Annotated in this window: 59 protein-coding genes (2 of these 59 cut by a window edge); 35 read left to right on the top strand and 24 right to left on the bottom strand. The window is 61.2% G+C overall.

Features of this window, described 5'->3' with window-relative positions; genetic code table 11:
* Positions 1–469: the 3' portion of a glycosyltransferase family 4 protein gene (locus tag B5P46_RS17560; protein WP_129419760.1), read on the top strand. The gene continues 590 nt to the left of window position 1, outside the view; 469 of the gene's 1059 nt are visible here — the last part of the coding sequence; its start codon lies beyond the left edge, outside the window; it ends in the stop codon at positions 467–469.
* Positions 470–541: 72 nt separating this feature from the next.
* On the opposite strand, the gene B5P46_RS17555 is transcribed toward B5P46_RS17560, so the two are convergent.
* On the bottom strand, positions 542–1876 hold the full coding sequence (locus B5P46_RS17555; RefSeq protein WP_129419759.1) for a dicarboxylate/amino acid:cation symporter: 1335 nt from the start codon (positions 1874–1876) through the stop codon (positions 542–544).
* Positions 1877–2101: 225 nt separating this feature from the next.
* Between B5P46_RS17555 and B5P46_RS17550 the strand changes: the two genes are divergently transcribed.
* Positions 2102–3970: a sensor histidine kinase gene (locus tag B5P46_RS17550; protein ID WP_129419758.1), complete on the top strand. Its 1869-nt coding sequence runs from the start codon at positions 2102–2104 to the stop codon at positions 3968–3970.
* Between the two features lie 4 nt (positions 3971–3974).
* On the top strand, positions 3975–5321 hold the full coding sequence (locus B5P46_RS17545) for a sigma-54-dependent transcriptional regulator (protein WP_129419757.1): 1347 nt from the start codon (positions 3975–3977) through the stop codon (positions 5319–5321).
* A gap of 21 nt (positions 5322–5342) precedes the next feature.
* Here B5P46_RS17545 and B5P46_RS17540 read toward each other — a convergent pair whose 3' ends face one another.
* The gene (locus B5P46_RS17540; protein ID WP_003541645.1) at positions 5343–5810 is read right to left on the bottom strand and encodes an Lrp/AsnC family transcriptional regulator; all 468 of its coding nucleotides are present in this window, start codon (positions 5808–5810) and stop codon (positions 5343–5345) included.
* 230 nt (positions 5811–6040) lie between these two features.
* Between B5P46_RS17540 and trxB the strand changes: the two genes are divergently transcribed.
* The 6 genes from trxB (at position 6041) to B5P46_RS17510 (ending at position 11978) form a co-directional block, all read left to right on the top strand.
* A complete protein-coding gene (gene trxB, locus B5P46_RS17535; RefSeq protein WP_003541649.1) occupies positions 6041–7015 on the top strand; it encodes a thioredoxin-disulfide reductase in 975 nt (324 codons plus the stop codon).
* Positions 7016–7037: 22 nt separating this feature from the next.
* A complete protein-coding gene (locus B5P46_RS17530) occupies positions 7038–7934 on the top strand; it encodes a LysR family transcriptional regulator VtlR (protein ID WP_129419756.1) in 897 nt (298 codons plus the stop codon).
* Positions 7935–8488: 554 nt separating this feature from the next.
* A complete protein-coding gene (locus B5P46_RS17525) occupies positions 8489–8782 on the top strand; it encodes an ArsR/SmtB family transcription factor (RefSeq protein WP_129419755.1) in 294 nt (97 codons plus the stop codon).
* Position 8783: 1 nt separating this feature from the next.
* Positions 8784–9950: an MFS transporter gene (locus B5P46_RS17520; protein WP_129419754.1), complete on the top strand. Its 1167-nt coding sequence runs from the start codon at positions 8784–8786 to the stop codon at positions 9948–9950.
* A gap of 25 nt (positions 9951–9975) precedes the next feature.
* Positions 9976–11100 carry an alkene reductase gene (locus B5P46_RS17515; RefSeq protein ID WP_129419753.1) on the top strand — a complete coding sequence of 375 codons (1125 nt, stop codon included), beginning with the start codon at positions 9976–9978 and terminating at the stop codon, positions 11098–11100.
* Positions 11101–11177: 77 nt separating this feature from the next.
* Positions 11178–11978 (top strand): aminoglycoside phosphotransferase family protein, encoded by an 801-nt coding sequence (locus tag B5P46_RS17510; protein ID WP_129419752.1) that lies wholly within the window; start codon positions 11178–11180, stop codon positions 11976–11978.
* On the opposite strand, the gene B5P46_RS17505 is transcribed toward B5P46_RS17510, so the two are convergent.
* Positions 11975–12997 carry an NAD(P)H-binding protein gene (locus tag B5P46_RS17505; protein ID WP_129419751.1) on the bottom strand — a complete coding sequence of 341 codons (1023 nt, stop codon included), beginning with the start codon at positions 12995–12997 and terminating at the stop codon, positions 11975–11977. The genes B5P46_RS17510 and B5P46_RS17505 overlap by 4 nt on opposite strands.
* 94 nt (positions 12998–13091) lie before the next feature.
* On the opposite strand from B5P46_RS17505, the gene B5P46_RS17500 reads away from it, so the two are divergent.
* Together B5P46_RS17500 and B5P46_RS17495 are read left to right on the top strand one after the other, a co-directional pair.
* Positions 13092–13991: a LysR family transcriptional regulator gene (locus B5P46_RS17500; protein WP_129419750.1), complete on the top strand. Its 900-nt coding sequence runs from the start codon at positions 13092–13094 to the stop codon at positions 13989–13991.
* Between the two features lie 105 nt (positions 13992–14096).
* Entirely contained in the window at positions 14097–14612 is a 516-nt protein-coding gene (locus tag B5P46_RS17495; protein ID WP_129419749.1) for a GrpB family protein, read from the top strand.
* On the opposite strand, the gene B5P46_RS17490 is transcribed toward B5P46_RS17495, so the two are convergent.
* Positions 14609–14896 carry a DUF2188 domain-containing protein gene (locus tag B5P46_RS17490; RefSeq protein WP_003541669.1) on the bottom strand — a complete coding sequence of 96 codons (288 nt, stop codon included), beginning with the start codon at positions 14894–14896 and terminating at the stop codon, positions 14609–14611. The genes B5P46_RS17495 and B5P46_RS17490 overlap by 4 nt on opposite strands.
* A 224-nt stretch (positions 14897–15120) precedes the next feature.
* Between B5P46_RS17490 and B5P46_RS17485 the strand changes: the two genes are divergently transcribed.
* Complete coding sequence (locus B5P46_RS17485; protein ID WP_129420511.1) at positions 15121–16224, top strand: calcium:proton antiporter; 1104 nt, start codon at positions 15121–15123, stop codon at positions 16222–16224.
* 100 nt (positions 16225–16324) lie between these two features.
* Here the strand turns inward: B5P46_RS17485 and B5P46_RS17480 are convergent, their stop codons facing one another.
* The 5 genes from B5P46_RS17480 to B5P46_RS17460 form a co-directional block, all read right to left on the bottom strand.
* Complete coding sequence (locus B5P46_RS17480) at positions 16325–17194, bottom strand: 3-deoxy-manno-octulosonate cytidylyltransferase (RefSeq protein WP_129419748.1); 870 nt, start codon at positions 17192–17194, stop codon at positions 16325–16327.
* Between the two features lie 46 nt (positions 17195–17240).
* On the bottom strand, positions 17241–18143 hold the full coding sequence (locus B5P46_RS17475; RefSeq protein WP_129419747.1) for a glycosyltransferase family 8 protein: 903 nt from the start codon (positions 18141–18143) through the stop codon (positions 17241–17243).
* A 182-nt stretch (positions 18144–18325) separates the two neighbouring features.
* A complete protein-coding gene (locus tag B5P46_RS17470) occupies positions 18326–18712 on the bottom strand; it encodes a type II toxin-antitoxin system VapC family toxin (protein ID WP_129419746.1) in 387 nt (128 codons plus the stop codon).
* Between the two features lie 2 nt (positions 18713–18714).
* A complete protein-coding gene (locus tag B5P46_RS17465; protein WP_003593113.1) occupies positions 18715–18975 on the bottom strand; it encodes a type II toxin-antitoxin system Phd/YefM family antitoxin in 261 nt (86 codons plus the stop codon).
* A gap of 102 nt (positions 18976–19077) precedes the next feature.
* Positions 19078–20280: a pyridoxal phosphate-dependent aminotransferase gene (locus tag B5P46_RS17460; RefSeq protein ID WP_129419745.1), complete on the bottom strand. Its 1203-nt coding sequence runs from the start codon at positions 20278–20280 to the stop codon at positions 19078–19080.
* A gap of 384 nt (positions 20281–20664) precedes the next feature.
* On the opposite strand from B5P46_RS17460, the gene B5P46_RS17455 reads away from it, so the two are divergent.
* From B5P46_RS17455 to B5P46_RS17445, 3 genes are read left to right on the top strand one after another with little or no spacing between them, the layout of a single operon-like run.
* Positions 20665–23052 carry a marine proteobacterial sortase target protein gene (locus B5P46_RS17455; RefSeq protein WP_129419744.1) on the top strand — a complete coding sequence of 796 codons (2388 nt, stop codon included), beginning with the start codon at positions 20665–20667 and terminating at the stop codon, positions 23050–23052.
* Positions 23042–23815 (top strand): class GN sortase, encoded by a 774-nt coding sequence (locus B5P46_RS17450; RefSeq protein WP_129419743.1) that lies wholly within the window; start codon positions 23042–23044, stop codon positions 23813–23815. Before B5P46_RS17455 ends, B5P46_RS17450 begins: the two co-directional genes overlap by 11 nt.
* 58 nt (positions 23816–23873) lie before the next feature.
* A complete protein-coding gene (locus B5P46_RS17445; protein WP_129419742.1) occupies positions 23874–25016 on the top strand; it encodes a PQQ-dependent sugar dehydrogenase in 1143 nt (380 codons plus the stop codon).
* Between the two features lie 4 nt (positions 25017–25020).
* On the opposite strand, the gene B5P46_RS17440 is transcribed toward B5P46_RS17445, so the two are convergent.
* A complete protein-coding gene (locus B5P46_RS17440; RefSeq protein ID WP_129419741.1) occupies positions 25021–25491 on the bottom strand; it encodes a DUF3052 domain-containing protein in 471 nt (156 codons plus the stop codon).
* 98 nt (positions 25492–25589) lie between these two features.
* Between B5P46_RS17440 and B5P46_RS17435 the strand changes: the two genes are divergently transcribed.
* The 6 genes from B5P46_RS17435 to B5P46_RS17410 all read left to right on the top strand — a co-directional run bounded on the left by B5P46_RS17435 (position 25590) and on the right by B5P46_RS17410 (position 30591).
* Positions 25590–26480, top strand: a complete 891-nt coding sequence (locus B5P46_RS17435) for a DMT family transporter (protein ID WP_129419740.1) — start codon at positions 25590–25592, stop codon at positions 26478–26480.
* 485 nt (positions 26481–26965) lie between these two features.
* Positions 26966–27181 carry a cold-shock protein gene (locus B5P46_RS17430; protein WP_003561293.1) on the top strand — a complete coding sequence of 72 codons (216 nt, stop codon included), beginning with the start codon at positions 26966–26968 and terminating at the stop codon, positions 27179–27181.
* 141 nt (positions 27182–27322) lie between these two features.
* On the top strand, positions 27323–27781 hold the full coding sequence (locus B5P46_RS17425) for a BA14K family protein (RefSeq protein WP_206735365.1): 459 nt from the start codon (positions 27323–27325) through the stop codon (positions 27779–27781).
* A 237-nt stretch (positions 27782–28018) separates the two neighbouring features.
* Positions 28019–28987 (top strand): aliphatic sulfonate ABC transporter substrate-binding protein, encoded by a 969-nt coding sequence (locus tag B5P46_RS17420; protein ID WP_129419738.1) that lies wholly within the window; start codon positions 28019–28021, stop codon positions 28985–28987.
* Between the two features lie 19 nt (positions 28988–29006).
* Positions 29007–29849: an ABC transporter permease gene (locus B5P46_RS17415; protein WP_129419737.1), complete on the top strand. Its 843-nt coding sequence runs from the start codon at positions 29007–29009 to the stop codon at positions 29847–29849.
* A 4-nt stretch (positions 29850–29853) separates the two neighbouring features.
* Complete coding sequence (locus B5P46_RS17410; protein ID WP_129419736.1) at positions 29854–30591, top strand: ABC transporter ATP-binding protein; 738 nt, start codon at positions 29854–29856, stop codon at positions 30589–30591.
* 26 nt (positions 30592–30617) lie between these two features.
* Here the strand turns inward: B5P46_RS17410 and B5P46_RS17405 are convergent, their stop codons facing one another.
* From B5P46_RS17405 to B5P46_RS17395, 3 genes are read right to left on the bottom strand one after another with little or no spacing between them, the layout of a single operon-like run.
* Positions 30618–31994 (bottom strand): ATP-binding protein, encoded by a 1377-nt coding sequence (locus B5P46_RS17405; RefSeq protein ID WP_129419735.1) that lies wholly within the window; start codon positions 31992–31994, stop codon positions 30618–30620.
* A 24-nt stretch (positions 31995–32018) separates the two neighbouring features.
* The gene (locus B5P46_RS17400) at positions 32019–32720 is read right to left on the bottom strand and encodes a response regulator (protein WP_129419734.1); all 702 of its coding nucleotides are present in this window, start codon (positions 32718–32720) and stop codon (positions 32019–32021) included.
* Positions 32721–33212: a MarR family winged helix-turn-helix transcriptional regulator gene (locus B5P46_RS17395; protein ID WP_017989072.1), complete on the bottom strand. Its 492-nt coding sequence runs from the start codon at positions 33210–33212 to the stop codon at positions 32721–32723. It lies immediately after the preceding gene.
* Positions 33213–33515: 303 nt separating this feature from the next.
* Here B5P46_RS17395 and B5P46_RS35530 point away from each other — a divergent pair, with 303 nt between their 5' ends.
* The gene (locus B5P46_RS35530) at positions 33516–33689 is read left to right on the top strand and encodes a hypothetical protein (RefSeq protein WP_432431476.1); all 174 of its coding nucleotides are present in this window, start codon (positions 33516–33518) and stop codon (positions 33687–33689) included.
* Between the two features lie 140 nt (positions 33690–33829).
* On the opposite strand, the gene B5P46_RS17385 is transcribed toward B5P46_RS35530, so the two are convergent.
* Together B5P46_RS17385 and B5P46_RS17380 are read right to left on the bottom strand one after the other, a co-directional pair.
* A complete protein-coding gene (locus B5P46_RS17385; protein WP_003541697.1) occupies positions 33830–34099 on the bottom strand; it encodes a hypothetical protein in 270 nt (89 codons plus the stop codon).
* Between the two features lie 183 nt (positions 34100–34282).
* Positions 34283–34900 carry a DUF1236 domain-containing protein gene (locus B5P46_RS17380; RefSeq protein WP_129419733.1) on the bottom strand — a complete coding sequence of 206 codons (618 nt, stop codon included), beginning with the start codon at positions 34898–34900 and terminating at the stop codon, positions 34283–34285.
* Positions 34901–35187: 287 nt separating this feature from the next.
* Here B5P46_RS17380 and B5P46_RS17375 point away from each other — a divergent pair, with 287 nt between their 5' ends.
* Positions 35188–35883, top strand: coding sequence for an MBL fold metallo-hydrolase (locus tag B5P46_RS17375; protein ID WP_129419732.1), 696 nt, complete (start codon positions 35188–35190; stop codon positions 35881–35883).
* Between the two features lie 14 nt (positions 35884–35897).
* Here B5P46_RS17375 and B5P46_RS17370 read toward each other — a convergent pair whose 3' ends face one another.
* The 4 genes from B5P46_RS17370 to B5P46_RS17355 form a co-directional block, all read right to left on the bottom strand.
* Positions 35898–36239 (bottom strand): tRNA-binding protein, encoded by a 342-nt coding sequence (locus tag B5P46_RS17370; RefSeq protein ID WP_129419731.1) that lies wholly within the window; start codon positions 36237–36239, stop codon positions 35898–35900.
* Positions 36240–36249: 10 nt separating this feature from the next.
* Positions 36250–37077 (bottom strand): pyrroline-5-carboxylate reductase, encoded by an 828-nt coding sequence (proC, locus tag B5P46_RS17365; protein ID WP_129419730.1) that lies wholly within the window; start codon positions 37075–37077, stop codon positions 36250–36252.
* Position 37078: 1 nt separating this feature from the next.
* Positions 37079–37579 (bottom strand): YbjN domain-containing protein, encoded by a 501-nt coding sequence (locus B5P46_RS17360; RefSeq protein ID WP_003541709.1) that lies wholly within the window; start codon positions 37577–37579, stop codon positions 37079–37081.
* Between the two features lie 389 nt (positions 37580–37968).
* Positions 37969–38229 (bottom strand): accessory factor UbiK family protein, encoded by a 261-nt coding sequence (locus B5P46_RS17355; protein ID WP_024319537.1) that lies wholly within the window; start codon positions 38227–38229, stop codon positions 37969–37971.
* A 189-nt stretch (positions 38230–38418) separates the two neighbouring features.
* Here B5P46_RS17355 and lgt point away from each other — a divergent pair, with 189 nt between their 5' ends.
* The 6 genes from lgt (at position 38419) to B5P46_RS17325 (ending at position 44401) form a co-directional block, all read left to right on the top strand.
* Positions 38419–39267 (top strand): prolipoprotein diacylglyceryl transferase, encoded by an 849-nt coding sequence (lgt, locus tag B5P46_RS17350; RefSeq protein WP_129419729.1) that lies wholly within the window; start codon positions 38419–38421, stop codon positions 39265–39267.
* An 18-nt stretch (positions 39268–39285) separates the two neighbouring features.
* Complete coding sequence (locus tag B5P46_RS17345; RefSeq protein ID WP_129419728.1) at positions 39286–40386, top strand: class I SAM-dependent methyltransferase; 1101 nt, start codon at positions 39286–39288, stop codon at positions 40384–40386.
* A 111-nt stretch (positions 40387–40497) separates the two neighbouring features.
* Complete coding sequence (gene pgeF / locus B5P46_RS17340) at positions 40498–41292, top strand: peptidoglycan editing factor PgeF (protein WP_129419727.1); 795 nt, start codon at positions 40498–40500, stop codon at positions 41290–41292.
* Between the two features lie 5 nt (positions 41293–41297).
* On the top strand, positions 41298–42449 hold the full coding sequence (locus B5P46_RS17335; protein WP_129419726.1) for a M24 family metallopeptidase: 1152 nt from the start codon (positions 41298–41300) through the stop codon (positions 42447–42449).
* Between the two features lie 91 nt (positions 42450–42540).
* Positions 42541–43362 carry a hypothetical protein gene (locus tag B5P46_RS17330; protein WP_129419725.1) on the top strand — a complete coding sequence of 274 codons (822 nt, stop codon included), beginning with the start codon at positions 42541–42543 and terminating at the stop codon, positions 43360–43362.
* Positions 43363–43468: 106 nt separating this feature from the next.
* Complete coding sequence (locus tag B5P46_RS17325; RefSeq protein WP_062944456.1) at positions 43469–44401, top strand: ribose-phosphate pyrophosphokinase; 933 nt, start codon at positions 43469–43471, stop codon at positions 44399–44401.
* 243 nt (positions 44402–44644) lie between these two features.
* On the opposite strand, the gene B5P46_RS17320 is transcribed toward B5P46_RS17325, so the two are convergent.
* Complete coding sequence (locus B5P46_RS17320) at positions 44645–46186, bottom strand: hypothetical protein (protein ID WP_129419724.1); 1542 nt, start codon at positions 46184–46186, stop codon at positions 44645–44647.
* Between the two features lie 401 nt (positions 46187–46587).
* Between B5P46_RS17320 and B5P46_RS17315 the strand changes: the two genes are divergently transcribed.
* From B5P46_RS17315 to B5P46_RS17295, 5 genes are all read left to right on the top strand, one after another.
* Complete coding sequence (locus B5P46_RS17315) at positions 46588–47196, top strand: 50S ribosomal protein L25/general stress protein Ctc (RefSeq protein WP_129419723.1); 609 nt, start codon at positions 46588–46590, stop codon at positions 47194–47196.
* Positions 47197–47381: 185 nt separating this feature from the next.
* On the top strand, positions 47382–49733 hold the full coding sequence (locus tag B5P46_RS17310; protein ID WP_129419722.1) for an EAL domain-containing protein: 2352 nt from the start codon (positions 47382–47384) through the stop codon (positions 49731–49733).
* A 25-nt stretch (positions 49734–49758) separates the two neighbouring features.
* Positions 49759–50472, top strand: a complete 714-nt coding sequence (locus B5P46_RS17305; protein ID WP_129419721.1) for a substrate-binding periplasmic protein — start codon at positions 49759–49761, stop codon at positions 50470–50472.
* A gap of 191 nt (positions 50473–50663) precedes the next feature.
* Positions 50664–51395, top strand: coding sequence for an aminoacyl-tRNA hydrolase (gene pth / locus B5P46_RS17300; RefSeq protein WP_129419720.1), 732 nt, complete (start codon positions 50664–50666; stop codon positions 51393–51395).
* Between the two features lie 5 nt (positions 51396–51400).
* The gene (locus B5P46_RS17295) at positions 51401–51853 is read left to right on the top strand and encodes a GNAT family N-acetyltransferase (RefSeq protein ID WP_432431475.1); all 453 of its coding nucleotides are present in this window, start codon (positions 51401–51403) and stop codon (positions 51851–51853) included.
* Between the two features lie 30 nt (positions 51854–51883).
* Here B5P46_RS17295 and clpS read toward each other — a convergent pair whose 3' ends face one another.
* The 3 genes from clpS to B5P46_RS17280 form a co-directional block, all read right to left on the bottom strand.
* Positions 51884–52195: an ATP-dependent Clp protease adapter ClpS gene (gene clpS / locus B5P46_RS17290; protein WP_003541733.1), complete on the bottom strand. Its 312-nt coding sequence runs from the start codon at positions 52193–52195 to the stop codon at positions 51884–51886.
* Positions 52196–52290: 95 nt separating this feature from the next.
* Positions 52291–52689, bottom strand: a complete 399-nt coding sequence (locus B5P46_RS17285; RefSeq protein ID WP_129419718.1) for a type II toxin-antitoxin system VapC family toxin — start codon at positions 52687–52689, stop codon at positions 52291–52293.
* Positions 52679–52957, bottom strand: a complete 279-nt coding sequence (locus tag B5P46_RS17280) for an AbrB/MazE/SpoVT family DNA-binding domain-containing protein (RefSeq protein WP_129419717.1) — start codon at positions 52955–52957, stop codon at positions 52679–52681. The genes B5P46_RS17285 and B5P46_RS17280 overlap by 11 nt, the downstream gene beginning before the upstream one ends.
* Positions 52958–53110: 153 nt before the next feature.
* On the opposite strand from B5P46_RS17280, the gene ychF reads away from it, so the two are divergent.
* A complete protein-coding gene (ychF, locus tag B5P46_RS17275; protein ID WP_129419716.1) occupies positions 53111–54214 on the top strand; it encodes a redox-regulated ATPase YchF in 1104 nt (367 codons plus the stop codon).
* Between the two features lie 166 nt (positions 54215–54380).
* Here the strand turns inward: ychF and B5P46_RS17270 are convergent, their stop codons facing one another.
* Positions 54381–55013 carry the 3' portion of a hypothetical protein gene (locus tag B5P46_RS17270; RefSeq protein ID WP_129419715.1) on the bottom strand. The gene runs 465 nt beyond the window's last position, so 633 of the gene's 1098 nt are visible here — the last part of the coding sequence; its start codon lies beyond the right edge, outside the window — the gene reads right to left on this strand; its stop codon occupies positions 54381–54383.

The following is a 55013-nucleotide window of genomic DNA, read 5'->3' as shown; positions in this document are numbered from 1 at the left end:
TTGGACGGCGATCGTCTCCGGCCGAGTAACGGCCGAACACACGGCATTCGCAGACAAACTCAAGGCGGATGTCGCAGCCGCCGGGCTCAGCGACCGTATCCTCTTTCTCGGCGAAGTGCCTGACATCAAGATCTGGTACCGTCGCCTGACGCTTTACGTCGCCCCCTCCCGCAACGAGGGATTCGGCCTGACGCCGCTCGAAGCCATGGCTTCGCGCACCGCGGTGGTGGCATCGGATGCGGGCGCCTATGCCGAGCTCATCGTCACGGGTGAGACGGGCTCGGTCGTCGCCACCGGCGATGGCGAGGCGCTGACGCGGGCAATCGCGCCCTATATCGCAGATCCCGCTCTGGCGATCGCCCATGGCGAGAATGCGCTGCGGCATGTCAGGACGAATTTTGCGCTGGAGAAGGAAGCAAGTGCGATCGGCGCCGTTTACGATCGCCTTCTCGGGGACAATCGCATCTGAAGCAGAAAAGAGAAACGGCCCGTTGGATAACGGGCCGCTGCAGGGATTCTAAGGATAAGGAATAGCGGCTGGTTATTCGGCCGGCTGGAGCCCGGCAGCCGAAATATCCTCTCCGGTCTGGCCGCCCAGTGCCGCGGCAAGCTGCGCCGTATCCAGCTCGTTTTCCCAACGTGCGACGACGATCGTCGCCACCGCATTGCCGACGAGATTGGTGAGCGCCCGGCATTCCGACATGAAGCGGTCGATGCCGAGGATCAGCGCCATGCCGGCGACCGGCACGGAGGGCACGACGGAGAGCGTTGCGGCAAGCGTGATGAAGCCGGCGCCGGTGATGCCTGCGGCACCCTTCGAGCTCAGCATCGCCACCAGCAGCAGCAAGATCTGATCACCCCAGGAAAGCTGAATGCCGGTTGCCTGGGCAATAAAGAGGGCAGCCAGCGTCATGTAGATGTTGGTGCCGTCGAGGTTGAAGGAATAGCCGGTCGGGATGACGAGACCGACGACCGAGCGCTTGCAGCCGGCCTTTTCCATCTTGTTCATCAGCCCCGGAAGGGCGGCCTCCGAAGACGAGGTACCGAGGACCAGCAGCAGTTCTTCCTTGATGTAGCGCAGCAGCGCCACGATCGAGAAGCCGTTGTAGCGGGCGACAGCGCCGAGAACGACGAGGACGAAGAGCAGAGAGGTGATGTAGAAGGTGCCGATCAGCATGGCGAGGTTGGCGATCGAACCGACGCCGTACTTGCCGATGGTGAATGCCATGGCGCCGAAGGCGCCGATCGGAGCAGCCTTCATGAGGATGGCGACGAGCTTGAACACGGGCGCCGTCAGGGCATTGAGGAAGTTGACGACCGGTTCGCTCTTTTCGCCGACCATGGCGAGCGCGATGCCGAAGAGCACCGAGAAGAACAGCACCTGCAGAATGTCGCCATCGGCAAAAGCGCCGACAATCGTCGTCGGGATGATGTTGGTCAGGAAACCGACGATGCTCTGCTCATGCGCCTTCGCAGCGTAGCCGGCGACGGCGGCCGGATCCAGCGAGGCAGGATCGATGTTCATACCGGCGCCGGGCTGGACGACATTGGCGACGATCAGGCCAATGATGAGCGCCAATGTCGAGAATGTCAGGAAGTAGAGCATCGCCTTGCCGGCGACGCGACCGACCTTCTGCAGGTCGCTCATGCCGGCAATGCCGGTCGCAACCGTCAGGAAGATGACCGGCGCGATGATCATCTTGACGAGCTTGATGAAGGCATCGCCGAGCGGCTTCAGCTGGGTGCCGATTTCGGGATAAAAATGGCCGAGCAGGATACCGGCGGCGATGGCCACGAGAACCTGAACGTAGAGATGGGTATAGAAGGGCTTCTTGCCCTTGCTGCCTGCGACTGCGTCGAATGGTGCTGCGATCATGATGTCCTCCTAGTGGCTCGTCCGGAACGAACTCCGGCCTCCCGAGCCGTTCGCTTCAAGTCCAACAGCTCAGCCGTTGTTGCCACCTTCTTCGCAATGGCCGTGCCAGTTTTGCGTCTACCAATCAACATATTGAATTTACTGATGAAAAATTTTCTGGACCGTTGAAAGCCAATTCAGGAATGCGGAAATCCGCACAAATCCATTTGCGTCTCGTGCAGAAAAATGCACAAATCCGTCATGTCCTTCTCGCAAAAGCTGTGGCCTTCCCTGCCCTTGCCGCACCGCATCCGCCGGATGTGGTGGGCCTATGCCGTGCTCGCCCTTGTCGCTGTCGTCGCAAGCCTGTGGGTAAGCGGCGAGATCGGCCGGCACCGGGCTGAGGCTGCCCTCGAGGAACAGGCCCGCATGGATGCGAGGCTGAATGCGGCATTGCTGCGCACGGTTCTCGAAAAATACCGGGCGCTTCCCTTCGTACTGTCGCAGGATACCGCGATCGCCGCGGCGCTGGCGGGCAGCGATGCCGGTACGTTCGAGCGGCTCAGTCAGAAGCTGGAAATGCTGGCAGCGGGCACCAAGGCCGCTGTCATCTACGTCATCGACAATGACGGCATGGCGGTTTCGGCCAGCAACTGGCGCGAACCGACGAGCTTCGTCGGCAATGACTACCGCTTTCGGGAGTATTTTCAGGGGGCGGTCGAACGAGGACAGGCCGAGCACTTTGCGCTCGGCACGGTCAGCAAGAAACCGGGTCTCTATATCTCCCAGCGGATTTCGGGCAGCAATGGCTTGCTGGGTGTCGTTGTAGTCAAGGTCGAATTCGACGACGTCGAGGCGGATTGGAACGCCTCTGGCACCCCGTCCTACGTCGTTGATGAGCGCGGTATTGTCCTCATCACCAGTCTTCCATCATGGCGGTTCATGACGATCGGTCGGATCGCCGAAGACCGGCTGACAGCGATCCGCGAAAGCCTTCAATTCGGCGCTGCGCCGCTTCAGCCTCTACCGCTCGACCCCATCAGGAACCTCGGCGACAGCCTTGATGTCGTTGAGATCGTCATGCCCGGCGATGCAGGGAAAACCAGGTTTCTCGATGTCGGGATGCCGGTTCCCGCAACTGGATGGCAGTTGCAGCATCTCGTGGCGCTCGGGCCATCCGTCGATGCGGGAATTCGCGAAGCCCGCATGCTGGCATTGCTCATACTCCTGCCGCTGCTGGCCGGAACAGCCCTCCTGTTGCGCCGCCGCCATGCGATCACCCTGCGGATTTCTCGAGAACAGCAAGCGCGGGAGGAACTGGAACGGCGTGTGAGCGAGCGCACACTGGATCTCAGCCAGGCGCGGGATCGGCTGCAGGCTGAAATCATCGGCCACAAGAGCACGGAGCAGAAACTGCAGGCGGTGCAGCAGGATCTGGTGCAGGCCAACCGGCTGGCTATCCTGGGTCAGGTGGCCGCCGGTGTCGCCCATGAGATCAACCAGCCGGTGGCAACCATTCGTGCCTATGCGGATAACGCCCGCACCTTCCTCGATCGCGGCCAAACGACGCCTGCCGGCGAAAATCTCGAGAGCATTGCGGCGCTCACGGAGCGCATAGGTTCGATCACCGAGGAGCTGAAGACCTTTGCCCGCAAAGGCCGCGGCAGCGCCGAACCAACCGGATTGAAGGACGTCATCGAGGGTGCGGTGATGCTGTTGCGCAGCCGGTTTGCCGGACGCATGGATTTGCTCGACATCGACCTGCCCTCACCTGACCTGCAGGTGATGGGAAACCGGATCCGCCTCGAGCAAGTACTCATCAACCTGCTTCAGAACGCCCTGGAGGCTGTGGCGCCGAAGGCCGGAGAGGGCCGCGTCGAGGTCAGAACATCAGCCGATGCAGGGATGGTAACGGTGACGGTCGCCGACAACGGCCCCGGCATTCCGCCTGACATTCGCAAGGGCTTGTTCACCCCGTTCAACACCTCGAAGGAAAGCGGCCTCGGCCTGGGGCTGGTCATCTCCAAGGATATCGTCGGCGATTACGGCGGCCGGATGGAGGTTGCAAGCAATGGCGGCGGAACCCAGTTCATCGTTCATCTGAGGAAGGCTTGAGCTCATGGACACATTGAGCCCCGTTGCGCTGATCGACGACGACAAGGACCTGCGGCGCGCCACCGCCCAGACGCTCGAACTCGCCGGATTTTCCGTTTCCGCCTATGACGGCGCGAAAGCCGCGCTGGCGGATCTGCCGGCGGACTTTGCCGGTCCCGTCGTCACCGATATCCGCATGCCGGAGATCGACGGACTGCAGCTCTTCGCCACGCTGCAGGGCATGGATGTCGACCTGCCGGTGATATTGATGACCGGCCACGGCGATATTCCCATGGCCGTTCAGGCGATCCAGGACGGCGCCTATGATTTCATCGCCAAGCCCTTCGCAGCCGATCGGCTCGTCCAGAGCGTGCGTCGCGCAAGCGAGAAGCGGCGGCTTGTTCTGGAAAACCGCATGCTGCGGAAGGCAGCCGAAGATGCGCAGGAGAATTTGCCGCTGATCGGCCAGACGCCTGTCATGGAAAACCTCAGAAACATTCTCCGCCATATCGCCGATACCGATGTGGACGTGCTCGTCGCCGGCGAAACGGGTAGCGGCAAGGAAGTGGTTGCCCAGCTCCTGCATCAGTGGAGCCACCGCCGGAGGGGTAATTTCGTAGCGCTGAACTGTGGCGCCCTGCCCGAAACCGTCATCGAAAGCGAACTGTTCGGCCACGAGGCCGGCGCCTTTACCGGTGCCCAGAAGCGCCGCACGGGCCGCATCGAACATGCAAGCGGCGGCACGCTTTTCCTCGACGAGATCGAAAGCATGCCGGCCGCCACCCAGGTCAAGATGCTGAGGGTGCTGGAGATGCGCGAGATCACGCCGCTCGGCACCAATGAGGTGCGTCCGGTCGATCTTCGAGTCGTCGCGGCTGCCAAGATCGACCTTGGGGATCCCGCGGTGCGCGGCGATTTTCGCGAGGATCTCTATTACAGGCTGAATGTCGTGACGATCTCCATTCCGCCGCTGAGAGAACGCCGCGACGATATTCCTCTGCTGTTTTCCCACTTCGCCGCCCGCGCCGCCGAGCGTTTTCGCCGCGATGTCCCGCAACTCTCAGAGAATGTTCGCCGCCATCTCGCCACCCATGCATGGCCGGGCAATGTCCGCGAACTCTCCCACTATGCCGAACGCGTGGTGCTGGGCGTGGAAGGCGGCGGAGCGGCAGCGGTCCCTGTGCAGCCAACGGGCGCCACGCTTCCCGAACGATTGGAACGCTACGAGGCGGAGATCATCCGCGACACGCTGTCGGCCAATGACGGCGACGTGCGCCGCACCATCGAAGCGCTGGGCATTCCCAGAAAGACGTTCTACGACAAACTCCAACGCCACGGCATCAACCGGGGTGGTTATGCCACGCGCAAGTAATCGGCAAGAGCAATTAGGCGTCTAGACTTCCACCAGTCCCAGCTTCTTCACCTGCCGGATCGTCAGCATGGTGCGCACGGTATCGACATGTTCGTTCGCCGTCAGCACCTCGATGACGAAATCCTGGAAGCGGGTGAGGTTTTCCGCCACGCAATGCAGCAGGAAATCGCTGTCGCCGGAGACCATCCAGGCCTGGCGCACCAGCGGCCATTCGGCAGTGGCGGCGGCGAAGGCCTTGAGATTGCCTTCCGACTGGTGCTTGAGGCCGACCATGCAGAAAGCGACGAGGTCGAAGCCGAGCTTCGGGCTGTTCAGCATTGCGTGATAGCCCTCGATGATGCCGGCTTCCTCGAGCTTGCGCACCCGGCGCAGGCAAGGCGGCGCCGAGATGCCGACGCGATCGGCGAGCTCCACATTGGTCATGCGGCCGTCGGCCTGCAGCTCCCGGAGTATCTTTATGTCGATGACGTCGAGTTCCGCACGACCCACATCATTGCCTTTCTTTAATTCTCCGCGGGGAGCTTCTATATAAAGCCGCGGAATACGCAAGAAAGTTTCACGCCGATGACGGATTCTTGCACATCCGGGCGATTTGCCTTGTTGGTAACGCAAGGCTGCCCTTGAATAAAAGCATTGGACGTTCATAAATGGCGCAGGGACGCGAAACGGCCGCAATCGCTATCTAGCCGCCGCCCTCCTGCCAGTCGAAAGGAAATGACATGCCCGCCCGCCATACGAAGGTGCTCATCATCGGTTCCGGACCCGCAGGCTACACCGCCGCGGTCTATGCCGCGCGCGCCATGCTGAAACCGGTTTTGATCGCCGGTCTCGAACAGGGCGGCCAGTTGATGATTACCACCGATGTCGAGAACTATCCGGGCTTTGCCGATCCGATCCAGGGTCCCTGGTTGATGGAACAGATGCTGCAGCAGGCAAAACATGTCGGCGCTGAGATCGTCAACGACCTGGTGACCGAAGTCGACATGAACCAGCGTCCCTTCGTCGCCCGCACCGACAGCGGCCAGGTCTGGACCGCCGATACGCTGATCATTGCCACCGGCGCCAAGGCCAAGTGGCTCGGCATCGAGAGCGAGCAGCATTTCCAGGGCTTCGGCGTTTCGGCTTGCGCCACTTGCGACGGTTTCTTCTATCGCAACAAGGATGTGATCGTGGTCGGCGGCGGCAACAGCGCCGTCGAGGAGGCGCTCTATCTCTCCAACATCGCCAAGTCGGTTACATTGGTGCACCGCCGCGACTTCTTCCGAGCCGAGAAGATCCTGCAGGAACGCCTGTTTTCCAAGGACAATGTCAAGGTGCTGTGGAACACCGAAGTGGCCGAGATTACCGGCACCCCGGCCAAGCCGCCGATGCCGCAATCCGTATCCGGAGCGCGCCTGCGCGACACCCGCACCGGCACGATCACGGACATGGTCATCGATGGCGTCTTCGTCGCCATCGGCCATGCGCCGGCAACCGAGCTCTTCAAGGACAAGCTGAAGCTGAAGGATAATGGCTACCTCTGGACCGCGCCGGATTCGACCGCGACCAGCCTGGACGGTGTCTATGCCGCGGGCGACGTGACCGACGATACGTTCCGCCAGGCAATCACTGCCGCTGGCCTGGGGTGCATGGCAGCGCTTGAAGCCGAGCGATATCTGACGGGCCACATGCCCGTCGCCGTGGCAGCGGAGTAAGATCGGCATGAGGGGTGGGGGAATGCCATTGGATTGGGACAAGCTGCGTATTTTTCACGCAGCTGCCGAGGCGGGTTCGTTCACCCATGCGGCGGATAAACTGCATCTGTCCCAATCCGCCATCAGCCGCCAGGTAAGCGCGCTGGAGCACGATGTCGGCACCAAACTGTTTCACCGCCATGCGCGCGGCCTGATTCTGACGGAACAAGGCGAGCTGCTTTACCGCACCGCCCATGACGTGCTGCTGAAGCTCGAAACCGTGAAGATGCAGCTGACGGAAACGAACGAGACACCCTCCGGCAAGCTGCGCGTCACGACAACGGTCGGTCTCGGCCAGGGCTGGCTCACCGACAAGATCCAGGAGTTCCTGCAGCTTTATCCCGATGTGCAGATCCAGCTGATCCTCGATAATGAGGAAGTGGATGTGAACATGCGCCATGCCGACTGCGCGATCCGCCTGCGCCAGCCGCAGCAATCCGACCTCATCCAGCGCAAACTCTTCACCGTGCACATGCACGTCTATGCGGCTCCATCCTACATCAACCGCCATGGCGAGCCGCAGAAGGTCGAGGATCTCGACAATCACCGCATCATCACCTTCGGCGAGCCGGCGCCGAGTTACCTGCTCGATGTCAACTGGCTGGAGGTCGCCGGCCGCTCGTCCGACAACAAGCGCATCCCGCATCTGCAGATCAACAGCCAGACCTCGATCAAGCGCGCCGCGCTGCTCGGCATCGGCGTCGCCTGCCTGCCGGATTACATCGTCGGCCGCGACCCCGGCCTGATCCAGCTGGCGATCAATGCCGACGTCCCCTCCTTCGACACCTATTTCTGCTATCCCGACGAGATCAAGAACGCCGCCAAGCTGAAAGCCTTCCGCGATTTCATCGTCAGCAAAGCCCGAAACTGGAACTTTTGAGCCTGGTTTTATTGATGAATTGCCGACTATGCAGAACGTGCATGACTGGCATGCACAAATGAGGGTTGCCGTTTGCCCAATAAACCACCATATCGCTCATAGCTGATGCACATGGTGGCTTTTCCTCCCAGTTCCACCGCATTAGCTGTTCCCCTCTGGAGGTTTTTGACCTTCACACTTATAAGGGCCCTGGTTTTCCAGTGGCCCTCTTTTTTTGCCTTTCTCCCTCAGCGAAATACCGCACCGCAAAAAATTTGTGCGGCGCATAGCAGACATGCACAAAAAAGCATTGAAACCTGCTCAAGGAAGCACCATATCCCTCTCAGCTGATGCATCTTGTGGTTTCTCTCCCAGTACCACCGCATTAGCTGTTCCCCTCTGGAGGTTTTTTAACCTTCACAATTATAAGGGCCCTGGTTTTCCGGTGGCCCTCTTTTTTTGCCCAAAATATGCTCATTCAATAAAATCCATCGCCTCACGCCTCCGTGATTTGCATATCGAAGTCTGACGATCGATATATCGGCCAGACACGATTTACAGTTCGGCGAAAGACGATGGACAAAGACGAAATTATCAAGGCGCTCGCCCATCCCACCCGGATGGACATTCTGAACTGGCTGAAAAATCCCCAGAAGCATTTCCCCTCGCAGGAGCATCCTTTCGAAATGGGCGTCTGCGCCAGCCAGTTCGAGCGCTGCGGCCTGTCGCAGTCGACGGTCTCGGCCCATCTCGGCACGCTGCATCGCGCCGGCCTCGTCACCACCAAACGCGTCGGCCAGTGGATCTTTTACAAGCGCAACGAAGAAACCATCGCTGCCTTCCTAAAGCAACTGACGCAGGATCTTTAGAATGCCCCTCGCCCTCCTCGTTCTTGCCTTGAGCTCGTTTGCGATAGGCACCACCGAATTCGTCATCATGGGTCTGTTGCCGGAGGTCGCCGCCGATCTCTCGGTCAGCATCCCGCAGGCTGGATGGCTGGTGACCGGTTATGCCCTGGCGGTCGCGATCGGCGCCCCTGTGATGGCGATTTCGACTGCGAAGCTGAAGCGCCGCACCGCCCTGATTGCGCTGATGGCCTTCTTCATCGCCGGCAACCTGCTTTGCGCTCTGGCGAGCGACTACTGGGTGCTGATGATCGCCCGTGTCGTGACAGCACTCTGCCACGGCGCCTTCTTCGGCATCGGCTCGGTGGTCGCCGCCGGCCTCGTTGCCGAAGACCGCAAGGCCCGCGCCGTCGCGCTGATGTTTACCGGCCTGACGCTCGCCAATGTTCTCGGCGTGCCGCTCGGCACGGCGATCGGCCAGGCCTATGGCTGGCGCGCCACCTTCGGCGTCGTCACCGTCATCGGTATCGTCACCATTCTCGGCCTGATCGCTATCCTGCCCAGGGACAAGCAGCAAGAAAACGGCAGCATCCTGCGCGAGATCGCCGCACTCAGGAATGGCGGCCTGTGGCTGGCACTCTCCACCACCGTCTTCTTCGCCGCTTCGATGTTCGCCCTCTTCACCTATATCGCGCCGCTGCTGCGCGACGTCACCGGCGTGTCGCCGGAAGGCGTCACCTGGACGCTGTTCCTGATCGGCCTCGGGCTGACCATCGGCAACCTCGTCGGCGGCAAGCTTGCCGATTGGCGGCTCGGCGCAACGCTTGCCGGCGTCTTCGCCGCGATCGCCATCACTTCGATCGCCTTCAGCTATACGAGCCGCTTCTTCATCCCGGCTGAAATCACCCTCTTCCTTTGGGCAATGGCAAGTTTTGCCGCCGTACCGGCGCTTCAGGTCGGCGTCGTCGGCTTCGGCAAGGACGCACCGAACCTCGTCTCGACGATCAACATCGGTGCCTTCAACACCGGAAATGCGCTCGGCGCCTGGGTGGGCGGCCTGGTTATCGACGCCGGCTTCGATCTCACCCGCGTTCCGCTCGCCGCGGCCTTGATGGCCCTGATCGGCCTCGGCGCGACGGCGCTCACCTATCTCTCCGCCAGGGGCCGGGCCGCCCTCGCCCCTGCCGAGTGATCCTCCCGCAAAAGAAAGGACCAACATGGCCAAGCTTTTCGAACCCACGAAAGTCGGCGACATATCCGTCAAGAACCGCATCGTCATGGCGCCGCTCACTCGCAACCGCTCGCCGGGCGCAATCCCCAACGACCTCAACGTCGAATATTACCGCCAGCGCGCTACCGCCGGCCTGATCATCACCGAAGCAACCGCGATCACCCACCAGGGCCAGGGTTATGCCAACGTGCCTGGTCTCTACAGCAAAGAGGCTCTCGACGGCTGGAAGCGCGTGACCGACGCCGTTCACGCAGCAGGCGGCAAGATCGTCGTCCAGATTTGGCACGTCGGCCGCATTTCGCACACGACGCTGCAGCCGAACGACGGCAAGCCGGTTTCTTCGACCAACCGCGTCGCCAAGGCCAAGACCTATCTCGTCAATGCCGACGGCACCGGCAGCTTTGCCGACACCTCCGAGCCGCGCGCGCTCGAAACCGCCGAAATCCCCGGCATCATCGAGGATTACCGCAAGGCTGCCCGGGCCGCTATCGACGCCGGCTTCGACGGTGTCGAGATCCACGGCGCCAACGGCTACCTGCTCGACCAGTTCATCCGCGACGGTATCAACGACCGCACCGACCAATATGGCGGCTCGATCGAAAACCGCACCCGTCTGACCTTCGAAGTCGTCGATGCCGTGGTCAAGGAAATTGGCGCCGGTCGCACGGCGATCCGCATCTCGCCGGTGACGCCGTCCGGCGAAAGCTACGATTCCAATCCGCAGGCGACCTTCGCAAATGTCGTCGAAGGACTGGCCAAATACGACCTCGCCTATATCCATGTCATCGAAGGCCAGACCGGCGGCGACCGCGACTACAAGCAGGGCGACAATCCCGCCTTCGATTACAAGGCACTGCGCCAGACTTATGAAAAGGCCGGCGGCAAAGCCGACTGGATGGTCAACAACGGCTACGATCGCGATCTGGCGATTGATGCCGTCGAAAGCGGCCGCGCCGATCTCGTCGCCTTCGGCAAGCCTTTCATCGCCAATCCCGATCTCGTCGAGCGCCTGGTACACAATCTGCCGCTCAACACGCCCGACCAGTCGACCTTCTACGGCGGCACCGCCAAGGGCTATATCGACTATCCCATCCTCGAAAAGGTCGCCTGAGCCTTTCGGATGCGAACCGCGAAATCCCGCCGAAAGGCGGGATTTCCATTTTCGATGCATCTTTGTAGTGTGTCGCCATGTTCGATTCTTATCTCCATCGCTGGTCGCTCATATCAGACGGCGAGCCTATCATCACCCACTCCAGCCGCCTGCTGCCGGTCCTCTGGCAGGACAGGCCTGCCATGCTGAAAGTGGCGGCCGATATCGACGAACGATACGGCGCGCTTCTGATGCAATGGTGGGATGGTGACGGCGCAGCTTATGTCTACGCCCGTGAGGATGACGCCGTGCTGTTGGAAAGGGCGATGGGGAAACGCTCGCTGCTTTCCATGGCGATGGACGGCGAGGATGACGAAGCGAGCCGCATCCTGTGCCGCACCGCCGCGCGGCTGCATGCGCCGCGTGAAAAACCGCTTCCCGATCCCGTGCCCCTCAGCCGCTGGTTCCGTGATCTCGAACCGGCCGCCGACAAACATGGCGGTGCGCTTGCCGATTGCTCGGCGATCGCCAACGCCCTCCTTGCCGATCCGCGCGACCTCGCTGTTCTCCACGGCGATATTCATCACGAGAACATCCTCGATTTCGAGGCGCGCGGCTGGCTGGCGATCGATCCAAAGCGGCTCTACGGCGAGCGCGGCTTCGATTTCGCCAACATCTTCGCCAACGAGGAGCTGCCGACGATCACCGATCCCGCCCGTTTCCGCCGCCAGCTCGCCATCGTCTCGGCGGAGGCCGGGCTCGAGCCGAAGCGGCTGCTGCAATGGATCGCCGCCTATTCCGGCCTTTCCGCCGCATGGTTCCTTGGCGATCCGAACATCGAGCAGGCAGAAAAAGCGCTGACGGTCGCCCGGATCGCGCTGGCCGAACTCGAGAACTAACCCGCATTCTGCGACGGGTGCCCGATAAGGGTGGCCGCCGTGTCACGATGCGGTTCGGGCAGGCAACCGAGCGCCACGAGCGAAGCCCTGACCGCCTCGTCGATCGGTGTCTGCGGTTCCCTGCCGAGTTCAGCCGTCAGCCTGGTGTTCTGCATCCGCACCGGCACCTTCCAGAGATAGCGCATCTCCTTGATCTCCCGCATCACAGGAACGAAGGGCGCCGCCAGCGGTACGATCCACCAGGGAAAGCCGCCGATCTTCGCCCTGCCGCCGGCGACGCGCTTGATCGCTTCGGCCATCTGCATACCGTCCGCATCCCAGAAGCCCTCCATGTGATAGACGGCGAAGTCCGGCAGCCGATCGGCCCGCTCGATGAGCTGGGCGATGGTTTCCGCCATGTCTGGCAGGTAGGCCCATTGATGGCCGACATCGCGCCGACCCGGGTTCCTGATCGTGCCAATCGGCTTGCCTGGGGTCACGAGACCGGACGAAAACCAGCTATTGGCCGTCGTGCCCGGACCGAAGAAATCCCCCGCCCTGACAATGATGACGCCGGCGCCTGACTGTGACGCCGCCTTCAGCCGCCTCTCCATTTCGACGCGAATCGCCCCCTTCTTCGTCACCGGATGCTGCGGGCTTTCCTCCGTCGGCGCCGGCAGCGCATCGGGACCGAAATTATAGACGTTGCCCGGCAGCACGATGCGCACACCGACAGCGCGAGCAGCGGCGATGGTATTGTCGAGCATCGGCAGCACCAGCGTTTCCCAGTCTCGGTAGCCGGGCGGATTGACGGCATGGACGATCAGTCCGACGCCTTTAGCCGCCCTCAGGACGTCACCGGCATTCATCGCATCGCCCTGCACCCATTCGAAAGCCGGCTCGCTCCTCGACGCCTTGGCGGCATCACGGTTCAGCGCCCGGATGCGCCAGCCGCGCGCAAGCAGCTTGCGGGCAACTGCGCTGCCGATACCGCCGGTCGCGCCGAGAATGAGGGCCGTCGTCTTCATTTCACTGCTCATGACAATCATCTCCTTCGATCGGATGAGAGGATCATGCCATCAGAGCGGCGTAAACGAAATTGACGAAAGAAATACATCTGCTATACAAAAATATATGAGCGTGGAGCCGAGCTGGGATTTCTACCGCAGTTTCCTGACCGTGCTTCAGCAGGGGTCGCTTTCGGCCGCCGCCCGCGAACTGGGGCTGACGCAGCCGACCATAGGCCGCCATGTCGATGCACTGGAGCTGGCGATCGGCGCCGAACTCTTCACCCGCTCACCGAACGGGCTGTTGCCGACCGACGCCGCATTGGCGCTGAAACCCTATGCTGAAACGCTGGCGGCAACCACCGCCGCCCTTTTGCGCACCGCATCCGGCCAGCGCGAGCGCGTGGCTGGAACGGTCAGGGTCAGCGCCAGCGAGGTGATCGCCGTCGAAGTGCTGCCGGCGATTCTCGAACCGCTGCAGGAGACCTATCCCGAACTGCAGATCGAGCTCTCGGCATCCGATATGATCGAGGACCTGGTGAACCGCGAGGCCGATATTGCCGTGCGCATGGCCGAGCCGCAGCAGGCCGCACTCGTCGTGCGCCGCATCGGCGATATCCCCCTCGGCTTTCATGCCCATCGCCGCTATCTCGAACGACACGGCATTCCGCAAACCCTGGCTGACCTCGCAAACCACCGGCTCATCGGCTTCGACCGACAGACGGCCTATGTCCGCGTGGCGATGAACCGCTATGCGGTGCCCGGCATCGAGTTCTCCTACAGAACCGACAGCAATCTTGCCCAGCTTTCGGCGATCCGCGCCGGCGTCGGCATCGGTCTCTGCCAGATCGGACTTGCCCGGGGGAACCTTGACCTTGTCCACGTCCTGCCCGATGCCTTCGCCATACCGCTCGGCACCTGGGTGGCGATGCATGAGAGCCTGAAGACTTCGCCGCGCTGCCGTGTCACCTTCGATGCATTGGTCAGGGGCCTGCAGGACTATCACCGATATTCGGCCGGTGCGTGACCACGAAAATCGGAATCGATTTTCGGAAAGAATCATGCGCAAATTTCAGAAAATGGAGCGTCCTTAGCGCATTCTGTCGGACGCGCGCCACTCCAGCGGGAGGGCATGAAAACGCACAATCCGGTTGAACTCGTGCCCTGCGATCCGCAATGGCCGCAAGCCTTCCGGCGGATCCGCGACAGGTTGCTGGCCTTGCTGCCGCAGGCGCTCTCCATCGACCACATCGGCAGCACGTCCATACCAGGCATGGTCGCCAAGCCGCTCATCGATATCGACATCGTCCTTCCCGGCCTCGAGCACATCGAGGACACCACACGCGTGCTCCTGGCCGAAGGCTACGAGCCACGCGGCAACCGCTATGACGATCAGGTCTGGGCGTTTCTATCGAGAGGTTCAGTGCCGGCGGAACGGGTCTACCTTTGCCCGACAGGCAACGGCACGCATCGAAACAGGCTGGCTTTCCGGGATTATCTCATCGCACATCTACTGGCGGCGGCCGATTATGCCGCACTCAAACGCAGGCTGGCAGCCGAATTCCGGATGGACGGCGACGGCTACACTGCGCATAAGCGCGAATTCGTCGATGCGATCGTCGCGCGGGCATTGGCGGGAGATTGTTAGCTTCCGATGCCTTGCGAGGCCTCGGCCGTGCGATCCTTCCACTGGCCGTCCACCACCTCGGTTTCCGGCCGGTCGCCGCCTTCGGCATATTCTTCATGCCACTTGCCGTTCTCGTCCTGCCAACTGATCTCGGCGGAATCGCCGCCGACCTGCTGTTCGGCCGCGACGATGCGCGCAGCTTCGAGCGCCTCGGCATGGGTCGGGAATGCCTCTGAATAGACACCTCCCAGCCTGTAGGCCCAGCCGCCGTCATGCGGCACGACTTCGTAGACCACCTTGATCATGCAACCGTCTCCTCATCTTCTTGTTGCGCATTCGCACGCCTCCGGAAATGATCCGGATCATCGCGGCCGCTTGACGAGAATTCGAGGACGCCGCGATCTGCTTTCCGGCCCCGATGACGTTCAGTATTCCATTAAACGCCGAAGACTGCAAATGGCACTCGACCAGGACTTGCTTGATATGCGAAATCAGTGACTTAGATAGAGCGCATGAATCGGGACAGGAGCTGAGGCTTGGGATCGCGTCACGCTTTAAAGAGGAAAAGTTTCTTGTCGCCGCACTTGTCGTTGCAGCGATCGCCTATTTCTTCGAACATGCGGTGATCGAGATGGGGCGCGGCGTCGCGCTGATTGCCGCCGCTGGCCTGGTCGGCACCATCGTGCTCGCCTCGATCCGCGTGGCCCATCATGCCGAGCTACTCGCCGTCAAGGTCGGCGATCCCTATGGCACGATGATCCTGACGCTCTCGGCCGTCGCCGTCGAAGTCATCATCCTCGCCATCATGATGAGCGGCGAAAGCTCGCCGACGCTGGTGCGCGACACGATCTATTCGGCCCTGATGCTCGATATCAACGGCATTCTCGGCCTGGCCGCCCTGCTCAGCGGCCTCAAGCACGGCGAACAGCCCTACAACGACAATTCCGGCAAGACCTACGGCGTGATGATCCTCACCGCCATGGGCATTTCGATGATCGTGCCGGAATTCGTGCCCAGCGACAAATGGCACTATTATTCCGCCTTCACCATCGTCGCAATGATCGCGCTCTACGGCCTCTTCCTGCGCATGCAAGTTGGCCAGCACAGCTATTTCTTCAGCTACAGCTATCCGCGCTTCGAACGAAAAAAGGAAAGCCCGCACGAGCATGAGCCCGATGAGCCGACCGCCGTCTCGATCGCCACCATTCTCGTCGGCGTCGTCATCATCGGCCTGCTCGCGGAGTTCATGGCCGCCTTCATGACCGAAGGCCTGCGCGACAGCGGTGCGCCGATCGCCGTGACCGCCGTCGTCGTCGCAGCGATTTCGGCCGCTCCCGAAATCCTGACCGCATTAAGGGCGGCACTCAGGAACCGCATGCAGGCGACGGTCAACATCGCCATGGGCGCCTCGCTGTCGACGGTCATCCTAACGGTGCCCGTCATGGAGGCGATCGCGCTCTATACCGGCCAGCCCTTCATCATGGCGATGACCCCGGTGCAGACGGTGATGGTTGCGATCACGCTGATTGCCGCCGCGATCAACCTCAACGACGGCGAGACCAACGCCATCGAGGGCATGACGCATTTCATCCTCTTCGCCACCTTCGTCATGCTGACGGCGCTGGGGCTTTGAAGGCTTCTTCTCCCCGACAGGGGAACGGATAGCAGTTATCCGCACGCGTAACGTCAACTCACAGCCTGACAGCTCACTTTTTGAGGAGAGCTTTCGACAGTCATTCCTTCGACTTTTCGAGGAAACGCTGCTTGCGGGTTTTCGGCTTGAAGCGCCGGAAGAAACCCTCGATGGCACGGATGGATTTGGTGACGGACATGAGCCTGTCGATCTGGCTATTTGCGTTGTGAAGCCGTTCCGACAGGACTTCGGCCGCCGTCATCGCGATCTCGATCGGCGGCACCTGTGGAAACCGTCTGGCAAGTGCCGTATAGGGGCTGGCATCCACGCCGCCCATCATCGAGATCGTGCCCATCCGTGCAAAGAGACGCAGGAAGATCTGCTCGAACGTCCAGTCGTGCACGTCGAAGACCTTCCACTTCTCGCTCCTCTTCGCCGAAAAACCGGCCAGCAGAATCTTGCCCGGCAGTTGCAGGTCGGCGAGCCAGAGCGCCATCGCAAAGCCGCTCGTCGCAATCTTGCCCATCGGATAGAGACCGCTGAGCATTTGCGTCAGATCGAGGTGGCGAGTTCTGGCGCCTTTGAAGCCGCTCTCCTCGCTGAAGTTTTCCTCCGGGGAGACGCGAATGTTGACGACGCCCAGAAAATCGTCGCCGGCAAAAAAGCGCAGCACATCCCCCACCTCGCGCCGGTGAACGATATTGGCGCCCATCACGCCGCTGCGGGCAAACAGCACTGCATGGCCGGCGAAGGGTTCGTCGAGCACCTTATAGACATTGTTGAAGAAGACATAGAGAGCCGTCTCCGGCAATTCGCTTCGCAGCTGTTTGAAGTCGACGGCTTCGCTGTTTGCCACCAGCACGACGTGGGAATAGTGCGACAACAGCGCCTTCCACGCCTCCGGCGTCAGAAAATTGAAGCCGCTATCCGGGGCGGCCATGGTCTGCGTGTCGCTGGGGATTGCTTCCATATCGGCTCACATGCACTTTCCAAGGACGGCGCGCTCTGCCGTCCAACTAGCTGTTGCTGAAATAAGCGCGTGTCCGCGCCAGCCGCGCCAGCCCGCCGATCCGCTTTCCCAAATGCGAAAGGAACCCCGCGACCCGGCCCGTCATCGACGGCTGCCTGCAGAAGGAAGCCCATGGCGTATTGGCGAGATCCTCGGCATAACGCTTGGCCATCCGGCGATGCACCCACGGCACAGTCGGCTGCCACGGCTTTTTCCGGCCGGTGAAATGGATGATCGCCGGCCGGCGGACGAAAGGCAGGAGGCCGGTCTGCGTGTTCCAGCGCGGATCGAGCACCAGCCAGTCGCCATCGAAAGTGACGTTCAGCGCATCCTGGTCGTTATTCTCGAAAAGATGCGATCGTTCCTCGAAGATCTCCCGTGTCCTGGCAAAAAGCCCCCTCGACCGGCAGGCCGACCAGTCGAACAGCAGCACACCGGCATTGAAATAGCGGCCGCCCTCTTGCATGCCGATCTTGCGCTGCCGTGCGCCGGCCTTCTCGGGGAAGGCCATGACATAATCGTCTATGGCGGCAAGCGCCTTGCCCTGCAAATCCATGGCGAAGAGGTCGTCGACCGGCGCAACCGCAAGCACATCGGCATCGAGATAGAGCAGACGCTCGACATGATCGGGAATGTGCAGATCCATGTAGAGCCGCGCCAGCGTCGCGCCCGACCAGCGGCCCCGCGCCTGCAGCGTATCCGGCGTATTGTAGGGCAGCACCTTGATTGTCATGCCGTGCAGCCGCGCGAAATTTCCGACCTCGGCGATCTCGTTCGGCTTGAGGTCGATACCGAGAAGCAGGAACTCCACGGTGGAACTTGAGAGATTGCGCTTGACGGAAAGCAGGGTGCAGCAGGCGGCCGGCAACATGTTGACATCCGAACAGACGATGACGGCACTCTGCTGCAAAATCCCGGCCTCCCGAAGCGGCAACTCAAGCTTGATGCGGGATATCTAGTTGGTTTGATGCCAACCCGCAACCGCAGATCACCCGCCAGACCGTCACTCTGCGTCACGTTTTGAATCGGATTTCAACGACTTGCGAGGCGAAGCGGATTCAGATTAGGAGCATATTGAATCGGAACGTGAACTTAGAGCCGCAGCGCCAATGGATGATCAACGAGCAGCCGGTCGACTGTCGCAAGCTGCAGCCCCTCGACCTTGCATTGCGCAAGCAGCAGGCGATCGAAGGGATCACGTGTCTCCGGCTCGGGGTCAGCGGCGGTGATGACGTGCTGGATTTCTATCCGCAACAATATCAGCCCTATCTCCTCAAGAGACCGCGCGACGTCTTCAAGCGGCATGCCAGGGTCCAGCTTTCCCAATCGAGCCTTCATCGCCATTTCCCAGAGACTTGCGACGCTGACGAAGCCCTCAGTCTTGCTATCACCAAGCAGCGCGGCGATCTCCGGGAACCGTTGCCCGACGTCCTTGCGGAGGATCGCGAGAACGATATGGGTATCAAGGAGAAGCCTCATGGCTACGGCAAAGGCTTCAGGAGAAAATCCTCGGGCAGCGGATCATCAAAATCATCCGCGATGAACGGCACCGGATTGGTAATGCCGCGTGCGCGAAGATAAGCCTGCCCTGCCTCCAGGTTCAAACCGCCGCGTTTTTGATGCGGCACGAGATCGAACACCGGACGGCCGTTCCGCGTCACGACAATGGTCTCGCCTTCCTCGACCTCGCGGGCAAGCTCGGTCAGGCGGTTCTTCGCATCGCGGATCGAAACGGTCTTCATGCCGTCAAATGTAGCCACATGCAGCTACATCGTCAACGTCGCGCACAACAAAAAAGGCCCGCCGTCACCGGCAGGCCTTGGGTCGCTCTGATTGCAGTCCGCTTATTTGCAGGCGCCGCAGAAGCGCTGGATGCGGCGGCAGGCTTCCTCGAGCTGCTCTTCCGAAGTCGCGTAGGAGATGCGGAAGTTCGGGCCTAGGCCGAAGGCCGAGCCGTGAACGACGGCGACGCCTTCGGATTCCAGCAATTCGGAAACGAAATCCTCATCGGTCTCGATCACCTTGCCCGACGGAGCCGTCTTGCCGATCAAACCGGCGCAGGACGGATAGACATAGAAGGCGCCTTCCGGCACCGGGCAGACGATGCCCTTGGCCTGGTTCAGCATGGAAACGACGAGATCGCGACGGCCTTCGAAGATCTTCTTGTTCGCAGGGATGAAGTCCTGCGTGCCGTTCAGTGCTTCGACAGCCGCCCACTGGGCGATCGACGTCGCACCCGAAGTCTGCTGCCCCTGGATCATGTCCATGGCCTTGATGAGCTGGATCGGACCGGCCGCATAGCCGATACGCCAGCCGGTCATCGCATAGGCCTTGGAGACGCCGTTCATCGTCAGCGTACGGTCGTAAAGCTTCGGCTCGACTTCCACAGGCGTGACGAACTTGAAGTCGCCATAGGTCAGGTGCTCGTACATGTCGTCGGTCAGCACCCAGACCTGCGGATGCTTCATCAGCACATCCGTCAGCGCCTTCAGCTCGTCCTGTGTATAGGCCGCCCCCGTCGGGTTGGACGGCGAGTTGAAGATGAACCACTTGGTCGTCGGCGTGATTGCCTTTTCGAGATCGGCCGCCTGGAGTTTGAAGTTATGCTCCTGGGTGGCCGAAACGAAAACCGGTGTGCCGCCGCACAGCGCCACCATCTCAGGATAGGAAACCCAGTAAGGCGCCGGGATGACGACTTCGTCGCCGGGGTTCAGCGTTGCCATGAAGGCGTTGAAAAGGATCTGCTTGCCGCCGGTGCCGACGATCGTCTGCTCCCAGGAATAGTCGAGGCCGTTCTCGCGCTTGAACTTGGCGGCGATCGCCTTGCGCAGTTCCGGGATACCGGAAACCGGCGTGTACTTCGTCTCGCCGCGGTTAATCGCGTCGATGGCGGCCGTCTTGATATTATCGGGCGTATCGAAATCCGGTTCACCCGCGCCAAGGCCAATGACGTCACGTCCTTTTGCTTTCAGCTCGCGCGCTTTCTGGGAGACGGCGATGGTGGCTGAAGGCTTCACACGGGAAAGAGCATCGGCAAGGAAAGCCATGATAACGGTCCTAATGGTTGAAACGGGCAGAAAGCCGGGACCGGAGTTCTGCGGTTAGCTCTATGTCCAATGTATGACGGCATTTCAAGCGGAAAGGCGTCATGGTGGCATGATTCTTATTGATCGGTTCGCCACTCCGCCCACCCGGCATGCCGCCCCTTCGGAGAAGCCTTGCGTCACGCGGTCGAAACGCTATGCGCAGATCTTGAATCAATCTTTGAAGTCATCCGGATTTATCCCCTGAAATCAGTGGCATCGTCGAATTCGGCCATTGCCACGAATAAGCCGCAACAAATGCCGCGCCACGCCGCAATTCGGTCGCGAGCGCGCCGAGATCGAAGCCGCATCATCGGGCATCCGAAATTGGTTATTGAGGGTATGCCAATGTTTCTGGACGATGAGTTTACCATAGGGCGCATTCGTGCGCGCCGAATTTCCGTTTCAGTCCTTATTGCCGTCACCGCCTTTGCCGCCTGCATCGCCGCGATACTGGGGTTTGCCTCCGCCGCCCGCGCCGCCGAGACGCCGCAGGCATCCGCCCAGCTCGCAGCGCTTGTCCGGCCGAACGACGTCAATAGCGGCTCGCTGCTCTTTCCGTCGAAGGAGCCGGGCTTCTATGTCGAAGCGCCGCGGCTGAAGACCGATGTCGCCATCGATGTCTCCGGCCCGATCGCCAGGGTGAAGGTGACGCAGCGCTTCCAGAATCCGAGCCAGGGTTGGGTCGAAGGCACCTACGTCTTCCCGCTGCCGGACAACTCCGCCGTCGACGCGCTGAAAATGCAGATCGGCGAACGCTTCATCGAAGGCCAGATCAAGCCGCGCCAGGAAGCCCGCGAGATCTACGAGCAGGCCAAGGCCGAGGGCAAGAAGACGGCGTTGCTCGAGCAGCAGCGGCCGAACATCTTCACCAACCAGGTCGCCAATATCGGTCCCGGCGAAACCATCGTCGTCCAGATCGAATACCAGCAGACCGTCCACCAGTCGGGTGGCGAGTTCTCGCTGCGCTTCCCGATGGTCGTCGCTCCGCGCTACAATCCGGCGCCGATCGTCCAGACTGTCGAGTTCAACAACGGCGCCGGTTTCGCCACGCCGCGCGACCCGGTGGAAAACCGCGACAAGATCGAAGCCCCCGTGCTCGATCCGCGTGAGAACGCCAGGATCAATCCGGTTTCGCTGACCGTCGACCTCAAGGCCGGTTTCCCGCTCGGCGATGTCAAATCGTCCTTCCACGCGGTCGATATCAGCCAGGATGGCGACCAGGCGAGAATGATCAGCCTGAAGGCGGACACCGTTCCCGCCGATAAGGATTTCGAACTCACCTGGAAGGCCGCTCCCGGCAAAATGCCGAGTGCCGGCCTCTTCCGCGAAGTGATGAACGGCAAGACCTATCTGCTCGCCTTCGTCACCCCGCCCACGGCCCCGGATACGGCAGCGCCGCCGGCAAAACGCGAGGTGGTCTTCGTCATCGACAATTCCGGCTCCATGTCCGGCCCGTCGATCGAGCAGGCAAGGCAGAGCCTGGCGCTTGCCATCTCCAAGCTGAACCCCGACGACCGCTTCAACGTCATCCGCTTCGACGATACAATGACGGACTACTTCAAAGGTCTCGTCACTGCCACCCCTGACAATCGCGAAAAGGCGATCGCCTATGTCCGAGGCCTGACAGCCGACGGCGGCACGGAAATGCTGCCTGCCTTGCAGGCTGCGCTACGCAACCAGGGACCGGTCGCCACCGGAGCGCTGCGCCAGGTCGTGTTCCTGACGGATGGCGCGATCGGCAACGAACAGCAGTTGTTCCAGGAAATCACCGCAAACCGCGGCGACGCCCGCGTCTTCACCGTCGGCATCGGCTCGGCGCCGAACACCTATTTCATGACCAAGGCGGCCGAAGTCGGCCGCGGCACCTTCACGGCGATCGGCTCGACCGATCAGGTGGCAAGCCGCATGGGCGAGCTTTTCGCCAAGCTACAGAACCCAGCCATGACCGATATCGCCGCGACCTTCCAAGGCATCGAAGCCGAGGATATCACGCCGAACCCGATGCCGGACCTCTACAGCGGCGAACCCGTGGTGCTGACCGCGCAGCTGCCTGACGATAAGCCCGCCGGCAAGTTGCAGATCGTCGGCAAGACAGGCGATCAGCCTTGGCGCGTCGAGATGGATATCGCCAATGCCGCCGACGGCAACGGTATTTCCAAGCTCTGGGCACGCCGCAAAATCGACGATTTCGAGGCCCGTGCCTATGAGCGTCAGGATCCGGTCGCGCTCGACAAGGATATCGAGACCGTGGCGCTCGCCCACCATCTCGTCTCCCGGGTCACCAGCCTGGTTGCCGTGGATGTCACCCCGTCGCGCCCGGCCGATCAGCCGCTCGGCTCGGCGAAGCTGCCGCTCAACCTGCCGGATGGTTGGGACTTCGATAAGGTCTTCGGCGAAAACACTGTCCCTCCTGGCGGCGGAGAGCGCCATGGCTCGGCTACGCCGGCAGGAAACGCCAGGCCGGAGCAAGCGGCGGCCGAAACACAGGATCTCGCCGCATCGCCTGAGATCGCAAACATGATGGCCGCAGCCCCGACCGCCAAGGCAGCCACCATGATCGCGCAAAAAAGCACGACCGTGAACCTGCCGCAGACGGCGACGCGCGCCGACGAGCAGATCATCCGCGGGCTGACCATGCTGCTCCTGGCGCTGACGGCGGCAAGCGGACTGGCCGTCTGGCGGCGCCGCCTCAAGCGCATGATCGCGGTCGGAGCCAAGCGCAATGGTCTCTAGGCTCTCCGCAAGCCAGAACGAGGAAGCGGCCGAATTCGAGCCGCTTCCGACCTATCTGGAACTCGCCATGGCCGCCGCCACGGCCCACGACATGCCGAAGCCTCGCCAGCGGAAGGGTTTCTTCCTCTGGCGTCTTTCCTCGATCGAAAAGGCGATCGCCTTTGCCATCGCCGGCCTTGCCTTCTATGGCCTGGCGCTGATCGGCGACGGCTTCCTGCTAAAGGCGAAAGCGGAACTCTCCCAGATCCTGCTGAAACGCGCCTTCGCCGCCGAATTGCGAGGCGAAGAGACAAAACCCTGGCCCTGGGCGGATTTCACCACGGAGGCCAAGGTGCGCGCCCCCCGTCTCGGCAAGGAGGCGATCGTGCTCGCCGGCGCCTCTGGCGAGGCTCTGGCCTTCGGTCCGGCCTGGCTCGTCAACACGCCACAGCCCGGCGAGGAAGGCACCTCTGTCATCGCCGCCCATCGCGACACGCATTTCCGCTGGCTGCAATATATAAGGCCGGGCGATACGATCGAGGTCACTCGCCGCGACGGCAAACTATTGACCTTCAAGGCCGGCGAGGGCCGCATCGCCGCGTGGGATGCCAACGGCATCGATCCCTCCTCGGATGGCCACCGCCTGGTGCTGACCACCTGTTGGCCCTTCGACACTGTGGAACGCGGGCCGTTGCGCTACATCCTGGAGGCCGAACTGGTCGATGGCCAGGCGACGGGCTCCGTTCAACCGGTAAACACAAAGCCGTTATTGCAGACCGAATGAGGTTGAAGCTCTCCCCTGCCCGCTCCACGTTCGCCTGGAGAGACGACGGGGATGCACGATGAAGAGAATGTCCGCCTTCCATTTCGCCGCAGCGCTGGTCCTGTTCGGCGCCATGTCCGCGGATGCGGCCGACACAATCAACACGCAGGAACTCGCCGTCCGTGTCGACAAGCTCGCCGACGGCCTCCAACATCCCTGGGCGGTCGAGGTGTTGCCCGATGGCGCCTATCTCGTCACCGAGCGGCCGGGCCGCATACGCATCGTCCGCGACGGCAAGGTCTCCGAGCCGATTGGGGGCGTGCCCAAGGTTAGCGCCCGTGGCCAGGGCGGCCTGATGGACGTGGCGCTCGCGCCGGACTTTGCGACATCTCGCAAACTCTATTTCACCGCCGCCATCGCCAACAGCCAGGGCTCCGGCACCGAAGCCTTCAGCGCCACGCTTACCACTGACGAGAAGACACTCGACGCCGTGACGCCTATCTTCACCATGCGGCGCTTCACGTCAGGCAATATCCAGTACGGCTCGCGTATTGCGATTGCTCCCGACGGTACGCTGTTCATCAGCGTCGGCGATCGCGGCAACCGCGACCGCTCGCAGAACTGGCAGGACGATGCCGGCTCGATCATCCATATCAATGCCGATGGCAGCATCCCTGCCGACAATCCGTTTAAGAACGGGGGCAAGGCGCTGCCGGAAATCTGGTCGAAAGGCCACCGCAATCCGCAGGGCATCACCTTCGACGCGAAGGATGGCAAGCTCTATACCGTCGAACACGGCGCGCGCGGCGGCGACGAGATCAACCAGCCCGAGGCCGGCAAGAATTACGGCTGGCCGATCATCACCTATGGCCGCGACTATTCGGGCGCCGAGATCGGCGAAGGCACCGCCAAGGAAGGGCTGGAACAGCCGCTGCATTATTGGGATCCTTCGATCGCGCCTGGCGCGCTCGTCGTCTATCGAGGAGCCATGTTCCCGGAATGGGACGGCAATTTCCTCGTCGCGGCGCTGAAGTTCAAGCTGCTCTCGCGCATGCAGCGCGACGACGGCGGCGCCTTCGTCACCGAAGAGCGTATGTTCAAGAGCGAATACGGCCGCATCCGCGACGTCGTCGTCGCACCCGACGGCGCGCTGCTGATGGTGACGGACGAGGACAACGGCGCGCTGCTCAGGATCTCGAGAGCCCAAGCCCGTAACGGCTGAGACGTCACAACGCGCCGCGCAGTTCCTTGCGGATGACGAATTTCAACCCGGACCAGATCTCGTCGACGGCGCAGACCTTGACGTCCACGAGCCCGGTTGGAAGCAGAACCTCCCGCAGCACGTCCTCGGTGATGTCAGTCGGCACGCGTGAACTCTTCTTCGGCCAGGAGATCCAGACCATCGCGTCCCGCCTCAGGACACGGAAAAGCGCGGGCGCAATAGCCTCCAGCGCCGCACGTTCTGTCGTAAACAGATGCACGTAGTCGAATGCACGCTGAGGCATCTCGGGAAGCGTGCGGACGACCGAAGCAAAACCGTCGAAACCATTGATGTTCCCGATCGTTTCGGGAATGCCGAGAAGAGCGGCCGCCTGCCCATGTGCAAGGCCGAGTTTCCTGACGAGCGGCGTGCCGGAATAGCCTGCCGTCCCGGGCACAGCCACGTCGCCGACCGGCCGCTGTTCCTCGCGTCGCATGCTCCACCTCCGTCAACGGGCATGACGTCTTCACCCTTGCCGAAAGGAAATGCAACTGCTAACCGCTCGGGCACATCTCCCTTCCTATCGAGGACGACATGACGCGCGTTCAGGCGAACCTTCTCCTATTGCTCGCAGCCGCCATCTGGGGCGGCGGCTTCGTCGCGCAGTCGACGGCGATGAAGGCGATCGGCCCCTTCTGGTTCATTGGCCTGCGGTTTGCCGTCGCCACGCTGGCGGTGCTCCCTTTCGTCCTTTTTGAAGCGCGCAAGGCAAAGGAGAAGACCAGCGCACGCCATGCGAAGCTCTATATCCTGATCGGCCTTGCCCTTTTCGGCGGCGCAGCCACGCAGCAGGTCGGACTGCAGACGACGACGGTGACGAATTCCAGCTTCATCACCGGTCTCTACGTCGTTTTCGTACCGCTGATCGCCGTGTTCTTCCTGCGCCGTGCCCCGCATTGGATCATCTGGCCAGGCGCGCTGATGGCGGTCACCGGCATCTATCTCCTGTCCGGCGGCCATCTCTCGGCGCTGACACCTGGCGATCTGCTGACCGTCGTCTGTGCCGTCTTTTGGGCGATTCAGATCACCCTTGCCGGCACGACCGTTTCCGAGACCGGAAGACCGCTCGCACTCTCCGCCACGCAATTTGCCGTCACCGCAGTCTGTGCGCTGGCCGTTGCCGCAGCGGTCGAACCGGTCAGCCTTTCGGCAATACAGGCCGCGGCGCCGGAGATCCTTTATGTCGGCATCTTCTCCTCGGGCGTGGCTTTCGTGCTGCAGGTGATCGCCCAGCGCTACACGACGCCCTCGCAGGCCGCGATTTTTCTTTCTTCCGAAGCGCTCTTCGGCGCCTCGCTTGCAGCCCTGCTGCTCGGCGAAACGATGCCGGTAACAGGTTATGCAGGTTGCGCGCTCATGTTTATCGCTATGCTTGTGGTCGAACTCGTGCCGGGATTGACCCGCCGACGCCTGCCAGCCACGTGAACACGCGTCCAAATATGGGTGAGTCACCCATCGGAAAAAAAATTTGTCGGATGCGGGAGACGCGTTCACGTTGCATTTTTGGGAAAATCTGCTCGGAACTTATATTGCAGACGATATAAAACGTTAATCATTCCCTATCGGCGAAGGAAATTTTGCGTTTTTGCGCAAATTGGATATCGGCAGGGTGTGCCCCGAACGACACGTTAAAAAACTTTTGCTTGCCAAAATCCTTTAAACGCAGCACTCTCAGCGCGTTCGGGCATTTTGCGAGCATGGGAAGTCCTTAAGTATTTGCGCGCCGGGAACGCTAATATTCCGGTCAGCCGGTTCCGAAAATGGCGGGCGAAAGTCCTGCCTGGAACAGGCCGAGGTAGAGGGGACCTTTTTCTCACATTTCAAGAATTGCCTGCCAACACCTCCCGCAAGGAGGCAATGCTATGATGCTGCCCGTGTGGATGGCGGGCAGAGAGAAAAGGACCTGAGGCATGGCAGAGACTGGCACTGTAAAATTCTTCAATACCGACAAAGGCTTCGGCTTCATCAAGCCGGACCGGGGCGGCGCCGATATCTTCGTTCACATTTCTGCCGTTCAGGCCTCCGGCCTGGCCGGTCTGACGGAAAACCAGAAGGTAAGCTTCGACACGGAGCCGGATCGCCGCGGCAAGGGCCCGAAGGCCGTCAATCTGCAGATTGCGGGCTGAACCCTTAACAAGTCTGGCGAATTCGAGTTGAAGCCCGGCAGCGATGCCGGGTTTTGTCGTTCAGCCTTCGTTCAGCTACAAATCTATACTACTGCGACCATCGAGAAAGGGACCGGCGTTCGGTTCCCGGGATTAGGATTTATGCTTATGAACAGGCTCGCCAAGACCCTTCTGCTGACGGCAACCGCTGCCGCACTCACGCTTTCCGCCGTCGGTGAAGCCTCGGCCCGCGACCGCCACTGGCGCCATGGCAATCATCACGGCAATAACGATGCGTGGGTTGGCGGCGCCGTCGGCCTTGCCACCGGCCTGATCGTCGGCTCTGCCATCGCCAATGCCAATAACGGTCCGGTTTACGAAGAGCGCCGCTACATCGACCCGGCCTACGAGCCGGATTACTACGAGCCCGCTCCGGTCTATCGCGCCCCGCGCCGCGTCTATGTCGATCAGCCGCAATATTACGCACCGGTCCGCACGGCGGTGGAGCCCTGGTCGCCGCAATGGCAGCGTTACTGCTCCTACCGCTACCGCTCCTTCGATCCGCGCAGCGGCACCTATATCGGCTATGACGGCCGCAGTCACTTCTGCACCGCCGGCTGATTTCGCCATCATCCCTGATGCCAAGCGCCGCTCTTCAGCGGCGCTTTCTTTTGTCGACCCATCAGTTGGCCCTCTCCCGCGCATCCGCTTTCTTGATATTGCGCACCGCACCCCGCGGCAGAGGAAAAATATTTCCACAAATTCCATAGAATTAGACGTTATAGGTTTCTCGCCCGTCACCATTGTCCGTAGGTTATCTCAACCTATCGATGGCAATGGTAAGGAGAGGAATAAATTATGGGCGTGTTTCGTTCGGCGGTGATCGGTGTCGCGGTTGCCTTGGGGCTGGGGCTGTCATCGGCTGATGCGGCCGATCTTTCGGAAATCAGGATCGACTGGGCGACCTATAATCCCGTCAGTGTTCTTCTGAAGAAGGAGGGCCTGCTGGAAAAGGAATTCGCCAAGGACAACATCAGCATTCGCTGGGTGCAATCCGCCGGCTCGAACAAGGCGCTGGAATTCCTGAACGCCGGATCGATTGATTTCGGCTCGACGGCGGGTGCGGCGGCACTGATCGCGCGGGTCAACGGCAATCCGATCAAATCCATCTATGTGTATTCGCGCCCCGAATGGACGGCTCTGGTCACCCGCGCCGACAGTCCGATTTCCACCGTTCAGGATCTGAAGGGCAAGACGATCGCGGTGACGCGCGGCACCGATCCGCATGTCTTTCTCGTCCGTGCCTTGGCGGATGCCAGCCTGAAACAATCGGACGTGAAGCTGGTGCTGCTGCAGCATGCCGATGGCAAGCTGGCGCTTCTGCGTGGCGATGTCGATGCATGGGCCGGGCTCGATCCGCTGATGGCGGCCGCCGAAGTGGATGACAAGGCGAAGCTCTTCTATCGCAAGCCTGAAAACAACAGCTGGGGCGTGCTCAATACGACCGAGACATTTGCCGCCGAACATCCCGACATCATCAAGCGCGTCGTCGCCGTCTATGAGCAGGCACGGGCCGAGGCGCTTGCCGATCCTGCGGCACTCAAGGCGGCGCTGGTGGAAGCGGCAAAGCTGCCGGACGAGGTGATCGCCAAGCAGCTGGAGCGTACAGACATCTCGCAATCGACGATCGGCGACCTGCAGCGCGACACGATCTCGAAAGCGGGTATCGCTCTGCAAAGCGCCGATGTCCTGCCCGCAGACGTCGACATTCCCAAAGTCACGAACGAGCTGATCGACGATCGTTTTGCGGTCGGGAAAACCCAGTAACAGAGCATAGATCATCGCTATGACGGACTTGGCCGAAACCGGTATCAAGACGGAAACGAGGACGCCGCGCTTGGTCGCGGCGTCAATCTTTTATGGAGTGAGCAACAAGGTGGCGGTGGCTGTTCTGCTGCCTGCGCTCGGGCTATTGTTTTGGGAGATTGCCGTCGCGGCCGGCTGGTTCTCAGGCCGTCTCATGCCGCCGCCGTCCAGGGTCGCCGCGACGCTATGGACGCTCTTGAAGTCCGGCGAACTGCTCAATCATATCGGCGTCACCACCGTCCGGGTGTTCTTCGGATTTGCGATCGGCGCCGTCACGGCCACGATCGCCGGCGCTATAACTGGATATTTTGGGCTCGCCCGTCGACTGATCGATCCGTCGCTTCAGGCGCTCCGCTCCATTCCGTCGATCGCCTGGGTGCCGCTCTTCATTCTCTGGTTCGGGATCTTCGAGACATCGAAAGTGGCGTTGATCGCCGTCGGGGTGTTTTTTCCGGTCTATCTCGGCATCTCCGGCGCAATCCTGTCGGTTGATCGCAAGATTGTCGAGGTCGGGCGCATCTTCAGGCTTTCTGGCTTCGCACTGGTGCGGCGGGTCATGCTGCCTGCGGTCTTCCCGGCCTATGTGACTGCCTTGCGATCCGGCCTCGGTCTCGGTTGGATGTTTGTCGTCGCAGCGGAATTCATGGGAGCTTCGGAGGGCCTCGGCTATCTCCTCGTCGATGGCCAGCAAATGGGCAAACCGGACCAGATCATGGCTGCCATCCTCACCTTCGCGGTCGTAGGCAAGTTGACGGACAGTCTTCTGCTTGCGGCGACGACACCTTTCCTGACCTGGCAGGACAGCTACAGGCGCGAGGGATAAGCCCATGCTGACGCTGCGTAATTTGGGAAAAACCTATGCAAATGGAGTGCGTGCCCTGGAGGGTTTCTCGCTCGGGCTGGCCCCGGGAGAAGTCGTCGCCATCATCGGCGGATCCGGCTGCGGCAAGAGCACGTTGCTGCGCTTGATCAGTGGCCTCGACATTCCCACGCAGGGAACGGTCGAGCTGAATGGCGAACAGGTCACCAAGCCGCATCCGCTGATCAATCTCATCTTTCAGGAGCCCCGCCTGTTCCCCTGGCTAAGCGTTGCAAACAATGTCGGTTTCGGCCTCACCGAACTCGAAGGCGATGATCGCAGACAGCGGGTGGAAGCCGCATTGGAAAAGGTCGGCCTCGGGAAATTGGGCGGACGCTGGCCGAAGGAGTTGTCGGGCGGCCAGGCCCAAAGGGTAGCAATCGCCCGTGCACTGATCACCCGACCGGAGGTGCTGCTACTGGATGAGCCTTTTTCGGCCCTCGATGCTTTCACGCGCGCCGATCTGCAGGATCACCTGCTCGACATATGGGCTGAAACGCGCCCAACGCTCGTGCTAGTGACGCATGATATCGACGAGGCGCTCGTCCTTGCCGATCGGATCATCGTGATGCGACCGTGGCCGGGTCGCATTCTCGAGGAGATCAGCATCGACCTGCCGAGGAAGCGTGATCGGGCATCGGCGTCGTTCGAGGCCGCGAAAAGACAGCTGCTCATGTCGCTTAATATATCGCTGCAGTCCACCTGATATGCTGCCCATTTGGCGCAGGCCTGTTAGGCCGGAATGCGGATCGTCGCCCTCAGCCCGCCGAGCGGGCTGTCACTGAGGGTGACGTTGCCGCCGTGGCTGCGGGCAATGTCGCGGGCGATCGCAAGGCCGAGCCCCGTGCCTGATGCATCGAGGTTGCGCGCCGTATCCAGCCGGAAGAACGGCTTGAACACGTCCTCACGGTTCTTTTCGGGAATGCCAGGCCCGTCATCGTCGAAGATGACGGTCAGCCATTTGGCATTGTGCTTGGCCTCGATGTCGAGCCTATCGGCATACCGGCGCGCGTTCGAGGCAAGGTTGGTGACGAGACGCATGAAGGCGTTCGGCCTGACGGAGATGTCGTCGTCGCCTTCGATCGAATAGCTGAATTTTTTACCGTGCAGGGCGAAATCGGATTCCAGCTTTGCGAAGATCTCACTGAGTTTCAGCTCGCCGACATCCTCTTCGACCTCGCCGCGTGCAAAGGCCATGTAGGCCTCCAGCATGGTCTGCATGTCGTTGACGTCATCGTTGAGGCCATGCAGGTCGGGATTGTCGCCGGCCAGCGCCAGTTGCAGCTTGAAGCGGGTGAGGATGGTGCGCAGATCATGGCTGACGCCGGAGAGCATCGCGGTGCGCTGCTCGATCTGTCGTTCGATTCGCTCGCGCATCAGGATGAAGGCAAGGCCGGCGCGCCTGACCTCGTCGGCACCGCGCGGATAGAAATTATCGGGCTTCTGCCCCTTGCCGAAGCTTTCGGCCGCTCGCGCCAAGGTCAGGATCGGCCGGATCTGCCCGCGCAGGAAGAGGATCGAGATGCCGATCAGCACCAGCGAGGTGCCGACCATCCAGACGATGAAGATATGCGTGTTCGAGGCATAGGTCTGGCTGCGCTTGGTCAGCACCCGCAGAATCTTGTTGTCGAGTTTGATGCGGATCTCGACGAGGTTCGAATTGCCGACCGTGTCGATCCAGAAAGGCCGATGGATCTCGTCGGTGATCTCGTCGCTGAGGATGCCGTCGAGGATCGAGAAGAACGGCTTGACGCGCGGTGGCGGCAGGTCGCCGTCCGGCTCGATCGAGATCTGCAGGCTGAGCTGGTCGCGGGCGATGCGGATGATCTCGCTATAGTCCGAATTCTGCGGATAAGTCTCGATGATCTCGATGATCGCGGCGATGTCACGGGTGACCGCAAGCGACAGCCGCTCCGTCACCATTTGCCAGTGGCGCTCCATGAAGACGGCGGCGACGACGGATTGCAAGAGCACCATCGGAATGATGATGATCAGCAGCGAGCGCGCGTAAAGTCCGGTCGGCAGTCGCCGGCGCAGCCAGCGGGCGATCGAGCGCCAGCCCGGCGCAGAAGTGCGGTCTTCCCGCCGCAAGCTGTCGATCGTCACCATCAGCGCCGGTCCCGAACCTTGAGTTTAGTCGATGCTCAGCCTGTATCCGATGCCGCGCACGGTCTGCAGCCAGACGGGATTGGCGGGATCGTCCTCGATCTTACGCCTCAGCCGGTTGATCTGCACGTCGATCGTCCGCTCGCCGACTTCGGTATCGTTGCCGATCAGTTCATGGCGGGGGATGGTGTCGCCGGCGCGCCGCGCAAAGAGCAGCATGATCTCCTGCTCGCGGTCGGTGAGCCGGATCACCTCGCTGGCTTTCTTCAGCTCTTTGCGGGTCAGCGAGAAGGTGTAGGGACCGAACATCACTTGTTCGATCTTCGGTCCCTCGCCGCCGGCGTTGCGACGCAGGATGTTGTTGATACGCAGCACCAGTTCGCGCGGGTCGAAGGGCTTGGAAAGATAGTCGTCAGCGCCTGCCTCGAGGCCTTCGATGCGGTTGCCCGATTCTGCCAGCGCCGTCAGCATGATGATCGGGACGTTCTTGATGGCGCGAAGCCCGCGGGTGACGTCGATGCCGGATTCGCCGGGCATCATCACATCCATGATGATCAGGTCGAAATCGAGACCCGCAAGCTTGCGCTGCGCCTCGGCGCCGTCGGCGGCGACGGTGACGCGGAAGCCGTTCTCGGCGAGATAACGATTGAGCAGCGCGCGGATGCGGGAGTCGTCATCGACCACCAGCAAATGCGCCGCGTCGTCGGAAATATCTGTCTTGACCGCCATTCAATCCGCCTTCTGTCTGTCCCGCATGCCGCTGAGGAAAGCTTTTACGCCCTCCCGCACCTCCGCAGAAGCCCCTTCGAATGCCCGCTCAATGCGGCGCGATTGCGGCTCGGCAAGGGCAAGCGCCAGCTCTCGTCCCGATTTCGTCGGATAGAGCTTGCGCTGCCGCCGGTCCTCGGGACCTGCCACCTGGCGAATATAGCCTGAGTCGATCAGCTGTTTCAGCACCCTTGCAAGGCTCTGCTTGGTGATCTTCAGCGTTTCGAGAAGATCGGCTACCGTCATGCCGGGATTGCGGTTGACGAAATGCACGACGCGGTGATGCGCCCGGCCGAAGCCGCTCTTTTCAAGGATAGCGTCAGGATCGGAAACGAAGTCGCGATAGGCGAAGAAGAACAGCTCGATGATCTCGAAATCGATGATATCAGTATCTTCCATCGGCGTGGCCAGCGGCTCTGGCTTGCCTGCTTTCGGGCCGGTCTGTCGTGACACTCGGCATTCCCTTCTTTTTCCGCGCGCTGCCGGAAACTTTCGCGAAGATATGTCAGCTTAAGTGACATAAATTTTCGTCGCTATTAGCTTCCGCGAACTCTGCGGGAGCCCCGCACGGCCTCTCATTTCCCTGGCATTTCCCCGGAAACCAAGGCCCGCCCGACACTCCGACGCAATACGCGATTTCCCCTTGCGTCTGTGGATAAAACGTAATGGGGACAACAATCAACAGGCATGGCGCGTGAAGCGCCGGATGGGGTTAGGGATGGCTTCAGTTCATTTCGACCAACTGGACGGCCAAATATGGTTCAACGGCGAGTTCGTCGCCTGGAAAGGCGCGCCAAGATCCACGTGCTGACCCACGGCCTGCATATGCCAGCGCCGTCTTCGAAGGCGAGCGCGCCCGTCGACGATCTCGAAACACTGATGAACGACTACATGAAGGAAGTCTATCCGGCGGCGATCGCCGCCGAATAAGGCCCTCACGCAATCGGTCCGGCCACTGCAAAATTCCTTAAATCGGAATCGATTTAAGGATGCAGCAGTTCAAAGTACTACAGCGTCCTTTGCGCATCTGAAAAGACGCGCGGCGCTGTAGATACAGACCGGTCGGGCCTTTATCTATGCGCCCGTGCCATGACCAGTCCGGCAAGCGTCGACAGAATGCCGCCGCCGATCAGGCCGCCGATGCCGTCGGCGATCAGGCCGGTCATGGCCGCTTCCCCACCGACCATGCTGAGCAGCATACCGCCGGCAACGCCGCCGATCGCACCGGCGATCGTACGGGCGACGACGTTGATCGCCTGCTGCTTCAAAGCGGCGCTTGCGGCATTGCCGCCGATTGCACCGGCAATCAATTGTGTGATGAGCGGAAGTAGGGCTTCCATGATTTCCTCCTCTGGCGATCTCCCCGATCGCCGATCCATGCCGAACCTTCGGCATATTAGTATTTTAGCATATTTTGGAGGAAAGCGTTAAGAAAAATCAACCGATACGGGATTAAGGCAGGGAGAAGCGTCCCGGAACGAGGCGGTCCGACGTCCGCCTCGCCTCAGTTTCTGCCGATCACGTCATTGATAGACGTAGACGATCCGGCGCGTACCGGGATCGACAAGCACCGGCCGATCGTTGATCCTGGTATAGCGGTACTCATAGTCGGGAATCGTCTGGAAGGTGACATCGGCGGGCACTTCCGCGCCGACGACGACGTCGCCGCCGAGCTGCACCGTCTGGCCCGGATTGGTGTCGATATAGGTGCGGACCGTCTCTGGCGGGGTGATGGTCTCGACCGCTCCGACGGGGCCGAGCAACTCGTCGCCCGGTGCCGGCTGCGGATCGGCCGGAACGACACTCGCGGTGGACTCGTAAGTCACGCTGGGAACGCCGATCTCAGCGCGGTGCTGTTCGACGATAACGGAGCTGCCGCCATGATCGACCTGCAGATAATCGGCATAGACCCAGCCGCGCATGCCGTTGACGTCGACACGGCACCAGCGGCTGCCTTCGATGCAGCCGTCGAGCACCGCGGTCGAGCCGCGGGTAGCAAGGCCGACCGACGGATATTGCGGGCCCGGGCCGGCGCGAACGTTGAGATCGTTGACCGTCGTCGCCATCATCTCCGCCTGCGCAAGACCGCCGCTCGCCAGGAGCACGGCTCCAGCCAGCAGAATGTTTCTCTTCAAGGTCATGTGAGCGTCTCCTTGGTTTCGATGGGCTGACAACGCGCGGGGTTCCACGATGTTCCCCGGCACTCCGCCCAGCGAAACACCGCTTGTGGGAGATTCCATGCAAGCACCTTGAAGAATTGAACAAAATTCGATTTTTCCGTTCTACGGCAATGGCGAAGAGAGGCATAAATTCTTGTTGCAGTCCGTCTTTTTGCCGTGAGGCAGGCCGCCATGGCGGAAGATTCCGGCTGTCCTTGCAGCGGTTTCGGACTATACCCGAAGCAGCAGAGACACCAAGCGAGGCACCTATGGGCATGCTCCAGGCCGGCATCATTCCGGTGACACCCTTCCAGCAGAACTGCACCATCTTCTTCGATCCCGATACCAAGGAAGGTGTCGTCGTCGATCCCGGCGGCGACGTGCCGCTCATCCTGCAGGCGATTGCCCAGAACGGCCTGACCATCAAGGAAATCTGGCTGACACACGGCCATCTCGACCATGCGGGCGGCGCCAGTGAATTGAAGGAAGCGCTCGGCATCGACGTGGTCGGCCCGCATCAGGACGATCTGCCGCTACTGCAGCAGATCGAGACCCAGGCTGAAAAATACGGCATATCAGGATTGCGCGACGTCGTACCGGACCGCTGGCTGAAGGACGGCGATAAGATCTCTTTCGGCACCCATGAATTCGAGGTCTATCACACGCCCGGCCACGCCCCCGGCCACGTCATCTATTTCAACCGTGCGCAGAATTTCGCTCATCTCGGCGATGTGCTTTTCAACGGCTCGATCGGCCGCACCGACCTGCCCGGCGGCAATCACCAGCAGCTTCTCGATTCGATCCGCGACAAGGTATTGCCGCTCGGCGACGACGTCGGCTTCATCTGCGGCCACGGCCCCGGCAGCCGCATCGGCGACGAGCGACGAAGCAATCCATTCCTGCAGGAGATCAGACCTCGTGGAGGAGCCGATCCTGCCACGTCGGGCGAAGCCCGGAACAAATAGCTGTAAGCTCGCGCTCACATCATTCTTCTGCCGTTCGGCACCGGCTGTTCGACCGCAGCAAGCACGATCGCGCCGTTCTCGTCCTCGAAACCCAGCGTCAGCACTTCCGAGCGGAACTGCCCGATCTGGCGCGGCGGGAAATTGACGACGCCGAGTACCTGCCGGCCGATCAGGCTTTCCGGCGTATAATGCACGGTAATCTGCGCTGAGGATTTTTTCGTGCCGATGTCAGGACCGAAATCGATCAGGAGTTTGAACGCCGGCTTGCGCGCCTCCGGAAAAGGACTGACTTCGATGATCGTGCCGACGCGGATATCGACACGCTCGAAATCGGCGTAGGTGATCTCTTCGGCCATATGGTCTCCGTCAGCCAGCCAGTTCTTCGGCCCGCTTGCGTGCCGCCGCAAGGGCTGCGTCGAACAAGGGCTGCATGCCGTCTTCGGCCATCAGCACGGCGAGCGCCGCCGCCGTGGTGCCGCCGGGAGAGGTCACATTCTCGCGCAGCCGCGAAGCGTCGTCGGGGGACTGGTGCATGAGTTCACCAGCCCCCGCGACTGTTTCCCGCGCAAGACGCATGGCGAGGTCCGCCTGCAGGCCGAGTTTACGGCCTGCCTCCGCCATACATTCGACGAGATAGAATACATAAGCCGGACCGCTGCCCGAAAGCGCCGTCACGGCATCGATGTCGGCTTCCGCCGGCACCCATTCGACCGGGCCCGAGACGCGCAGAAGGGAATGGACGCGCTCACGCTGCTGATCGCCGACCCCTGAATTGGCAAAGGCGCCGGTGACGCCGCGCCCGACCATGGCTGGCGTGTTCGGCATAGCCCGCACCATGGCGGCCTTGCCGAGATGTCTCTCGAGGAAACCAAGCGTCTTGCCCGCCGCGACGGAGACGACGACCGAGTCCGGCCCGACGGCACTCTTCACCGCCGGCAGCACCGTCTCCATCACCTGCGGCTTGACCGCGAGGAACAGCACGCTTGCCTTCAAATCCGTGGGAAGCGCGGTCAGATGGGTCGCGCCAGCCTCGCTGATCGTCGCCAGCATGGCCGGCGACGGGCCGGGATCGACAACGATGACGGCCGAACCCGGAACGCCGCTTTTCAGCCAGCCGGAGAGCATCGCCCCGCCCATGTTTCCGGCGCCGATCAGAACGACGGGATGTGTCGAGGAGAAAGGGCTCGTCGGCATCTTATGCCTCGCCGACCGTTTCAAACAGCACCGCTTCCATCGCCTTCGTCGCTTCCATGCCGGACCAGACGACGAACTGGAATGCCTGGAAATAGGCTTCGCAGGTGTCGAGCGCGCTGGAAAGCAGCACCTCCACCTGGCGATTGGTGGGCTCCGCACCGCCGGCAAGCAGCAGGGATTGCCGGAAAATGACGACATCTTCCTGGCGCCAGAGGTCGAAATGCCCCATCAGCACCTGCCCGTTGATCGCCGAGAGCAGCTTGACCACCTCGTTGACCCTGATGTCGGGAACTTTGATGTCGAAGGCGCAGCCAAGATGCAGCGCCTCGAATTCCTCCATCCAGGAGAAGGAGACGTGGTAGTCCGTCCAGCGCCCCTCGACCGTCATCGCGATCTCGTCCTCGCCGGACCGTTCGAACGACCAGTCGTTGTTGGAGGCAACGTACTCGATCATATCGACCGGGTTCGACTGACGCTCGACTTCCAATTCCATCAGGTTCATGCAGCACCTTCTTGACCGGAACGAATGCGACCTAACTTGGTGTACGAACACAAGAAAGACACACGCAAAATACCGGAACCACCACTCGGATGATCGTTGAACCGCTGCCAGACTTAACGCAGATAACCTGCCCGGAGCTTACCAAGTCGCTTCGAATCATCATTTAAAATCAGTGTATAGCGCCCCTTGCCCCCTGCCAGCCCCCTGAACGGAAAATAGGACCGGCCACTGTGGAAAGGCTCTTCGAAATTCAATTCAGAAGGGAGAATAAGCGACTCTGCGAATTGGCTTTTTTGGCAGTGTCCACAGGTGGAAAACTCACCTGGTTTTTTTAAGGAAGATGCGGCGTGTGGCATGAAGGCAACGCCGCATCTGTGTCGTATCGGGACTTAAGCGCCCTCGCCGGCAAGCTTCGTCTCGAGTGCTGCGATGCGGGCGGCAAGCGCCTCGTTCTCGTCGCGTGCCTTGATCGCCATCTCGCGCACGGCCTCGAACTCCTCGCGCTTGACGATGTCCATGCTGTTCAGCCAACGCTCGGCCTGGGCGTTGAAGGCGGTTTCGATCTCCTTGCGGACGCCCTGGGCGGCACCGGCCGCATCGGTCATCAGCTTGGCGAATTCGTCCATGATGCGGTTCGTTCCGGTCGTCATGGCGTTTTTCTCCCTTCGCATGAGGTAATTCAGCCCTTCAGGGCTTCGAGGATTGAGGTAGGGCTTCGCTATCGACGATGCAAGCGCTTTACACGGGATAAGCTTGCCGGAACGGGCCATCACGAACAATGGACTTGACCGTCCGGGATCGCAGCGGCATGTTCCGCGCAACTCAACAGGTGGAAAACCTTGCCGACAGCAGCCGATCTCCTTGCCATCATGCCTTTCCCGGATATCGATCCGATCGCCTTTTCGATCGGTCCGCTGGCGATTCACTGGTACGGTCTCGCTTACGTCGCCGGCATCCTGCTCGGCTGGGCCTATGCGCGCCGCATCGCCGCCAATGACAGTCTTTGGCCCGGCAACGTCTCGCCGATATCCAAGACGCAGCTCGACGATTTCATCGTCTGGGCAGCGCTTGGCGTCGTCCTCGGCGGTCGTCTCGGCTATATTTTCTTCTATGATCTCCCCGCCGTCCTGCGCAGTCCCGTCCGTGCGCTCGAGATCTGGAATGGCGGCATGTCCTTCCACGGCGGCCTGACCGGCACGACGATCGCGATGATCCTCTTTGCCCGCCGCAACGCCATCCCGGTCTGGAGCCTGTTCGACATCGTCGCCGCCGTCGTTCCCTTCGGCCTGTTCTTCGGCCGCATCGCCAATTTCATCAATGGCGAGCTGTGGGGCCGGTTGACCGACGTGCCCTGGGCCGTGGTCTTCCCGACCGGCGGTCCCTTCGCCCGCCATCCGAGCCAGCTTTACGAAGCCGGCCTCGAAGGCATCCTTCTGCTCCTGGTGCTGGCCGCCCTCGTCTATGGCATGCGCGCGCTGAAAAGCCCCGGCTTCATTACAGGCGTCTTCGTTTGCGGTTATGCGCTGTCGCGCATCTTCGTCGAATTCTTCCGCGAGCCTGATGCCCAGCTCGGTTACCTCCTCGGCACGAACTGGCTGACCATGGGCATGGTGCTCTCCTCCCCGATGATCCTGCTTGGCCTCTGGGCGATGCTGCGGGCCCGCCGCCAGGCTGCGCTGCAGCTCTGAAACGGCAGGACGCGCAACATGACCACCGCTCTAGGCGAAAAGATCAAGGCGATCATCCTGGCCAACGGCCCGATCAGCGTCACCGATTATTTCTCGCTCTGCCTCGCAGACCCCGAACACGGCTATTACCGCACCCGCGAGCCCTTCGGCCGTTCCGGTGATTTCGTCACCGCGCCCGAGGTCAGCCAGATCTTCGGCGAGATGATCGGCGTCTTCATCGTCCATGCGTGGCAGCGCCACGGCACACCGACGGGCGTCCGCCTCGTCGAGATCGGCCCCGGCCGCGGCACCATGATGGCCGATATGCTGCGCGTCATTTCCCGCATCGCTCCACCGCTTTTCGACGCCATGACCGTGCATCTCGTTGAAACCAGCGAGCGGCTGCGCGACGTCCAGAGCCAGACGCTCGAACCCCACGGCGAGAAGATCACTTGGCACGATGGCTTCGACGAAGTGCCGCCCGGCTTCACGCTGATTGCCGCCAACGAGCTCTTCGACGCCATCCCGATTCGCCAGTTCGTCCGCATGCCGACGGGTTTCCGTGAGCGCATGGTCGGCATCGACGCCGATGGCGAGCTGAATTTCGCAGCCGGCGTCGCCGGCCTCGATCCCACCTTGCTGCCCGAACCGGTGCAGAACGTGCCGGTCGGCACCCTCTTCGAGATCTCGCCTGCCCGCCAGGCGGTGATGATAGCGATCTGCGAGCGGTTGCGCGCCTTCGGCGGCACGGCGCTTACGATCGACTACGGCCATCTCGTCACCGGCTTCGGCGACACGCTGCAGGCCGTGCGCATGCATGAATTCGACCCGCCGCTCGCCCATCCGGGCGAAGCCGATCTGACGAGCCATGTCGACTTCCAGCAGCTCGCCGAAACGGCGCTCGCGGCCGGCCTGCATCTGAACGGCGCCCTGCATCAGGGTGACTTCCTGACCGGCCTCGGCATCCTCGAGCGCGCAACCGCGCTCGGCCGCGATCGCGAGCTGCAAACCCAGCAGGTCATCCAGGCGGCGGTCGAAAGGCTCGCCGGCGCCGGTGAAGGCCGGATGGGCGAACTGTTCAAGGTGATGGCGGTCTCCTATCCCGCCCTCGATCTCATGCCCTTTCGTCCGGTGGATTGACAGGGCGCACGCGGCTGGTTCAACATCCGCCCGAAACAAGAACTTGAAGCGCGCCGCATATGCGATGCGCTTGGGATAATAACAAACCCCTTAAAAACCCCGGAATCACAGATGCAGGACGCGGCCTCTCCCGCACCGATCGAAAGCGCGCTGCTGAACGAAGTGGCGGGCGCCACGATCCGGCACGGTTATTTCACTCGGGCCGGCGGCGTTTCCGAAGGGCTCTATCGCGGCCTCAATGTCGGCCTCGGCTCCAGCGACGAACGCGGCAAGGTCCTGGAAAACCGCCGTCGTGTCGCCGCCTGGTTCGGCCTGCCGGTCGAGCGGCTGGCAACTGTGCATCAGGTCCATTCCCCCGATGTCGTGACGATCGGCGCCGATTACGACGGCGCCCGCCCCGACGCGGATGCGATGGTAACGCGCACCCCTGGCATTGCGCTTGGCGTGCTCGCCGCCGATTGCGGACCCATCCTGTTTGCCGACCCGGACAATCGCGTCATCGGTGCTGCCCACGCCGGCTGGAAGGGCGCGCTGACGGGCGTGCTCGAAAATACCGTCGCCGCCATGGAGGCGCTCGGTGCGGACCGCGCTCGCATCGTCGCTTGCCTCGGCCCCTCGATCAGCCAGGCGAGCTATGAGGTTGGCCCTGAGTTCGTCGAGCGTTTCGTCGCCGAAAACCCGGAGGACGAGCGCTTTTTCGTGCCTTCCGCAACGCCCGGCCATGCCATGTTCGACCTGCCGGCGCTGACCGTCGACCGGTTGACGAAAGCCGGCGTGCGTGCCGAAAGCCTCGGCCTCTGCACCTATCCGGACAACGAGCGCTTCTTTTCCTACCGCAGGACGACACATCGCAAGGAGCCGGATTACGGCCGCCAGATTTCCGCGATATCAATCAGGGAGACTTGAGCAGAATGGCACTGCATTTCGAAAAGGCCGAATTCGCACGCCGGCTTGCGCGCCTCACCGAGAAGATGAAGGAAGAAAAGCTCGACGCCTTGCTGCTCTTCGCCCAGGAAAGCATGTACTGGCTGACCGGCTACGACACCTTCGGCTACTGCTTCTTCCAGACGCTGGTCGTCAAGAGCGACGGCACCATGGCGCTGATCACCCGCTCGGCCGATCTTCGCCAGGCGAGGCACACCTCGATCCTCGAGGACATCCATATTTGGGTCGACCGGGTCAATGCCGACCCGACGCTCGACCTGAAGAACCTGCTGGTCGAGATGGATCTGCTCGGCGCCCGCATCGGCGTCGAATATGATACGCACGGCATGACCGGGCGTGTTGCTCGCCTGCTCGACGCGCAATTGACCACCTTCGGCCAGATCGTCGACGCCTCCTACCTCGTCAGCCGCCTGCGCCTGATCAAGAGCCCGACGGAGGTCGCCTATGTCGAGCGCGCCTCCGTTCTCGCCGACGATGCGCTCGATGCCGCGATCCGGCTGACAAAACCCAGCGCCGACGAGGCCGATATCCTCGCCGCCATGCAGGGCGCGATCTTTTCCGGCGGCGGTGATTACCCCGCCAACGAGTTTATCATCGGCTCCGGCGCCGACGCCCTGCTTTGCCGCTACAAGGCCGGCCGCCGCAAGCTCGACGCCAACGACCAGCTGACGCTCGAATGGGCCGGCGCCTATGCGCATTACCATGCCGCCATGATGCGCACGATCGTCATCGGTGACCCGACGCATCGCCACCGCGAGCTTTACAACGCCTGCCGCGAAACCATCGAGGCGATCGAGACCGTGCTCAAGCCGGGCCAGACCTTCGGTGATGTCTTCGACATGCATGCCAGAATCATCGACGAGCGCGGCCTGGCCCGCCACCGGCTGAATGCCTGCGGTTATTCGCTCGGCGCCCGCTTCTCGCCCTCCTGGATGGAGCATCAGATGTTCCATGTCGGCAATCCGCAGCCGATCGAGCCGAACATGTCGCTCTTCGTGCACATGATCATCGCCGATTCCGATACGGGCACGGCGATGACGCTCGGCCAGACCTATCTGACGACAGCGGATGCGCCGCGCGCGCTATCCCGCCATCCACTCGATTTCATCGGGCTCTGACCGGTGAGAATCCGGAATTGACAGACGACCGTCCCCACCCGCATAAATTCGGGTGGGGCTGATTGCGATTGCGGGAAGGACGGACCAAGGGATGACGCGAGCTGCGATTGTGCCCACGCTCCTGTTCGTCATGGCTCTACTGACAGCCTGCAACACGACCGATGCGCTGACGCCGCAGGTCGATATCGGCAATTCCTCCGGCGGCGCCCCGTCAAGCCCGGTGACGCAGAGCGAAGCCGAGCGTTTGGCGGGCACCCGCCAGCCGCGTTTCTCGGGAAGCTCGCAGCAGGGCGGCTACCATCCAGCCTATGATCAGTCGCAGCAGGCCTATCGGCCCGGCACCGGCGCGGCGCCGACGACGATGCAGGAACAGGCAGACGCCCTGTCGAGAAGCGGCTCCTCACCGGCCGCCTCTGCTCCGATCGACGGACAATCGCTGCCCCCGCCGGCGGCCAGTGGTGAGCTTGCCGCACAGCCGGCTCCGCCGGCCGAGGCGCAACAGCCGCAGCAGACCGCCGCCCTCCCCCCCAGTTCCCCCTCTGCTCGCGGCAATACCGTGCGCTTCCTGCCGATCATCGGTGCGCCGGTGCAGGCCGTGACGCCGCTCTCGCGCCAGCTCGGCACTGAAGCGCGCGCGCACGGCCTTTCCATCAAGAGTTCGAAGGACGCGAGCAGCGATTACATCCTCAAAGGCTACCTCTCCGCCTTCAGCGACGACGGCAAGGTCACCGTGGTCTATGTCTGGGACATTCTCGACAGCGGCGGCGGCCGCCTGCACCGCATCCAGGGACAGGAAAGCGTGCCGACGGCCGCGGCCGATCCATGGGCGAGCGTTCCGGCCTCGGTGATGCAGCAGATCGCCTCGAAAACCATCGCGGAATTCTCCTCCTGGCGGCAGACGCAGGGCGGTTAGTCACAAGCTTTTTTGCAAATATGAAAGCCTGTGGCGCCTTTGCCCTTGCATTCATCGGGAAGCTGACTAAAAAGCGCGGCTATCAGCGCGTAACAGGCGGACCAAAATGAAGGTTTTCGCAGGCAATTCGAACCGGCAACTCGCCGAAGCGATCTGCAACTATCTCAATCTTCCCTTGGGGAAAGCCAGTGTCCGAAGGTTTGCCGATCAGGAAATCTTCGTGGAGATCCAGGAAAACGTGCGCGGCGAGGACGTTTTCCTCGTGCAGCCCACCGCCTTCCCTGCCAACGACCACCTGATGGAACTGCTGATCATGATCGACGCCATGCGTCGTTCCTCAGCCCGCCGCATCACCGCCGTCCTTCCCTATTTCGGCTATGCGCGTCAGGATCGTCGCGCTTCAGGCCGCACACCGATCTCCGCCAAGCTGGTTGCAAACCTCATCACCGAAGCCGGCGCCGACCGCGTGATGACGCTCGATCTTCATGCCGGGCAGATCCAGGGCTTCTTCGATATCCCGACCGACAATCTCTTCGCCATGCCGGTGCTGACGCGCGACATCAAGAGCCATTATGACCTCAGCAACGTCGTGGTCGTCTCGCCTGACGTTGGTGGTGTGGTTCGCGCCCGCGCGCTTGCCAAGCGGCTGGACTGTCTTCTGGCCATCGTCGACAAGCGTCGCGATCGGCCGGGTGACTCCGAAGTCATGAACATTATCGGCGACATTGCCGGCAAGGACTGCCTACTGATCGACGATATCGTCGATTCCGGCGGCACGCTCTGCAACGCTGCCGACGCGATGCTGGCCAAGGGCGCATCCAGTGTCACCGCCTATATCACGCACGGCGTCCTCTCCGGCGGCGCGGTCACCCGCGTCACCTCCTCGAAGCTGCGCGAACTCGTCATCACGGATTCGATCCAGCCGACCACGGCCGTGCTCTCGGCACACAATATCCGCGTCGTGACGACGGCGCCGCTGATCGGCGAAGCCATCAGCCGAACGGCTCAGGAAGAGTCCGTCTCCAGCCTCTTCGATTAAAAAGAGCCGGCGTTCGACCGGCTCTTTCAATTTCCGCATCAGATGGACCGAGCTATTACAGGGCATGCTCTCCGAGTTGCATGAATTGCTGGCCGTTGATTGTCGCAGAGCCGCGTTCGTTGACAACGAAAGCTCAGAATAAACCGCCGTCCCGATCGTTGGTCTGGGCGAAGCTTGCGACGTAAGACGCAAAAAGCCGGCACAAGGCCGGCCTCTTTCATTTCTGATCCCAATTGATAACGCTCAAGGCTGCTGCGGCGGCGCAGGTACCGCGTCCTGACCCTGATCCGGTTCCTGCTGGTCTGGCTCCAGCCCCTGATCTTGATCCGGACCATCCGGCCCCTTGATCTGCTGGCCATTGATCGCCACGGAACCATCGCGGCTGATGCTGATGTCCCAGCGCGAACGGCCATCTGCATCGCTCTTGGCGAAGCCCTTCACCATCATGATGCCGAAGGAGACCTGGTTGAGGTCGGGATCCGTCTTGGCAAGCTCCTGAACCGCGGCGATCGTCTTGTCGAGATCGCGGGCAAGGATCGTCGCCTCCATCGAATAGTCTTTCTGGGTATCGACGCGTCCCTCGATCTTGCCGGTCATGTCGACGTCGTAGACATCGGACTTGGCGCTGACCTTCGGAAACTCGATGGTGAGCCGGCCATCGCGGAAGAGCTTTTTCGCCATCTCGTCGCCGCTTTGCTCCGGCGGCTTGGCGTTGAAATCCATCGCCATGAGCGCGTCGCCGAAGGTTGCGAAATCCAGATTCGGAATGGCGAGCTGCAGATCGAAATTGGTCGGCACAAAGGGCGAATAACTTGCCGGCATCGCCGGGCTGTCGAGGCTGATGTCCTGCGCATTCATGCCGAAGCCGAAGCGCATGGTGTCGCTCGGCCCATCAATGGCTAGGTTGTAACCGAACGCCTTGACGCCGCCATTGCCTACCTGGCTGCTGACGGTCAGATTTTTGACCCCGATTGTCTCGCTGAACGAGGCAAGAATCGGAAAGGCTTGCTTGAGCATTCCCTTTATCTTGTCGCTGTTCTCTGGGCTTAGTTCCTTCTCCTCGAGATGGTCGAGAACGAAAAGGACGATCTCGCGGATTTGCTTGGCCGGCAGGCCGTTCACCTTGGCATCGAAATCGATCGAGTCGGCACGGATTTCAACAGGCGGCATTTGCAGGCCGGAAACCTGCTCGACGAAAGTCGACATGGAGCCGCTGCCCGCAAAATCGATACGCCCGTTGCCGCCTGCGCTGTCCGTTGAAGTCAGCTTTTGCTCCATCCCGGCAAAGCTGGCATGGACTTCCTCGGTGTCGGATTTGCTGGCGACCTTGATGTCCTTGGCAGTGAAGGTGCCGGAGCGCAGATAGCTGATCGCCGGATCGAAGACGCCGGTGTAGACAAGCGAAGCGATGGAGTAGGAGAAATCCGTCGGCTTCTGGTCGGGGCCTTTGAAATGGCCGGAGACGTTGAGGTTGTTGTCACCCTCAATATTCCAGAGCCCGCTATCGAGCGGCGTAGCGAACATCGAGAACGGCGTGAGCCCGCTGATCGCAAATGTCGCCGGATCGGCTTTGGCAAGCAGCTTCGCCAGATCGTAAATGATCTCGTAGCGGGAGCCTGCCGGATTGACGGTGATCATACCGCTCTTCGCCAGATCCTCGGGAAGCAGCTTGGTCAGCGTGTCCTTGACCGCATTGGCGCCATCCTGATTGATCTCGACACCCTGGGCCGTGGTGACAAGGCAAAGTGCCAGCAAGCTCGTTGCCGTGACAAGTTTGAGACGCATAGTCCGATTTCTCCTCAGCCCCATTTTGAATGCGGCCATCCAAAGATGCGAAGCGCGCCGATGTCAACCTCAGCTGTGGAAGAGAATCGCAATTTTGCCGTTCATACCGCCGGGTATTTCGGACGGGCGAGAACATCGCCTCCTCGTATGTTACATTCGGCTCACCGTTGACGATCGACGCGATGCTCGAATGCGGTTTCGGCTTGTCGAAGCGTGTATATCACCGGAAAACAACCCAAATCCGCAACTTGCGTTTCCGATCGACTTATAATATAGGCCACCGGTCCGTGTAGACACCCTTGGAGGCAACGCGGATGAGGTCGGGTCATACCGCCTCCGGTTCGTCGAACAAGGCTTTTGCCCGCCGCCGAACTCTCCAAATAACCTCGAAAGGAATAGCCATGAGCCAGGAAACTTACGAGCTCAAGGCCGAGGCGCGCGAACGGGTTGGTAAGGGGTCCGCCCGTGAACTTCGCCGCAACGGTTTGATTCCCGCTGTCATCTATGGTGACAAGCAGGCCCCCATTGCCATCGCTCTCAACACCAATGAGGTGACGAAGCGCATTCACGCCGGTGGTTTCATGACCACCGTGGCGACGATCGACGTCGACGGCAAGAAGCACAAGGTTCTGCCGAAGGACTACCAGCTCGATCCGGTCCGTGACTTCACGATGCATGTCGATTTCCTGCGCGTCTCCGGCAACACCCAGGTGACCGTCGAAATCCCCGTTCACTTCATCAACGAAGAGAAATCCCCGGGCCTCAAGGTCGGCGGCGTTCTGAACATCGTTCGCCATGAGGTTGAAGTTCATTGCCCGGCCGATGCGATCCCTGAGTTCTTTGACATTGACCTCAGCGGCAAGAAGATCGGTGACAGCATCCATATCGCGGAAGTCACCCTGCCGAAGGGCGTCACCCCGGTCATCGACCGCGACTTCACGATCGCGACGATTATCGCTCCGGCTGCCGGCATCGATGAGAGCGCCGTGGAAGGCGAAGCCGAAGCCTAATCGCTTCGACCAATTTGTAAAGCATATGGCCCGCTTTCCCCTGGAAAGCGGGCTTTTCATTGCTCGGAAAGGCCTCCGTTTCAGCAACATTTAACAAATTCGTGAAAGCATGCTTCGTCAGCTGCGAAGAAGCCCGCCTCAACGCGCGACAGCAAATATGGCCGGCCTGGGGAGTAGACGGAACCATGAACAATTCCGTTGAGAACAGATTTTTTGCGATAGTTTGCGGAGCGCTGCTTGTTTTTGTCGCTCCCCTCTTTGTTCTCTTCCTTTTTCTTTCCTCGGAACGGGCCGACAAGGAAATACGCGACCATATCTCCGTTCTTCTTGTCGCCAATGCCCAGGCGTTGGCCAAACCCCTGTGGGACCTCGATGAGGACAGCGTCACCCAGATCAGCGCGACGGTCGTTTCCCAGGGCGCCATCGTCAAGGTCGAAGTGCGTGACCAGTCAGGCCAGCTCGACGTCAGCCAGTCCACCATTCCGCGCTCCTTCGACGGCAAGCTCGTGCAGGTGTCGCGCGCCATCATCTACAACACCGTCGACGGTCCGAAGAACCTCGGTAGCATCAGCGTCTATTATCCCGCGCTCGGCCTGTTTTCCGGCTTGAAGCAGGAAGAGGTCGTCTTCATCTCGATTTTCATCTTCGCGGTGCTGACCGTTTTCGGCACGGCGCTGATCGGCAACCGCTTCTTCGTCATCCAGCCGCTGATGCGGCTGACGGCGGCGATCGAGGCCACCCGCCAGCTGGGCTCCCGCCATCATGTCGACTGGCAGTCGAACGACGAGATGGGCCGGCTTGCCCATAGCTTCAACGAGATGCAGACCAAGCTCGAAAGCGAGGAAAAGGAGCTGAAGCTCGCCCACCGCCGCGCCACCGACATCTACAATCTGACACCCGCCATGCTCTTCTCGCTCGACGAGGAAGACCGCATCACCGCCGTCAGCGATTATTGGCTGCTTGCCACAGGTTATAACCGTGCTGCCGTCATCGGCCGCAACTTCGCCGATCTCGTCACCCCCACGACACGCGACAAATTCGTCAAGCGCCGCCAGGCAGAAAGCGGCATGACCGTCACCGTCAAGTTCGTTTGCCTGGACGGCCGCACCATGGACGTCCTCATCATGGAATCGGAGGCGGGAGCCGGCGCTCACGACCGCCTCTCGCTATCGGTCATGACCGATGTCACCGAACTCAAGGCCTCCGAGGACCGCAACCACCGCCAGGCAATCACCGATCACCTGACCGGGCTTCTCAATCGCCAGGGCTTCGAAGCCGTCCTCGACAACAAGATCGCCGCCGCCGACGCCGCCGGCCAAGAACTCGCCTGTCTCTTCGTCGATCTCGACCGCTTCAAGTGGATCAACGACAATATGGGCCATGCCGCCGGTGACATGGCGCTGATCGAGCTCGTCGAGCGCCTGAAGACCCATCTTGCCCCCTCCGACGAGGCGGCCCGTCTCGGCGGCGACGAATTTGCCATCCTGCTGCCGGCAAAGGACGCCGAAACCCGCGCCAAGGTGATGTGCGAGCAGATCGCCTCGATCTTCGAAACGCCATTCGCCCCCGACATGCATCTGAGCGCTTCCGTCGGCATCGCCATCTATCCGCATCATGCCGAAACCGCGGCCGAACTGCTGCAAAAATCCGACATGGCGATGTATGCCAAGAAACGCGACGGCAAGAACGGCGCACAGCTCTTCGACAATGCCATGCTCGACCGTGCCCGCAGCCGCGCCGAAATCGAGGCCAATATCGAAGCCGGCCTCGTCGACAACTGGTTCGAAGCCTTCCTGCAGCCGATCGTCACCCTGAACGGCCGCGGCATTGCCGGTTTCGAGGCGCTGATGCGCCTCAACCATCCGCAGAAGGGCTTGATACCGCCGGCCGAGATCATCAGCGTCGCCGAAGAAACGGCAAAGATCGTCCGCGTCGGCAACGTCATCATGGAAAAGGCGATCGCCAACCTCGCGAAGATTTCCCGCATATCAGGTATGCAGGATACTTATCTCGCCATCAACTTCTCGCCGCTGCAGTTCGAGCCGGCGCTGCCGGCCCGTCTTGCCGCCATCGTCGGCCGCCACGGCATCCGCCCCGAGCGCATCGTCGTCGAGATCACCGAAGCCGTGCTGATGCACGACAACCCACAGATCCGCTTGATCGTCACGGAGCTTCGTCGCTTCGGCTGCCGCATCGCGCTTGACGATTTCGGTACCGGCTATTCGTCGCTGAGCTACCTCAACCGCTTCCCCGTCGACATCATCAAGATCGACCAGTCCTTCACCCGCGCGATCAACGACGGCGACGACGACGTGCGTCAGAAGAGCCGCATGCTGATCGAAGGCATCACCACGCTTTCCCACAAGATGAACTGCACCGTCATTGCCGAGGGCATCGAGACCGAAGAGGAATGCCGCACGCTCCACCAGATGGGGCTTGACTACGGCCAGGGCTATCTCTTCCATCGGCCGCAGCACGCAGCCACGCTGATCGAGGAACTGACGGCCTCGCAATCGGCCGTCGCACGCGCCTCGTGAACAAAGAACCGAGGAGATGATACGGATGAAAAAGCTCCTGCTTCTCGCATGCCTGGCGCTGCCCTGCACCGCCCATGCGCAAACGGTAACGTTCACGACCGAGGACTATGCCCCCTTCAACTATCGCGAAGGCAAGGAGATCAAGGGCGCGACCGTCGAGCAGGTCGAAAAGATGATGGCCGCGATCGGCGTCGACTACACGATCGAGATCATGCCCTGGGCGCGTGCTTTCAGCCTTGCCCGCACGGCGCCGATGACTTGTGTCTTTGCAACCGCCCACAACGGCGCACGCGACCCGTTGTTCAAATGGGTCGAGCCGCTGCTCATCGACCGCAACATCCTGATCACCCGCAAGGGCTCGGGCGTCACCGCCGGCAATCTGGACGAGGCGAAGAAATATACGGTCGGCACGCAGCGCGAGGATTATACCGAGACGATCCTGAAGGAGAAGGGTTTCACCAAGCTCGATGTCGCCAGCGACTTCAATGCGACGCTGCGCAAGCTGCTTGGCGGGCGCATCGACATGATGCCGATCTCCGAACTCTATTTCGAAAAACTGAAGGCCGACCAGCCGGTGGAATTGGTGACCGTGCTCTCCGCCCAGCCAATGGGCATCGCCTGCGAGAAGAACTTTCCGGACGAACTGCTCGCCAGGATGCAGGCTGCCCTCGACAAGCTGATCGCCGATGGCGACCAGAAGCAGATCTTCCTGAAATACGGCATGAACCTGTCGGAATGACTCCGAAGACAACTGCCCTTTCCGCTTGACTTTGCTTTCATTTCGCGGTGGTGAACGGCGGGAAGTTCTAAAGCGCATCACGATCTTTCAGATTCGCTTGTCGTGCTTTAGGTCTTTGTTTTTACGCATGTCGTTGTCGCAAAACCGCAGCACACTTTTGCGCGACATGCTTTAGCGAGGAAAAACAGGCCATGCTGATCATCGCGGGTCTCGGCAATCCCGGCGGCAAATACGTCGGCAACCGCCACAATATCGGCTTCATGGCCGTCGACGCCATCCATCGGCGCCACAGCTTTTCGCCCTGGTCGAAGAAGTTCAGGGCCGAGATCGCCGAGGGCGAGGTCGGCGGCGAGAAAGTGCTGCTGATGAAGCCGCAGACTTTCATGAACCTTTCCGGCGAGTCCGTCGGCGAGGCGATGCGTTTCTACAAGCTCCAGCCGGCCGATCTCGTGGCCATCTACGACGAGCTCGACCTTCCCCAGGGCAAGGCGCGGCTGAAGACCGGCGGTGGCCACAACGGCCACAACGGCATCAAGTCGCTCGATGCGCATTGCGGCAGGGAATACCGGCGGCTACGCCTCGGTATCGGCCATCCCGGCATCAAGGAAATGGTGCAGAACCATGTGCTCGGCGACTTCGCCAAGGCCGACAAGGCCTGGCTGGAGCCGCTTCTCGACACGCTCGCCGACAATGCCGACATGCTGGTGCGAAACGAAGATTCGCAGCTGATGAACAAGATCGCGCTGGCGCTCGGCGGAAAGACCGAGGAGGAGAAACCGGCGAAAGAAAAGAAGGACACCGAGAAGAAGCCGGCCGGCCAGTCGCATATCCATCAGGCCCGCAACCACAATCAGCCGAAGTTGCCGGCCACCGGCCCGATGGCCGACATGCTGAAAAAGATGTTCGGCAAAAAGGGCGATTGAGACCGATGCCGGATCAAGACGTCATCATCCGCCCGGCTGCCCGCGGCGATCTCGCCGGTCTCATGACGCTTTACCGTCACCTGAACCCCACCGATCCGGTTCTTGACGAGGCCATTGCCGAAGAACGCTTTTCCGCCATCCTGGCCCAGCCCGGCATGACCGTCTTCATCGGTTTTGCGGGTGAGGTCGCCGTCGCCACCGTCACAAGCGTCGTCGTGCCGAACCTGACACGGAACGGCGCGCCCTATGCGCTCATCGAAAACGTCGTCACCCATGCCGATCATCGCAAGCGTGGTTATGCCCGCGCCGTCATCGGCCACGCGGTCGCCGAGGCCTGGAACGCCGGATGCTACAAGGTGATGCTGCTTACCGGCTCCAAGAATCCGGCAACGTTGCGCTTCTATGAGAATTGCGGTTTCGTGCAGGAAAAGACCGGCTATCAGATCCGCCGGCCCTGACTCCATATTCGGGCGGCCCTCGGAAAGCGCCTATTCCTCCGGTTCGGTGGTGAACATCAGCGGAAAGCCCATGCCCTTGGCAAGGTCGATGCCTTCCTTGGCCTTGGTCTCTGCGATGTCCCTGACGCAGACCACGACCACGCAGGAACCCAGCTTGTGCGCCGTCATCATCACCCGGTAGCCGGTCTCCTCGCTCATGCGGAAGACGGCCTTCAGGATCATGATCACCAATTCGCGCGGCGTATAATCGTCATTGACGAGAATGACCTTGTAGAGCTTCGGCTTGTCTAGCTTGAGCTTCACTTTGGCCTTCGGTTTCAGGGCAATGTCATTGTCACTCATCGGAAAAACCCACCCGTTGATGACATGGAAAAGGCGGAGAAAACGTCCGCCGCCAATATATTGCACCGTAAGCACGGCAGTTCAATGACGGAGTGTTATTCCGCGGAGAGCAGGAGGCAATTCTGGCCGGCTTTTTCCAGGATTGCGGCAGCCTTCTTGTCGAATGTCACGAATGTTTCGCCGCCAAGCCTGCGACCTTCGAAGACGATGATGCCATCGGCGAAGTCCCCGCCAGCATCGAGAAAGGATAGTCCGGCTTCGACGGCAACTCTGTCGTAGACAACCTTCCTGTCCGATATCAGCAGCCGGATGGCCGCTGATATCTCTGAAGCGCTCTTGCGATAGACCCGGCTGGCGACCCAGACGAATTCGCAAAACGTCAGATTGGAAATGAACAGGCGTTCGGCCTCGCGCATGAACGTCCTTGCACGCTCAGTTTGCTTCGGATCGTCGTGCGCGGCCGAACGTACGAGCACATTCGTATCAACGATCATTGTCGACGCCGACCTCGCCTGCCCAGCCCGCCTTTATGGCCTCATCGATCTCTTCGAGCGTCGCATGAATATTCTCCTTGTTCTCCAAACTCCCGAAGAAGCTTTCCACCGAGCCGGCGACCGGCCGCCTCTCAACAGCAATGACCTCGAGTCTGCCGCCAGGCAGGAGATCGACATCGATCTTGTCGCCGGGCCTGACCCCGAGATGCTGAAGCACCTCCTTTTTCAGGGTGACCTGCCCCTTTGCCGTCACAGTCAGAGTTGCCATGCTGATGGTATCCTTTGCTCCAAAAGTAAGGCTAAGCCGCCTTACCTTCAAGCCGAGCGCCTCAGCTTTTTCAATTCATGTTGCGAACCCTTGACCCAGGGCGGCCATTCCCGCATAGGCAGGGCAAAGTTACCAATAGATATGGATCAAGCCATGGGCTTCAAATGCGGTATCGTCGGGCTGCCGAATGTCGGCAAATCGACCCTCTTCAACGCGCTCACCAAGACGGCCGCCGCACAGGCGGCGAACTACCCCTTCTGCACCATCGAGCCGAACACCGGCGAAGTCGCCGTTCCCGATCCGCGCATGCGCAAGCTTGCCGACATCGCCAAGTCGAAGGAACTGATCCCGACCCGCATCTCCTTCGTCGATATCGCCGGCCTGGTGCGCGGCGCCTCGAAGGGCGAAGGCCTCGGCAACCAGTTCCTCGCCAATATCCGCGAGGTCGACGCCATCGTCCATGTGCTCCGCTGCTTCGAAGACAGCGACATCACTCATGTCGAGGGCCGCATCAACCCGGTCGCCGATGCCGAGACGATCGAGACCGAGCTGATGCTTGCCGACCTCGAAAGCCTGGAGCGCCGCACCGAGCAGACGCGCAAGCGCGCCACCGGCAAGGACAAGGATTCGGTGGCGATGCTGCCGATCATGGAAGCCTCGCTGAAGTTGCTCAACGAAGGCAAGCCGGTCCGCACGCTGCTGTCGACGCTCGATGCGGAAGAAATCGTCATCCTCAAGAGCCTCAATCTTCTGACCTCGCATCCGGTGCTCTACGTCTGCAACGTCGCCGAAGGCGATGCCTCGACCGGCAACGAATTCACCGAGGCCGTTGCCGTCATGGCGAAGGAACAGGGTGCCGAAACCGTCGTCATCTCGGCGGCGATCGAAGCGGAGGTCGCCCAGCTTCCAGAAGAGGAAGCCAAGGAATTCCTCGCCGCCCTCGACCTTGACGAGGCGGGCCTCGACCGGCTGATCCGCGCCGGCTACAAGCTGCTCCACCTCATCACCTATTTTACCGTCGGCCCGAAGGAAACGCGCGCCTGGACGATCGAGCGCGGCACCAAGGCGCCGCAGGCCGCCGGCGTCATCCATTCGGATTTCGAGCGCGGCTTCATCCGCGCCAACACCATCGCCTATGACGACTACATCAAATACAACGGCGAAGTCGGCGCCAAGGATGCCGGCAAGGCGCGCGACGAAGGCAAGGAATACGTCGTCCAGGACGGCGACGTCATCCATTTCCGCTTCAACACCTAAAGCAATTTCAGGCAAAGCGCGAAGCGATTTTGCCGGGAATTGCGAGAAAATAAAAGGTTAGAACGGTTCTGCGCTTCCATGAAAGCTGAACCGCTCTAACCGGAAACTGCTGCTGTCCAGACCAATGCTTGTCGCCCAACTGCTCAGCAGATTGGGCGACCTAGCTTTACGGTGTCGCCGCCAAGACGGCAGGCGGCAGTCTTTGCGAAATGGCGGCCGGCAGCGCCCGCAGCACGATGCGGCGCAGCGGCATCCAGCCTGTTCCGATGATGAGCACGATCGCTCCGACGACGATCAGCGTCGTGAAGATATAGGTGTCAACCGTCGCACTCCCCTGCCGGAAAATGCCGTAGATCGCAAAACCGAGCGACAGCAGGCCTGACGTGACGAAGGCGCGCCGGTCGATAATAAGGCCGATCAGCATCAACACCACCACGCTGATAACAATGATGGGCGTCTTGATCGACACCGTCTGGGCAACATCGAGCAAATTGCCGTCGAACGACATCAGCAGCCTTACGCTGAAGAGCAGAGCCGGTGCCGCGCCGAGGTGAAGCCAGAAGGCGATATCGGAGCGTGTCGTCCGGCGCAACCGGTCGCCGAGGTCGAAATAGAGCGCCGTTGCAAACAGCCCGAGCGCGCAAACGAGGAAGACCACCGCGAGCAGGAGGGGATGGTTGGAGAAGAATTGCGGATCGCCGCTCGCCCATTGCATGAGACGCAATAGCAGGGTGAGCACCAGCGCAAGGGCCGAGGTGATGCAGAGCGCCAGCGACAGCGGCACGCGGTACCGGGCATA

Origin of the sequence: Rhizobium leguminosarum (genome assembly GCF_004123835.1) — a bacterium.
Taxonomy (GTDB): domain Bacteria; phylum Pseudomonadota; class Alphaproteobacteria; order Rhizobiales; family Rhizobiaceae; genus Rhizobium; species Rhizobium leguminosarum_M.
The sequence above is the reverse complement of the archived record's forward strand: the minus strand, read 5'-3'. Positions and strand labels throughout refer to the sequence as shown.

What these genes read in the sequence shown, in the direction of transcription:
- B5P46_RS17555 (WP_129419759.1), bottom strand. Translation starts at nt 1,876, where the DNA reads ATGATCGCAGCACCATTCGACGCAGTCGCAGGCAGCAAGGGCAAGAAG.
- B5P46_RS17550 (WP_129419758.1), top strand. Translation starts at nt 2,102, where the DNA reads ATGCACAAATCCGTCATGTCCTTCTCGCAAAAGCTGTGGCCTTCCCTG.
- B5P46_RS17545 (WP_129419757.1), top strand. Translation starts at nt 3,975, where the DNA reads ATGGACACATTGAGCCCCGTTGCGCTGATCGACGACGACAAGGACCTG.
- trxB (WP_003541649.1), top strand. Translation starts at nt 6,041, where the DNA reads ATGCCCGCCCGCCATACGAAGGTGCTCATCATCGGTTCCGGACCCGCA.
- B5P46_RS17530 (WP_129419756.1), top strand. Translation starts at nt 7,038, where the DNA reads ATGCCATTGGATTGGGACAAGCTGCGTATTTTTCACGCAGCTGCCGAG.
- B5P46_RS17525 (WP_129419755.1), top strand. Translation starts at nt 8,489, where the DNA reads ATGGACAAAGACGAAATTATCAAGGCGCTCGCCCATCCCACCCGGATG.
- B5P46_RS17520 (WP_129419754.1), top strand. Translation starts at nt 8,784, where the DNA reads ATGCCCCTCGCCCTCCTCGTTCTTGCCTTGAGCTCGTTTGCGATAGGC.
- B5P46_RS17515 (WP_129419753.1), top strand. Translation starts at nt 9,976, where the DNA reads ATGGCCAAGCTTTTCGAACCCACGAAAGTCGGCGACATATCCGTCAAG.
- B5P46_RS17510 (WP_129419752.1), top strand. Translation starts at nt 11,178, where the DNA reads ATGTTCGATTCTTATCTCCATCGCTGGTCGCTCATATCAGACGGCGAG.
- B5P46_RS17505 (WP_129419751.1), bottom strand. Translation starts at nt 12,997, where the DNA reads ATGAGCAGTGAAATGAAGACGACGGCCCTCATTCTCGGCGCGACCGGC.
- B5P46_RS17500 (WP_129419750.1), top strand. Translation starts at nt 13,092, where the DNA reads ATGAGCGTGGAGCCGAGCTGGGATTTCTACCGCAGTTTCCTGACCGTG.
- B5P46_RS17495 (WP_129419749.1), top strand. Translation starts at nt 14,097, where the DNA reads ATGAAAACGCACAATCCGGTTGAACTCGTGCCCTGCGATCCGCAATGG.
- B5P46_RS17490 (WP_003541669.1), bottom strand. Translation starts at nt 14,896, where the DNA reads ATGATCAAGGTGGTCTACGAAGTCGTGCCGCATGACGGCGGCTGGGCC.
- B5P46_RS17480 (WP_129419748.1), bottom strand. Translation starts at nt 17,194, where the DNA reads ATGGAAGCAATCCCCAGCGACACGCAGACCATGGCCGCCCCGGATAGC.
- B5P46_RS17470 (WP_129419746.1), bottom strand. Translation starts at nt 18,712, where the DNA reads ATGAGGCTTCTCCTTGATACCCATATCGTTCTCGCGATCCTCCGCAAG.
- B5P46_RS17465 (WP_003593113.1), bottom strand. Translation starts at nt 18,975, where the DNA reads ATGAAGACCGTTTCGATCCGCGATGCGAAGAACCGCCTGACCGAGCTT.
- B5P46_RS17460 (WP_129419745.1), bottom strand. Translation starts at nt 20,280, where the DNA reads ATGGCTTTCCTTGCCGATGCTCTTTCCCGTGTGAAGCCTTCAGCCACC.
- B5P46_RS17455 (WP_129419744.1), top strand. Translation starts at nt 20,665, where the DNA reads ATGTTTCTGGACGATGAGTTTACCATAGGGCGCATTCGTGCGCGCCGA.
- B5P46_RS17450 (WP_129419743.1), top strand. Translation starts at nt 23,042, where the DNA reads ATGGTCTCTAGGCTCTCCGCAAGCCAGAACGAGGAAGCGGCCGAATTC.
- B5P46_RS17445 (WP_129419742.1), top strand. Translation starts at nt 23,874, where the DNA reads ATGAAGAGAATGTCCGCCTTCCATTTCGCCGCAGCGCTGGTCCTGTTC.
- B5P46_RS17440 (WP_129419741.1), bottom strand. Translation starts at nt 25,491, where the DNA reads ATGCGACGCGAGGAACAGCGGCCGGTCGGCGACGTGGCTGTGCCCGGG.
- B5P46_RS17435 (WP_129419740.1), top strand. Translation starts at nt 25,590, where the DNA reads ATGACGCGCGTTCAGGCGAACCTTCTCCTATTGCTCGCAGCCGCCATC.
- B5P46_RS17430 (WP_003561293.1), top strand. Translation starts at nt 26,966, where the DNA reads ATGGCAGAGACTGGCACTGTAAAATTCTTCAATACCGACAAAGGCTTC.
- B5P46_RS17425 (WP_206735365.1), top strand. Translation starts at nt 27,323, where the DNA reads ATGCTTATGAACAGGCTCGCCAAGACCCTTCTGCTGACGGCAACCGCT.
- B5P46_RS17420 (WP_129419738.1), top strand. Translation starts at nt 28,019, where the DNA reads ATGGGCGTGTTTCGTTCGGCGGTGATCGGTGTCGCGGTTGCCTTGGGG.
- B5P46_RS17415 (WP_129419737.1), top strand. Translation starts at nt 29,007, where the DNA reads ATGACGGACTTGGCCGAAACCGGTATCAAGACGGAAACGAGGACGCCG.
- B5P46_RS17410 (WP_129419736.1), top strand. Translation starts at nt 29,854, where the DNA reads ATGCTGACGCTGCGTAATTTGGGAAAAACCTATGCAAATGGAGTGCGT.
- B5P46_RS17405 (WP_129419735.1), bottom strand. Translation starts at nt 31,994, where the DNA reads ATGGTGACGATCGACAGCTTGCGGCGGGAAGACCGCACTTCTGCGCCG.
- B5P46_RS17400 (WP_129419734.1), bottom strand. Translation starts at nt 32,720, where the DNA reads ATGGCGGTCAAGACAGATATTTCCGACGACGCGGCGCATTTGCTGGTG.
- B5P46_RS35530 (WP_432431476.1), top strand. Translation starts at nt 33,516, where the DNA reads ATGGTTCAACGGCGAGTTCGTCGCCTGGAAAGGCGCGCCAAGATCCAC.
- B5P46_RS17385 (WP_003541697.1), bottom strand. Translation starts at nt 34,099, where the DNA reads ATGGAAGCCCTACTTCCGCTCATCACACAATTGATTGCCGGTGCAATC.
- B5P46_RS17380 (WP_129419733.1), bottom strand. Translation starts at nt 34,900, where the DNA reads ATGACCTTGAAGAGAAACATTCTGCTGGCTGGAGCCGTGCTCCTGGCG.
- B5P46_RS17375 (WP_129419732.1), top strand. Translation starts at nt 35,188, where the DNA reads ATGGGCATGCTCCAGGCCGGCATCATTCCGGTGACACCCTTCCAGCAG.
- B5P46_RS17370 (WP_129419731.1), bottom strand. Translation starts at nt 36,239, where the DNA reads ATGGCCGAAGAGATCACCTACGCCGATTTCGAGCGTGTCGATATCCGC.
- proC (WP_129419730.1), bottom strand. Translation starts at nt 37,077, where the DNA reads ATGCCGACGAGCCCTTTCTCCTCGACACATCCCGTCGTTCTGATCGGC.
- B5P46_RS17360 (WP_003541709.1), bottom strand. Translation starts at nt 37,579, where the DNA reads ATGAACCTGATGGAATTGGAAGTCGAGCGTCAGTCGAACCCGGTCGAT.
- B5P46_RS17355 (WP_024319537.1), bottom strand. Translation starts at nt 38,229, where the DNA reads ATGACGACCGGAACGAACCGCATCATGGACGAATTCGCCAAGCTGATG.
- B5P46_RS17345 (WP_129419728.1), top strand. Translation starts at nt 39,286, where the DNA reads ATGACCACCGCTCTAGGCGAAAAGATCAAGGCGATCATCCTGGCCAAC.
- pgeF (WP_129419727.1), top strand. Translation starts at nt 40,498, where the DNA reads ATGCAGGACGCGGCCTCTCCCGCACCGATCGAAAGCGCGCTGCTGAAC.
- B5P46_RS17335 (WP_129419726.1), top strand. Translation starts at nt 41,298, where the DNA reads ATGGCACTGCATTTCGAAAAGGCCGAATTCGCACGCCGGCTTGCGCGC.
- B5P46_RS17330 (WP_129419725.1), top strand. Translation starts at nt 42,541, where the DNA reads ATGACGCGAGCTGCGATTGTGCCCACGCTCCTGTTCGTCATGGCTCTA.
- B5P46_RS17325 (WP_062944456.1), top strand. Translation starts at nt 43,469, where the DNA reads ATGAAGGTTTTCGCAGGCAATTCGAACCGGCAACTCGCCGAAGCGATC.
- B5P46_RS17320 (WP_129419724.1), bottom strand. Translation starts at nt 46,186, where the DNA reads ATGCGTCTCAAACTTGTCACGGCAACGAGCTTGCTGGCACTTTGCCTT.
- B5P46_RS17315 (WP_129419723.1), top strand. Translation starts at nt 46,588, where the DNA reads ATGAGCCAGGAAACTTACGAGCTCAAGGCCGAGGCGCGCGAACGGGTT.
- B5P46_RS17310 (WP_129419722.1), top strand. Translation starts at nt 47,382, where the DNA reads ATGAACAATTCCGTTGAGAACAGATTTTTTGCGATAGTTTGCGGAGCG.
- B5P46_RS17305 (WP_129419721.1), top strand. Translation starts at nt 49,759, where the DNA reads ATGAAAAAGCTCCTGCTTCTCGCATGCCTGGCGCTGCCCTGCACCGCC.
- pth (WP_129419720.1), top strand. Translation starts at nt 50,664, where the DNA reads ATGCTGATCATCGCGGGTCTCGGCAATCCCGGCGGCAAATACGTCGGC.
- B5P46_RS17295 (WP_432431475.1), top strand. Translation starts at nt 51,401, where the DNA reads ATGCCGGATCAAGACGTCATCATCCGCCCGGCTGCCCGCGGCGATCTC.
- clpS (WP_003541733.1), bottom strand. Translation starts at nt 52,195, where the DNA reads ATGAGTGACAATGACATTGCCCTGAAACCGAAGGCCAAAGTGAAGCTC.
- B5P46_RS17285 (WP_129419718.1), bottom strand. Translation starts at nt 52,689, where the DNA reads ATGATCGTTGATACGAATGTGCTCGTACGTTCGGCCGCGCACGACGAT.
- B5P46_RS17280 (WP_129419717.1), bottom strand. Translation starts at nt 52,957, where the DNA reads ATGGCAACTCTGACTGTGACGGCAAAGGGGCAGGTCACCCTGAAAAAG.
- ychF (WP_129419716.1), top strand. Translation starts at nt 53,111, where the DNA reads ATGGGCTTCAAATGCGGTATCGTCGGGCTGCCGAATGTCGGCAAATCG.